Source organism: Caballeronia sp. RCC_10, assembly GCF_041360715.1.
In the GTDB taxonomy this organism is placed as follows: Bacteria; Pseudomonadota; Gammaproteobacteria; order Burkholderiales; family Burkholderiaceae; genus Caballeronia; species Caballeronia grimmiae.
The window spans coordinates 55,517-111,826 of sequence record NZ_JBFUPT010000009.1; the positions used below are offsets into that span (position 1 = coordinate 55,517).

Here is a 56,310-nt window from a genome sequence, read left to right on the forward strand (position 1 = left end):
GTTGCTGGTGGCACTTCCAGCAATGCAATAAGCGGGCCATTTCAGCGCGATAAGGCTCTACGGCATGTCCTTATCGCGAATGCGCACCGATCATGCGCGAGACGCACGCGTGCGGCGCGTGGATGCCTCCATCGGGTGATCGTCGAACGGGCTAACCGGATGGTACAAATTTCGGATACTCAGTCGACCACCGCACGTCATCAGTGCTGCGTCGCACCACGCCTGTGCCGCGTCGCATCACAAAGCTGCGTGAATGCGATGCCCGCGCTCAGTGCACGCATCGCGCTAAGCCATGCCGCATAGGGCTCTCAGCCCGATGCAGCTCGCATGGCATAGGCCTTGCCTTTAGTCCTGCCATCGGATCAACGGCGATCCGTCCTGAACATAGCGCCCCGGCTTCATTGAGCCAGACGGGCATTGGACAACGGCGTCCCCCGCATCTGGCTCGAAAGGCCCGGTGCGCGGGACGCCTTTCTTTTTGCGACCAAGAGAATGGATAAAGCCACCCGGATCGATCTCTTCAGCATGCACAGTGCGCCGATGCGCGCGTTTCATCTCACGTGGATGGCGTTCTTCGTATGCTTCTTCGCATGGTTCGCATGCGCGCCGCTGATGCCGCTCATCAAGCGTGAATATGGCTTGAACGCGGACCAGATCGCGAACATCAACATCGCGGCGGTGGCGGTGACCATTCTCGTGCGTCTCGTCGTCGGCCCGATGTGCGACCGCTTCGGCCCGCGCAAGGTGTATAGCGCGCTGTTGCTCGCCGGTGCGTTGCCCGTGATCGGCGCGGCGCTGTCGACGGGATATGACAGCTTCCTCTGGTGCCGTCTCGCGATTGGCGCAATCGGCGCGAGCTTCGTCATCACGCAGTACCACACGTCGGTGATGTTCGCGCCGAACGTCGTCGGCACCGCGAACGCGACGACCGCCGGCTGGGGCAATGCGGGCGCGGGCGCGGCGCAGGCCATCGTGCCGCTTCTCGTCGCCGCGGCGATCGTGCTGGGTGCGGGCGAGGCATCGGCATGGCGCATCGCGCTCATCGTGCCGGGCATCGCGATGCCGGTCATGGCGTTCTTCTACTGGCGCTATACGCAGGACTGCCCGCAAGGCGATTTCGCGGAGTTGCGCCGTGCGGGCATAGCTATCGACGGCGGCAAGAAAGGCGGCTGGGCCAGCTTCGTCACCGCCTGCACGAACTATCGCGTGTGGATGCTCTTCGTGACCTATGGCGCGTGCTTCGGCGTCGAAGTGTTCATTCATAACATCGCGGCCGTGTACTACGTCGATCACTTCAAGCTCACGCTCGGCGAAGCGGGCATGGCGGCGGGCAGCTTCGGACTGCTTGCGCTGTTCGCTCGCGCGCTGGGCGGCTGGCTTTCCGACAAGGCCGCCGCGAAACGCGGCCTGGATATTCGCGCGACGCTGCTGTTCGCGCTGATCGCGGGCGAAGGCATCGGACTCTATGCCTTTGCGCATGCGGGCAGCGCGGCGCTCGCCATCATCGCGATGCTCGTGTTCGGTCTCTTCACGCACATGGCCTGCGGCGCGACGTATGCGCTCGTGCCGTTCATCGACCGCAAGGCGCTCGGCGGCGTGGCAGGCGTGATCGGCGCGGGCGGCAACGTCGGCGCGGTGGCGGCGGGCTTTCTGATGAAAGGCGTCGGCGATGTGCAGCAGACGTTGTCGCTGCTCGGCGTGCTCGTCGCCGGTTCGGCGCTGTGTGCGCTCGCCGTGCGCTTCTCCCCCGAACACAAGGCGCGCGAAGCCGCGCTGCGCGAAAGCGCACTCGCCGTCAATAACAGCGTCGCCCACTGAAGCAAGGTCCAGTCATGAAAATCGTCGTCATCGGCCACGGCATGGTCGGCCACAAGTTCCTCGAGTGTCTCGCGCAGAGCAGCAACGATGCGCTGCACGTCACCGTCGTGTGCGAAGAGCCGCGTGCCGCATACGATCGCGTGCATCTGTCGGAGTTCTTCGCGGGCAAGTCCGCGGACGATCTTTCGCTCGTCGAAGAGGGTTTCTTCGAGCGCAGCGGTTATGCGCTGAAGCTGAACGCGAAGGCCACGTCGATTGATCGCGCGGCGCGCACCGTCACGGTATCGACCGGGGAGACGCTTGCGTACGACAAGCTCGTGATCGCAACCGGCTCGTATCCCTTCGTGCCGCCCGTGGAAGGGCGGGAGCGCGATGGATGCTTCGTCTACCGAACGATAGAAGATCTCGAAGCGATGCAGGCGTTCGGCGCCCGCGCGAAAACAGGCACGGTGATCGGCGGCGGACTGCTCGGGCTTGAAGCCGCGAAGGCGCTGCGCGACATGGGGCTGACCACGCATGTCGTCGAATTTGCGCCGCGCCTGATGGCGGTGCAAGTCGATGAAGGCGGCGGGCGCGTCTTGCGCAGCAAGATCGAAGAACTCGGCGTGACGGTGCATACGAACCGCAACACGCTCGCCATCGTCGATGGCGAAGAGGCCGTAAATCGCATGAACTTCGCGGATGGCGGGCATCTCGACACGGACATGATCGTGTTCTCGGCGGGCATTCGTCCGCGCGACGACATCGCGCGTGCAGCGGGACTCGAGATCGGTCCGCGCGGCGGCATCGTCATCGATGACGAATGCCGCACGAGCGATGCGGACATCTACGCCATCGGAGAATGCGCGTTGTGGCAGGGCCAGTTGTTCGGATTGGTCGCGCCGGGCTACGACATGGCGCGCATCGTCGCAAAACGATTGATGGGCGACGAAGCCGCGTTCGCCGGCGCGGACATGAGCACGAAACTCAAGCTGATGGGCGTGGATGTCGCAAGCATCGGCGATGCACACGGCAAGACGACGGGCAGCCGTTCTTATCAATTCAGCGACGAGCGCAAGCAGGTGTATAAGAAGCTCGTCGTGTCCGGTTGCGGCAAGTATCTGCTGGGCGGCGTGATGGTCGGCGATGCAGCCGAATACGGCACGCTGCTGCAAATGATGCTGAACAAGATCGAGCTGCCTGAAGCGCCCGAGTTCCTGATCCTTCCGCAAAGCGACGGCAAGGCGCGACCTGCGCTCGGCGTAGAAGCATTGCCCGATGCCGCGCAGATTTGCTCGTGCAACAACGTGAGCAAAGCTGAAATCTGCGCGGCCGTGTGCGCGGGCGCAACGAGTATCGGCGCTTTGAAGAGCGCGTGCAAAGCGGGTGCGTCATGCGGCGGCTGTGTGCCGCTCGTCACGCAGGTGATGAAGTCGGAGATGGCGCGTCAGGGACTTGCCGTGAACAACCATCTCTGCGAGCACTTCCCGTATTCGCGGCAGGAGCTGTATCACATTGCGCGCGTGGAAGGGCATCGCACGTTCGCTTCGCTGCTTGCGAAGCATGGCAAAGGACTCGGCTGCGATATCTGCAAGCCGGCCGTCGCTAACATTCTCGCTTCGTGCTGGAACGAATTCGTGCTGAAGAAAGAGCACGCGAGCCTGCAGGATTCGAACGACTACTACCTCGCCAATATCCAGCGCGACGGCACGTACTCGGTGGTGCCGCGCATGCCGGGCGGCGAAGTGACGCCGGATGGCCTCATCGCCGTGGGGCAGATTGCGAAGAAATACGGTCTCTATACGAAGATCACCGGCGGTCAGCGTGTCGACATGTTCGGCGCGCGCGTCGAGCAACTGCCGCTCATCTGGGAAGAGTTGATCGCAGCGGGCTTCGAGTCGGGACATGCCTATGGCAAGGCGCTGCGCACGGTGAAATCCTGCGTCGGTTCGACGTGGTGCCGCTATGGCGTCGGCGATTCGGTCGGGCTCGCGGTCGAACTGGAAAACCGCTACAAGGGCCTGCGCACGCCGCACAAGATCAAGTTCGGCGTGTCGGGCTGCACGCGCGAATGCGCTGAAGCGCAGGGCAAGGACATCGGCGTCATCGCGACCGAAAAGGGCTGGAATCTCTATGTCTGCGGCAACGGCGGCATGAAGCCGCGTCATGCTGAACTGCTCGCGTCGGATCTCGATCAGGACACGCTCGTGCGTTATATCGACCGCTTCCTGATGTTCTATGTGCGCACGGCGGATCGCCTGCAGCGCACGAGCGTATGGCGCGACAACCTCGAAGGCGGCCTCGATTATCTGATCGATGTCGTCGTGAACGACAAGCTCGATATCGCCGCCGAACTCGAAGCCGAGATGCAGCATGTCGTCGACAGCTACGAGGACGAATGGAAGAAGGCCGTCACCGATCCCGATACGCGCAAGCGCTTCCGTCACTTCGTGAACAGCGACGAGCGCGATGCGAACGTTCGCTTCGTCGAAGAGCGCGGCCAGATTCGTCCTGCGACGCCGGAAGAACGCACGATGAAGCGCATCGATATTCCCGTAGTCGTTGAAACCGTCTGAACGAGAGGACCACACCATGAACGATCGCATCGAACAGGACTGGACGCCCATCTGCGCACTCGACGACATCGTCCCGGACACGGGCGTCTGCGCGCTCGTCAACGGCGCACAAGTGGCCGTGTTTCACGTCGCGGGTGATTCGTCCGTGTATGCCATCGACAACTTCGATCCGCATTCGCAAGCGGCCGTGTTGTCGCGCGGCATCGTCGGGAGCGTGGGTGAGCGCATCGTCGTCGCGTCGCCGATCTACAAGCAGCACTTCGATCTGCGCACGGGCGAATGCCTCGAAGCGCCCGAGCGTTCGGTGAATGCGTATCGCGCGCGCGTCGCGGCCGGCAAGGTCTGGATCGCGGCATGAAGACCGAATACGCGGTTGCGGCTGCGGCGGGCGTGCTGCCGCGTCAGCGGCTCGTGGTGATCGGCAATGGCATGGCGGGCATGCGTACCGTCGAGGAGCTGTTGAAGATCGCGCCCGAACTGTACGACATCACCGTCTTCGGCGCGGAGCCGCATGGCAACTACAACCGCATTCTGCTTTCGCCGGTGCTCGCGGGCGAGAAGCGCATGGACGACATCATCATCAATACGCGCGACTGGTATGCGGCAAACGGCATCACGCTGCATGCGGGCGATGCGGTCGTCGAGATCGATCGCGGGCGGCGCATCGTCCGTTCGGAGAAGGGCGTCGAGGCACGATACGATCGTCTGCTGATCGCGACGGGATCGAAACCGTTCATCATTCCGGTGCCCGGTTGCGATCTGCGTGGCGTAATTGCATTCCGCGATATACACGATGTCGAAACAATGCTCGAAGCGGCGCGCGATCATCGTCATGCGGTGATCGTCGGCGGCGGCTTGCTCGGGCTGGAAGCTGCGAACGGCTTGCAGCGGCAGGGCATGTCGGTGACGGTCGTTCACGCGAGCGACAGCCTGATGGACCGTCAGCTCGATGCGAGCGCGGCGGCTCTGCTCAGGCGTTCGCTCGAAGAAAAGGGCCTGCGTTTCGTGATGGCCGCACAGACGACGGAGATTATCGGCGACGAGCGCGTGCGCGCCGTACGCTTCGCCGATGGCACGCAAATCGACGCGGACCTTGTCGTGATGACCGCTGGCGTGCGCCCGAATATCGCGCTCGCGAAAGCAGCAGGCTTGCATTGCGATCGCGCGATCGTCGTCGACGATACGCTCCAGACCTACGATCCGCGCGTGTATGCGGTCGGCGAATGCGTGCAGCATCGTTCCGCCACGTTTGGTCTCGTTGCGCCGATCTGGGATCAGGCGCGCGTGGCGGGCGCGCATCTCGCGGGGGCGGGGCATCGGCGTTATGTGCAGCGCGCAACCGCGACGAAGCTCAAGGTCACGGGCGTGGACCTGTATTCCGCGGGCGATTTCATCGGCGGCGACGATAGCGAAGACCTCGTGTTGCGCGATCCGCGCCGCGGCGTCTACAAGCGGGTGGTGCTGCAGGCGGGACGTGTGATCGGCGCGGTGCTATACGGCGACGTGAAAGACGGCGCGTGGTACTTCGAGCTGATTCAGAACCGCACGGATGTATCGCATCTGCGCGGGCGTTTGTTGTTCGGCAAGACGCTTTGCGAAGCAGGCGCATAGACAGCATGGATATGAAAGCGAGCATTCCCATCATCCCGAACGTGCCGGCTGCCGTACGCACGACGTGCCCTTATTGTGGCGTCGGCTGCGGCGTGAAGGCGACGCCTCGCAGCGCCGTCGATGTTGCCATCGCGGGCGATGAAGCGCATCCTTCTAACTTCGGGCGGTTATGCGTGAAAGGCTCGGCGCTGGGCGAAACCGTCGGGCTGGAAGGACGCCTGCTGAGTCCGAAGCTGCGCGACAGAACGACCGGTGCACTCTCCGACGTGTCATGGGACGATGCGATCGGCACGGTGGCGAGCGGCTTCGCGCGCATCATCGACGAGCACGGTCCGGATGCCGTCGCGTTGTACGTGTCGGGGCAGTTGCTCACCGAAGACTATTACGTCGCGAACAAGCTGATGAAGGGCTATATCGGCAGCGCGAACATCGATACGAACTCGCGGCTGTGCATGTCTTCGTCGGTGGCAGGGCACAAGCGCGCATTCGGCGAAGACCTCGTGCCGATGAATTACGAGGACCTCGAACTCGCGGACCTTATCGTGCTCGTCGGATCGAATACCGCATGGTGCCATCCGATCCTGTTTCAACGCATCGTCAAGATGAAAGAGACGCGGCCGGATGTGAAGATCGTCGTGATCGATCCGCGCTACACGGCGACGTGCGAGATGGCCGATCTGCATCTGCCGTTGAAGCCGGGCAGCGACGTGCGGCTCTTCAACGGGCTTTTGGCGTTTCTCGCGGAGCACGGCGCAACCGATGCCGCTTTCATCGACGCCCACACGAACGGCTATGACGCCGCGCTCGCAGCGGCCCTGCCCGCCGATATCGCGCAGCTCGCCAGGGATTGCAAGCTGGACGCGCATGACCTGACGACCTTTTACCGCTTGTTTGCGCGCACTGAGCGCGTCGTGACCGTGTACTCGCAGGGCGTAAACCAGTCGAGCGCGGGCACTGACAAAGTCAACAGCATCATCAACTGTCATCTTGCAACCGGGCGAATCGGCAAGCCCGGCATGGGGCCGTTCTCGTTCACCGGGCAGCCGAACGCGATGGGCGGCCGTGAAGTTGGCGGACTCGCGAACACGCTTGCGGCGCATCTCGAACTGGACGATGCGCTGCATCGCGAGATCGTGCAGACCTTCTGGCACTCGCCGCGCATCGCGCAACGTGCGGGCCTCAAGGCCGTCGATCTCTTCGATGCGATCGAAACGGGCCGCGTGAAAGCGGTCTGGATCACGGGCACCAATCCGGTCGTGAGCCTGCCCGATGGCGATCGCGTGAAGCGTGCGCTCGCGAAATGCGAACTGGTGGTGAGTTCGGACATCATCGAGAAGACGGACACGAATGCGTTGGCCCATGTGCTGCTGCCCGCGCTCGGCTGGGGCGAGAAGGACGGCACCGTGACCAATTCCGAGCGGCGCATTTCGCGTCAGCGTGCGTTTCTTCCGGCGCCGGGGGACGCGCGGGCGGACTGGCGCATCATCTGCGATGTGGCGCGCCGCATGAATTTCGATGGCTTCGATTTCGAAGGCCCGCATCAGATTTTCGACGAACACGCGCGTCTCTCGGCGTATCGCAATGATGCCTCCGATGGCGTGCCTCGTGCGTTTCATATCGGCGGACTGACTGCGCTCGATCGCGAGCGATACGATGCCCTGGAGCCGGTGCAATGGCCGCTGCGCGCGAAGGATGGGACAGGCGCCGAACGCCTCTTCGACACGCAACGCTTCAGCCATGCCGATGGCCGCGCACGCTTCATCCCGACACCGCCGCGCGCGCCCGTCAATGCACCGGATGCCGAGTATCCGCTCGTCCTGAATACAGGCCGCGTGCGAGATCAGTGGCACACGATGACGCGCACTGGCCGTTCAGAGAAGCTCGCCGGGCACATCAGCGAATCGTTCATCGACATGCATCCGCAAGACGCACTTGCATGCGGAGTGCGCGAGGGCGAGCTTGCGCGCATCACGAGCCGCTGGGGTTCGATGATCGCGCGCGTGCAGCATGGCGGAGGCATGCCGCGCGGCAGCGTGTTCGTGCCGATTCACTGGAACGATCAGGTGGCATCGGATGCGCGAGCCGGCGCCGTGGTGAACCCCGTCGTCGATCCCATTTCCGGCGAGCCTGAATTCAAGCACACGCCCGTTGCGGTCGAGAAGTTCCATGTGACGTGGCATGGCTTTTCGTTCTCGCGCGACGTCCCTGCGCTCGATGCCGTCACGCACTGGACCCGCGTGCACGGCGCCCGCTTCGTGCGCTATGAACTTGCGGGACGCAATCGTTTTGATGCGGCGCATGGAGATCATCGCGAATGGGCGCGTGCGTTTTTCGCTGTCGACGATCCACACGCCGACTGGATCGAATACGAAGACAAGAGCGCGGGTATCTATCGCGCGGCGCATGTGGTGAACGACCGCATCGAGCATTGCATCTTCATCTCCGAGCGCCCGGACCTGCCGGCGCGTGCCTGGCTTGCGAGCCTGTTTTCGAAGGATCGTCTGGACGATGAAGACCGCGTCAGCCTCTTGCTCGGTCAGCCGGTCGGCAAGGGCGAGGACACCGGGCCGACGGTGTGTTCATGCTTCGGCGTGGGCCGCAATACCATCTGCAATGCGATACGCGACAAGAACCTCAAGACGGCAGCCGACGTTACCGCGTGCGTGAAAGCGGGCGGAAACTGCGGTTCTTGCGTGCCGGAGTTGAAGAAGCTGATCGTCGAAACGGAGATGGCGCGGCTCAGTACCGTGTGATTCGAAGAAAAGGGACGCCGCCAGTGAATCAAATCACCCTGCTGACCGCACGCCTATCTTGTCGCCACGCGCCGGCGCATGTTGCTGCACGGCGTGCGTCGCGCCGATCGGACGATCATCATTGCCGAAGCGTGCGATGGAGAATGCGAACGTATTGACGCCGTTTGCGCTCGTCGCCGACACCGTGCCGCGGTGCATCTCCGCCACGGCCTTGACGATCGCGAGCCCGAGACCATGATTCTCGCGGCTGTTCGTGCGCGAGCTTTCCGCGCGGAAAAAGCGGTCGAAAAGATGCTCCATGATAGGCGGCGCAATCGGCTCGCCGGGGTTCGTCACCGCGACGCGCACGTGTCCGTTTTCACGCACAATCGACACGGATATCGTTGCGCCCGGCGCGCAATGCTGGATCGCGTTCATCACGAGGTTCGACAGCGCACGGCCAAATAGCGATGTGTTGACGAAGGCGCGGGCGTCGCCGCTCGATACCGCGCGCACCTGAGCGTCTTCGAGCGGAATCTCCAGAAATTCGAGCGTGCGATGCACTTCCGCCGCAAGCGAGACTTCCACCAGACCGGTTGCGCGTTCTCCCTGATCGGCGCGTGCGAGAAACAGCATGTCGTTGATGATCGCGCGCACGCGCTCGAATTCTTCGAGGTTGGATTGCAGCGTGTGGCGCAGCTCGTCGATGGAGCGATCGCGCGTCAACGCCACTTCGGTTTGACCGATGAGGATGGTGACCGGCGTGCGCAGTTCGTGCGCGACATCCGCGTTGAACGATTCGAGACGCCCATACGCATGATCGAGCCGCTCGAGCGCGCCGTTGAAGGACTTCGCGAGGTCTTCAAGTTCGAAGGGCAGCGAACGCGTATCGAGCCGTTGCGACCGGTTGTTGGGCCTCACGTTCTGCGCGTCGCGCGTGAGGCGTGTCAGCGGCGCGAGACCGAGCCGCGCAACCGAATAACTCAGCAACAGCACGGCAACGGTTGCAAGTGCGAGCAGCGCCGCGAGCGCCAGACCGAACACGCGCATCGTGCGCACGTTCGGCGAGCAATCGACCGCGACGAACAGCTGCAGCGGCGGACGATCCGCGTAAGGCGGAATGGTCAGCGTGGTCATCAGCATGTCGTAGGCGCGGCCTTCGGGCCGGAAGCGCGCATAACCGCCGAGCACATGCTTGACGACGCGGCCAGCGGGCGGCAGGCCATAGCTGAAGCGCGGATCGTTGCTTGTCACGGCGAAGAGCGTCGAGCCGTCGCGCGGGGTGATGTCGGCGAGCTTCTCCTTCGCAATCTTCCACTTGTCCGGATTCGAAGCATGCGAAACGATGAGCCGAGCAATTTCCGCGCGATTATCGAGTGAATCGCGCAAGTGCTGCTCGAGTTGCACGCGCAACACCAGGAAGAGCCCGGAGCCGACGAGCGAGAACACGAACAACGCGACCAGCGCGAACATTACCGCAAGCCGCCGTGCGATGGAACGCTGCACCTTCATGATGGCCTCGCGTCTTCCCTCGGTTCGCGCATGTCGCGCGGCTCGCGCACTTCGAGCACGTAGCCCATGCCGCGCACGGTATGCAGCAGCTTCGTGCGGAACGGTCCGTCGAGTTTCGCGCGCAAGCGTTTGATCGCGGTTTCGACGACGTTCGTATGGCTCTCGAAATCGACTTCCCATACGAGTTCGGTGATCGCCGTCTTCGAAAGAATGTCGCCGTGACGCCGTGCGAGCACGCTCAATAGCTGAAACTCCTTCGCGGTCAGATCGAGTCTTACGCCATCGCGTGTGGCGCGGCGGCCGATGAGGTCGACGTATAAATCGCCCACGGATATCAGTGTCGATTCCTGCGCGCGCGTGCGGCGTGCCAGCGCATGCAATCGTTCGACGAGTTCGAGGAAAGAGAAGGGCTTCGTGAGATAGTCGTCCGCGCCTTCGCGCAGGCCGCGCACGCGATCGTTGATGTGATCGCGTGCGGTGAGCATGATCACGGGCGTCGATTTTTGCAGACGCAGCGCCTTGAGCACTGCGAAGCCGTCGCGGCGCGGCAGCATCACGTCGAGCACGATCACGTCGTAGTCGTATTCGATCGCGAGATGCGTCCCTTCTTCGCCGTCCATCGCGATATCGACGACCCAGCCTTGCTCGGTCAATCCCGAACGCAGGTAGTCCACCACCTTATGCTCGTCTTCCACTATCAGGACTTTCATGCCTGCCCCTGTGCATGTTCAATGTGTGCTTGCCGCATCCGCGCTTTCGACACTATACGAGCGTTGCGCGCTGGCCGCATCGTTGCGTGCTGCTTCATCGACGTTCCATCCCCCGCCCAGCGCCTTCACGAGCGCGACCGAAACCGTGTGCTGCTGGCCGCGTATCTGCACGTCCTGACGCTCGCTCGTGAGCAGTTGCTGTTGCGCGGTGATGACATCGAGAAACGCGACGAGACCGCCTGAATAACGATCGTTCGCAAGCGAAAGCAGGCGTTCTGCATCGACGACGGCGGCATGCGACTGCTTCGCCGCGCCATCCAGCACCGACAATCCGACGATGCCGTCCTGCACTTGCTGGAACGCATTGAGCACGGTCTGACGATAATTCGCCTCCGTCGCCCGATATCCTTCGCTCGCGAACGCGACGGCAGCCGAGCGGCGGCCGCCATCGAAGACGACCTGGCTGGCCATCGTGCCGATCGTCCACAAGAGACTCGGCGCGGACACGAGACTCGCCAGCGCCGTGCTTTCCCAACCGATCGTGCCGTTGAGCGTCAGGCTTGGGAAGAACGCCGCCTTCGCCACGCCGATTTGCGCATTGGCCGCGGCCATCGCGCGTTCGGCTGACGCTACATCGGGCCTGCGCTGAAGAACGTCGCTTGGCAAGCCGAGCGGGATTGCGGGGATAGCGTGCGTATCGTGCATTGGTGCAATGGCGAACTGCGGCGCGGGTGTGCCGGCGAGCGCCGCAATCGCATGCTCGAACTGCGCTCGCTGATTGACCAGCAATTGCGCCTGCACGCGCGTCGAATCGAGTTGCGATTGCTGTTGCAGCACGTCGAGGCCGGATACCGCGCCGAGATCGTGTTGCGCCGTCACGTAATCGAGCGCTTTCTTCTGAAGCTCGACGGAGCGGTTCAGCACGTCGATCTCGGCGTCCAGTTCGCGCATCGAAAAGTAGTCGCTTGCGAGGTCCGTCGTTAGCACGAGGCGCGCGTTGGCGAGATCGTCGCGCGACTGTTCCGCCGATGCCTGCGCGCTTTCCACTTCGCGACGAATGCGGCCGAAGAGATCGATGTCGTAATCGACGGTCGGCGCGAGCTTCAAATCGTTCTGCACCGTCGACATGCTCGGCGTCGTGTAGTTGTTGACTGGACGATTGCGCGACGTGCGCGAGCGCGATGCTTGCGCGCCCAGGTCGACTTCGGGCAGCGCAAGCGATGAAGTCTGTGCGAGCGTCGCACGCGCTTGCTCGTAGTGCGCGCTCGCGGCGGCAAGCGTCTGATTTTGCGCGAGCGCCTGCGTTTCTAGCGCATCGAGGGCGGTATCGTTGAAGCCGCGCCACCAGTCGAGCGCGAGCGGCGCATGTGAAGGTTCGCCGATGCGCCAGTATGAATCGGTCTTCCAGTCAGGCGGCGTTTCGGCGATCGGACGCTTGTAATCGGGGCCGACGGTGCAGGCCGCGAGCAACGCCAATGAAAGCATGACGGCGACGGTCCTCATGACGCCGCCTTCTTGTCGGGCGCCACGACGACATGATCGCCGTCCGCAATCGAATCGCTCGGGTTGATGATGATCTTGTCGTTCTGACCGATGCCGCTTTCGATCTCGAGCGATTGCCCGAGGTCTTGCGCGATCACGATCTTGCGCAATTGCACGTGGCCGTTGTTATCGACGACAGCGAGGCGCGGGCCTTCCGAACGAAACAGCAGCGCGTTGCCCGGCACGAGCAGACGCGCATGCGCCGACGACGGCAACGCGACCTGCACATAGGCGCCGGGCCGCAGGCGTCCATCGGGATTCGGCAACGTCACTTCGACTTGCAGCGAGCGCGTGGCGACATCGATCGCACCCGACACGTGCGTGATCTTCCCGTGAAACTGCTGGCCCGAGAGTTCCGCCTGCGTGACGACCACCTGCTGTCCGATCGATACGTTCTGCGCATACGCTTGCGGCAATTGCACGTACACGCGCAACGGATGGGACTGTGCGAGCGCGAAGAGCGCGCGGCTCGCGCCGCTGCCCGCATCGATGAGATCGCCGACATCGACATTGCGTTGCGTGACCACGCCCGCGAACGGCGCGACGATGCGCTTGAACGATTCGAGCTGACGCAGACGCTTCACGTTGGCGTCGGCGGCGGCGAGGTTCGCGACGTTCTGGTTATACGCACTCTGCCGTTCGTCGAGTTCCTGTTGCGAGACGGCATCGCGCTGGCGCAACTGTTGCCAGCGTTGCAGCGAGCTTTTGGCAAGCACGAGGCTCGATGCGGTCTGATCGCGTTGCGCGACGGCTTGCGCGAGTTCCTGATCGATCTCGGGCGTATCGAGATCGGCGAGCAGCTGGCCCTGCTTCACTTGCGCGCCGATATCGACATACCAGTGCAGCAGATAGCCCGTGGCGCGTGCATAGATCGGCGATTCGACGAAGCCGCGCAAGGTGCCCGGCAACGTGGTGTCGCCGCCGCTGGTCGCCTGCGTCGGCGCGACGACATTCACATACTGCTGTGCATTCTGCTGCGTGCGCGTGGCGACGGAACGGCCGTGCAAGACGTCAGTCACGACCGTACGCGCCGCGCCGATTGCAAGCAGCGCAAGCACGATGACGATCGCGATCTTCGCGCGCTTCCATTCGAGATTGCGCGGCGGCAGCGCCGGGCCTTCATCGGAATCGCGCGCAGGAATCGCGAGGGATGCGTGGTTCTTTTCTGTCATGTTCGGCGGGAGACGTGTGACGGTTTAGCTTGCTTCATGGTCGTGCGAGTCTTCGTTTCGCCGCGCTTTGCGGGCAATGCGCGAATGAATGCCGGCGAACACGAGCGGCACGAAGAAGAGCGTCGATACGGTGGCGAACAGCAATCCGCCGATGACCGCGCGGCCGAGCGGTGCGTTTTGCTCCGCGCCTTCGCCGAGGCCGAGCGCCATCGGAATCATGCCGATGATCATCGCGAAGGCGGTCATCAGGACCGGACGGATGCGGCTCGCGCCTGCTTCGAGCGCGGCAGTGAGGGGCGGTGCGCCGGCCGTGAGACGCTGGCGCGCGAACGAGACCGTCAGGATGCTGTTCGCGGTGGCGACGCCCATCGTCATGATCGCGCCGGTCAATGCAGGCACGGACAGATGCGTGCCCGTGAGAAACAGCATCCATACGATGCCGGCGAGTGCGGCGGGCAATGCGCTCACGATGATGAGCGGATCGATCCACGACTGGAAGTTCACGACGATCAGCAGATACACGAGCACGATCGCCATCGCGACGCCCACGCCGAGGCCGAAGAACGATGTGCGCATCGTTTCGACCTGTCCGCGCACCGCGAGCTGGCTTCCGCGCGGCAAGGTCCGGCGCGCTTCAGCGACGAGATGATCGACCTGCCGCGCGACGCTGCCGAGATCACGCCCTTCGACGCTCACGAAGATGTCGATCACCGGACGGATGTTGTAGTGCGTGACGACGGCGAACTCGCTTTGCGGCGAGAGGCGCACGAGATTGCCGAGCAATTGCGTCGGTCCATTCGACGATGCGGACACGGGCGTGCGCATCAGTTCGTCGATCGACGACACCTGATACTGCGGCGTCTGCACGGCGAGGTTGTACTCGACGCCGTTGCGCGGATTGAACCAGAACCCCGGCGATGTTTGCGAGCTTCCGGAGAGCGAAACCAGCACGTTCTGCGCAACATTGCTTGCGGAGAGATTGAGTTGCTGCAAGCGCGTGCGGTCCATTTGCAGATTGAGCGTCGGCTCGTCGAGCTTTTGCTGGATGTGCGTATCGACGTTGCCGGGGATCAAGCGGATCCGCTTCATCAGCTTGCTCGCGGCCTCGAAGTTGGCTTGCTGGTTTTGCCCCTGTATCTGCACGTCGATGGCGGCGGGCAAGCCGAAGTTCAGGATCTGCGTGACGATGTCGGCCGGCTGAAAGAAAAACTCGACGCCGGGAAAGCGGTGCGGCAACAGGTTGCGCAACGTGTCGATGTAGTTCTGCGTCGGCGCATGATCGGGCGTGAGCGCCACCTGGATCTCGCCATCGAGCGTGCCGATGGTCCCCGCGTTGCTGTACGACAGATTGATGCCGCTGTACGGCAGGCCGAGGTTGTCGAGTATCGTCGTGAGTTGGTCTTGCGGCACGACCTGACGCACCACCTTTTCGATCTCGTCCGCGAGACGCGCGGTTTCCTCGATGCGCGTACCGGTCGGCGCACGCATGTGCATGCGGATATCGCCGGCATCGACGCTAGGGAAGAAGTCTTCGCCAAGCAAAAACACGAGGCCCGCCGACGACACGCAGAACCCGAGAAACAAGGCTCCGAACATGCGGCGGCGGACGAGCAAAGTGCTCAGGATAACGATATAAGGGCCACGCATGCGCTCAAAGCCATGATCGAAACGGCGATGCAGCCGCACGAAGACATTGGGCTTGCGGTTAGAGCCGGGTGCATGCGCGTGGCCCATCAGCAGCATCGCGAGCGTCGGCACCAGCGTGCGGGAAAGAACGTAAGACGCGATCATCGCGAAGACGACGGCTTCCGCAAGCGGCACGAAGAGATAGCGCGCGACGCCGGTGAGAAAGAACATCGGCACGAAAACGATGCAGATGCAGAGCGTGGAAACGAGCGCCGGCACGGCGATTTCGCCTGCGCCTTCGAGAATCGCGTCGTGCAGATCGGTTCCCATGTGCAAGTGACGTTCGATGTTTTCGATGGTCACGGTGGCGTCGTCCACCAGGATGCCGACCGCGAGCGCGAGGCCGCCGAGCGTCATGATGTTGATCGTCTGCCCGAGCGCATGCAGCGCCAGCAGGGACGAGAGAATGGACAACGGAATCGAGATCGCGATGATGCAGGTGCTGCGCCAGTTGCCGAGAAAGAGCAGGATCATCGCGGCAGTCAGGGCCGCCGCGATCAGCGCCTCGCGCACGACACCCTGCACGGCGGCCTTCACGAATACGGACTGATCGAACAGTGCGCTGATTTTAAGGTCCTGAGGCAACGAGGCGCGCGCCTGCGGCAATAGATCGTGCAGCGTATTGACGATGGAGAGCGTCGACGCATTGCCGTTCTTGAGCACGGAGATCAGCACGCCGCGATGTCCGTCCTGCCGAACGATGTTCGTCTGCGGCGAGAAGCCGTCGCGCACGTGCGCCACTTCGCGCAGATATGTCGTCGCGCCGTTCACCGTGCGCACGGGAATGTCGTTGAGGCCCGCAACGGTCGTAGGCGACCCGTTCATGTTGATCGTGTATTCCTTCGGGCCGATCTTGGCGGTGCCCGTCGGAAGGATCAGGTTCTGCGCGTTCACGGCGCTGACTACGTCGGTAGGCGTGAGTCCCTTGGCAAGCAGCGCGCGCGTGTCGAGGTCGACGGAAATGAGGCGCGTCTTGCCGCCATACGGATACGGCACGGCTGCGCCCGGTATCGTCACGAGTTGCGGGCGGAGGAAGTTGAGCGCGGTGTCGTTCAGGTCCTGTTCCGATTGCTTCGGGCTAGACAGGCCGAGCTGAATCACCGGAATGCTGGAGGCCGAATAGCTGATGACGAGCGGCGGTGTCGCGCCGGGCGGCATCTGCCTGAGCTGCGCCTGTTCGACGGCCACGGTCTGCGCAATCGCCGTCTGAATGTTCGCTGTCGGTTGCAGAAACAGCTTGATGATCGCGATGCCCGGCAGCGACTGCGACTCGATGTGCTCGATGTTGTTCACCGTCGTCGTAAGGCTGCGCTCGTTGACCGACGTGATGCGATTCGCCATGTCCTCCGCAGAAAGGCCCGTGTAATTCCAGATGATGCTGACCACGGGAATATCGATTTCGGGCAGCACGTCCACCGGCGTCGTCAGGAGGACGAAAGGTGTAGCCAGCAGGATCATGATGGCCATCACGATGAACGTGTACGGCCGCTTGAGCGCAACGTTGACGATCCACATCGAGTCGTTCGGAGAATGCGAGGGAAGGGCGCGGCCGTGATGAGGCGCACGAAGTGTCGCTATGGTAGTGGCCAGGCGCCAACGACAAAATGACCTGAAAATGGCCCTTTCGTCATCTAAGGCGGTTTGAAAGAAAAAAAGATCGCGGGCGATCGCAAGCTGCGCGATCGCTTCATGCGGCAGCATTCAGTTCGCAGTGGAACCGTTCGTATTGGCGGGAAGATTGCGCGGCGTGGCGGAGCGATAGACGCTTGCGCCGGTATAGATGCCTTCTTTGATGTCGAGGAAACTGCCGGGATAACGCTGATCGTCGACGCCGGGGTAATAGCCGGCGCGTTCTGCGCGAATCAGATCGTCGACGACTTGCTGACGCGTGAGGCCGCTGGTTTGCGCTGCGGCGACGACGGGCGACAGCGCAACGACAGCGATGGCAATGCGCATGACTGGCTTCATGGCGAACTCCTCATACGAAGGGATCGAGAGACACGGCTACAGTGCGCGGCCACGTCCTCGTGACGCGGCGTCGTTCATTGTAGGCATGCCCACGCCCGGGAGTTCGCCTGCGACGGCGCTTTTGCAACCAGCGGCGCGAACCTTACTGCGGCGTCTGTCCGGGCGGCGTGGTCAACATCGAACCGCCCGATGCCGACGTGCCATCCGGCGATGCGCCATATGCGTTGCCCGAACGGATCTTCTCTTCGGCGGCCTGGATGTTGTTGGGATAGAACGCGTCGCGCTCCGACGGGTTGTAGCCGGCCTGCTCCACTTGCTGGAGTTGCGCCTTGACCTGGGCGCGCGTCAGCCCTTCCTGGGCGGAGGCGACGAGCGGCGAAGCGACGAGTGCGGCGACGGCAATGCGGGTGACTAGCTTCATGGCGGACTCCTCATGCGAGTGACGGGCGATCGCGGTATGCACGCCAGGATCACGTGCAGATTCTATTTGTCGGACAGTGACGACATGCTGGCGTGCAGATGGCGCCTCGGTCAGACGTATTGGCATGCCCGCCCTGAAAGCGCGCGGGGCCGGTGATAGACTCGCCTGCTCGTTACGCTTGCCTTTCGCGCCTCTTATCGCATGTTCAAATTGCCGACCACGGCGACCGCGCCGTTCTGCCCGTCTGAAGTCAAAGGGTCCGTCATCGTCGCGCCCGGTGCGCCGCTCTGGAAGAAACTGTTGCAGTTCGCAGGGCCGGGGCTGCTGATTTCCATCGGCTACATGGACCCCGGCAACTGGGCGACGGATATCGAAGCCGGGTCGCGCTACGGCTTCAGCCTGTTGTTCGTCGTTGTCTTGTCGAGCCTGGCGGCTATGGTGCTGCAATGCCTGGCCATGCGGGTTGGCATCGTCACCGGGCGCGATCTTGCACAGCTTTCGCGGGAGCGCTATTCGAAGCCCATCGCCAATGCCCAGTGGCTGCTCGCGGAGCTTTCGATCATTGCGTGCGATCTCGCCGAAGTGCTCGGCGGCGCGCTGGCGTTTCACTTGTTATTCGGCTGCTCGCTGATGTGGGGCGTCGTCTTCACCGCCTTCGATACGATCATCGTGCTCGGCCTGAAGGGGAAGAACTTCCGCGATCTCGAGGCGATCATGCTCGGACTGATCGCGACCATCGGCGTCGGATACGTCGTGGAACTGGCGCTCGTGAAGCCGCACTGGCCCGCGGTGGCGGCGGGGCTCGTGCCGTCTATCGACGTGCTGTCCAGCCGGGAGCCGCTTTATCTTGCGATCGGCATTCTCGGCGCGACGGTCATGCCGCATAACCTGTATCTGCATTCGTCGATCGTGCAGACGCGCGTCGTCTCTCGCGATGAGGCGAGCCTCGCTTCGGCGATCCGTCTTTCGCGGCTCGACACCATCGTGTCGCTCGTGCTTGCGCTGCTCATCAACGCGGCGATTTTGATTCTCGCGGCTTCCGCGTTCCACGCGACGGGGCATACACAAGTCACCGAAATCGAGGATGCGTACAAGCTGCTCGCGCCGATCGTCGGCACCGGGCTTGCGGCGATTCTCTTCGCGGTGACGCTGTTCGCTTCGGGTCAAAGCTCGACCTTCACCGGCACCATCGCGGGACAGGTCATCATGGAAGGGTTCCTGCGCCTGAAGATTCCGTGCTATCAGCGGCGTCTGATCACGCGGGCGCTCGCGCTGGTGCCGGCAGTGATCGGCGTGTATCTGATGGGCAACGGGGCGGTCGGCAAGCTGCTCGTGGCGAGTCAGGTCGTGCTGAGCCTGCAATTGCCGTTCGCACTCTATCCGTTGATTCGGATGACGAACGATCACGCGCTCATGGGCAGGTTCGCGAACGCCTTGCATACGAAGGCGCTCGCGTGGCTGCTGTTCGCCGTGATCAGCGCGGCGAACGCGTGGCTCGTGGTGCAGACGGTGATGGACTGGTTCGCCTGACGCGCGCTTACTTGACCACGCCGACCTGCATGTTCGATTTCGCCGCGACCGCTGCGGGAGCGGCGGATTCAGCGGGCAAGGCCTGATCGCTCGTGGTGCGCCCGCCATCGCGGAAGAATGCGAGTTCGGCTGCCTTGTTCAGCACGAGAATGCTGATGCGGCGATTGGTCGGCTCGTCGATGACGTCCTTGTTGAGCGGAAGCGCATCGGCGAGGCCGCGCACTTGCAGCACCTTCGTTTCGTTCATGCCGCCCGCGACCAGCGCACGGCGCGCCGCGTTCGCGCGCTCGCCCGACAGTTCCCAGTTCGAATAGCCTTTCTGGCTGCCCGAATAGGGCACGGCATCCGTATGGCCCGCAATCGACACGCGATTGTCGACATCGTTGAGCGAAGCGCCGATGTTCGACAGAATCGTCGTCACGTAGCTTTCGAGCTTCGAACTGCCCGATGCGAACATCGGCCGCTTGAGCGAATCCACGATCTCGATGCGCAAGCCTTCGCTCGTGATCGCGATGCGAATCTGGTCCTTGAACGCACGCAATGCGGGCGTGTTTTCGATGAGCGCGGTCAGCTTCTGCTTGAGCTGTTGCAGACGCTGCATGTCTTCCGCCGCAACCGAGGCACGCGCCACCGAAGGCGGCACCGGCTGCGTCTGGCTCTTGCTGGCTTCGCCGGGACGCGAGCTGGACAAGTCCTTTCCGCCGCCGTTGATGATGCTGGTATGCGCCGACGCACCGCCTTCGTTGCCGAAGAGCGCGGAGAGCGGCGTGTTGAAGTAGTCTTCGATGCCGGCCTTGTCGTACTTCGACGTGGAGCCGAGCAGCCACATCAGCAGGAAGAACGCCATCATCGCGGTGACGAAGTCGGCGTAAGCGATCTTCCATGCACCGCCATGATGCCCGCCGTGGCCACCGCCTTTCTTCTTGCGACGCACGACGACAGTGGGGGCGAGCACCGATTGCAACGGGTCGCGTGAGGGTCTTTCAGCCATGAGCGTGACTCCTTCGGATCAGGGCTTCGTCAGGCCGACTTCGGCATCTTGGTGGCGCGCACGGCGTCGTCCAGTTCCTGGAAGCTCGGACGGTCCGCGGTGAACAGCACCTTGCGGCCGAACTCCACCGCCACGGTCGGTGCGTACCCGTTCATCGATGCGAGCAGCACCGACTTCACGCACTGGAACGGCTTGGCTTCGGCCGCGCCCTTCGCGTTGAGCAGGTCCGCGAGCGGGCCAATGAAGCCATACGCGAGCAGAATGCCGAGGAAGGTGCCGACGAGCGCGCCGGCGATCATCTCGCCAAGCACGGCGGGCGCGGCGCCGACCGAACCCATCGTATGCACGACGCCCATCACCGCGGCGACGATGCCGAATGCCGGCAGGCCATCGGCCATCTTCTGAATCGCATTGGCGGCGACGGCGCTTTCCGCGTGATGCGTTTCGAGTTCTTCGTCCATCAGGTCCTGCAGTTCGAGCGCGTTCACATTGCCCGCCGACATCATGCGCAGGTAATCGACGATGAAGTCGAGCAGGTGATGATCGGCCATCACGTGTTCGTACTTTTGAAAGAGCGGGCTGGCTTCGGGCGCGTCGACATCGGCTTCGAGCGCCATCATTCCTTCCTTGCGCGCCTTTTGCAGCAGCTCATAGAGCAGCGCGATCAGCGAAAGGTACTTCTCTTTGGTATAGCCGCCGCCCTTGAACACTTTAGGCAGCGCCTGAAGCGTTTTCTTGAGCGTCGCGGTCGGGTTCGATACGACGAACGCGCCAATCGCCGCGCCGAAAATACACAGCAGTTCGAACGGCTGAACGAGCGCAGCGAGGTGGCCCCCGACGCCGATAAAGCTCCCGATCACCGAGCCGATGACGAGTACCCATCCGATAACGACAAACATGATTTCTCCGCAAATGTCCGGGCTTGGCGAGCCGTGCGCGCTCGTTCGACGAAACACGCACGGCTCGCAAAGCATTGTCTGCATGGTGCTGGGCTTTTTAACGGCGCAGTACACCGGGACATTAAGGGTGGCTCGTGGAAAGATTTCGAAAGCAGGTTGGCGGCGGTAAATGTTACGCGGCGATTACCTGGCAGGTAATGGAAGCACGTCCTCGCTTCATCTACCATCGGCGTATGAACTCGACACTGACAGCCCACACGTTGCGCGCCGCGCCCGCGACGGTCGGCGCGTTGCTGCGCGAATGGCGGCAGCGCAGGCGCATGAGCCAGCTCGATCTCGCGGGCATCGCCGACATATCGACGCGGCATTTGAGCTTCGTCGAATCGGGACGCTCGATGCCGAGCCGCGACATGCTAATGCGCCTCGCCGAGCAACTCGACGTGCCGCTGCGCGAGCGCAACACGCTCTTCGTGGCGGCGGGTTATGCGCCGATCTATCGCGAGCGGACGCTGGCCGATCCGCAACTCGACGCCGCGCGCCGCGCAGTCGATCTCGTGCTGAAGGGATACGAACCGTATCCGGCGCTCGCCATCGACCGTCACTGGACGATGATCGCCGCCAACGCGGCGCTCGAGCCGCTGGTCGCGTCGGCGGATGCGTCGCTGCTCGCGCCGCCGGCGAACGTGCTGCGGCTGTCGCTGCATCCGCGCGGGCTGGCAGGCGTTATCGGCAACTGGCACGCGTGGCGCGCGCATGTGCTCGCACGCGTGAGGCGTCAGATCGACGTATCGGGCGATACGGCGCTCGCCGCGCTCCTCGCCGAACTGGACGCTTATCCCGCGCCGCCGCACGCGGCAGACGAGCCGCACGGCGAACCCGACGCCGTCGTCGTGCCGCTCAGGTTGCGCACGGCACACGGCGTGCTTTCGTTCTTCAGCACGACGACTGTCTTCGGTACGCCCGTCGACATCACGCTGTCGGAACTGGCGATCGAAGCCTTCTTTCCGGCCGACGAGGCGACAGCCGTCAAGCTGCGCGAACTGGCCGACGCACGGCGCTGACGCTTACAAAGCGGAACCTGGCGGCGTCGTGCGGATCAATAATGAAACTGAAGCGTGCGACGTCGTGCACGATGCAGTTTTCGTTCAATCAACGCGGGAAAAGGCAGCCATGATTCAGACATTCGAACAAGTGATCGGCGGCGAGCGCATGCAGTTCTGCGCGAGCATCGCAGAAGGCGGCGGGCCGCAACGGGTCATCATCAGCCGGGCGGATTCGGCGGAATCGCTCGTGATCGTGGAGGCCGACGGCATCATCGGCGCGATCAGGGCGGAAGTGGAAGCGCCCGATACGTTCGTCGCTGACGCGGTGCGCAAGGCGCAGCAGGATGCGCTCATCGAGCGTGCGCTGGAGACGGGCGAAGTGCAGACGACGAGCCTCTAAGGCCCGTCTTCGTTCGATGATGCCCGCGCGCACCGGTGGCCGCGCGGGCATCGCTTCACATGCGCGGTTCGCCGTTATGGGGATCGGCGGGCACGAGCGGCGTCGCCGAATCGGGACCGTCGGGCATGTCGGGGTCTTCGGGATTGGGTGCTGCGTCGGGATCGAGCAGTTTGTCCGGGTCCGGCTCGATGGATTCGTCCGGTGAGCGAGGCATGGTCGACATGATGGCGTGTTCTCCGGGAGAGTAGCGAAGGCGCGCGTTCGCGCGTTCCCGGCGAATGCTGCAACGGACGTACCCGGTACCGCCGCCCAGACGGAAATGGCGCACCCCGACCGCGAGTGCGCCATTGGACGTCGAACCGCGCGGCTCAGCGTGCAGCCGGCGCGTCCTTGATGAAGAGCGACGTCAGCGCGCCCAAGATGCACAGCGCGCCGACATAGAGCGCGGGCGCCATCGGACTCGATTTCATCATCAACGAGACGACGATCGGCGTGAGTCCGCCGAACACCGCATACGCGACGTTGTACGAGAACGAGATGCCCGAGAAGCGCACGGCGGGCGGGAAGGCCTTGACCATCACGAACGGAATCGCGCCGATCACGCCGACCGTGAAGCCCGTGAACGCGTACCACGGCAGCAGCACGGAGGCATCTGCCGCCACTTGCTTGAAGAGCGCGTAGTACGACACGGCCAGCACGCATCCACCGATGAAAATCGTCTTGCCCGCACCGATCCGTCCCGCGATCGCGCCCGCCAGCACGCAGCCGATGGTCAGGCACAGCGTCGCGGCGCAGTTGGCGGCGAGCACCGTCGCCGGAGCGATGCCGAATTGCTTTTGCAACAGCGTCGGCGTCATCAGGATCACGACGACGATCGCGGCGGACAGCATCCACGTCAGCAGCATCGACACGATCACCGCGCGCCCGTGGTCGCGCAGCACGGCCTTCAGCGGAATTTCAGCCGCAAGCGACTTGCGCTTTTGCAACTCCGCGAAGACCGGCGTTTCATGCAGCCAGCGGCGCAGATAGACGGAGCACAATCCGAACACGCCGCCGAGCAGGAACGGCAGACGCCACGCGAAACCGGCGACATCGGCGGGAAGAAAGGTCTTGTTGATGGCCGTGGCGACCAGCGAGCCGAGCAGGATGCCCGCCGTGAGGCCGGCCGTCAGCGTGCCGCATGCATAGCCGATATGACGGCCCGGCACGTGCTCCGACACGAACACCCACGCGCCCGGCACTTCGCCGCCGACCGCCGCGCCCTGCATCACGCGAAACAGCAGCAACAGCACGGGCGCCATCATGCCGAACGACGCATACGTGGGCAGGAGGCCCATCAGGAGCGTCGGCACCGACATCAGCAGCACGGACAGCGTGAACATGCGCTTGCGCCCGAGCAGGTCGCCGAAGTGCGCCATGATGATGCCGCCCAGCGGCCGCGCGAGATAGCCCGCCGCGAAGATGCCGAAGGTCTGCAACTGCCGCAGCCAGTCGGGAATCGACGGCGGGAAAAACAGTTGGCCGATGACCGGCGCGAAGAACACGAAAATGATGAAGTCGTAAAACTCCAGCGCGCCGCCGAGCGCGGCGAGCGTGAGCGTCTTGTAGTCGCTGCGCGTGAGCGAGCGGCCGGCGGCGTGCGAAGCGCCGTCGAAAGGTGTTGCCTGCATCGAATGAGAACCCGGAATGAGGAAAGCCACGCGTGCGGCGAGCGACGCATGGAACGAGGCGATGCCCTGCGGGATGTCAGACGCGCCGGGTGAGCGCGAAACGGGAACGACCCGGGCGCGGATATGAAGCCGTCGCCCGCCATCCGCACTGCGCATGGCGACGGAGAGCCGCGGCGCATGCCCTCGCAGCGTCTCGGTAAAACGGCGAAGGCTGGATTTCGGCCATTGTGAGCCGAAGGCGGCATGTTACAGGATGTAAGCCACCGCTCCACGAGTTTCCTCGAAGAAACGATCGCACGGTTGCGTCGGCGAGACGCATCGCGGTGACATGCCTTGACACTTTCGGACCAATCCGATGGGAAAGGGAAGCGTGGCTGACCAGAATGCCTGCCTGTAATGGCCGTCTCCTTTTGTAACGAGACGCCCGGGGAATGCAGCGGCAGTCACGCGCGGCATTCGGCCCATGTCCCTTAGACTCATCAGGCCTGACACTATGCGCGTCGCCGTATTGCAAACCGACACAACTTATCGAAATCTCATCAGCGAGGTCGTGAAACGCCTCGGCCATACGGTCGTGACGTTCGGCGACGGTCTTCTGCTGTCGAAAGCGCTGTCGCGCTCGACGGTCGACCTGCTGATTCTGGACTGGAATTCGTCGGGTCTCTGCGGTCTGGATCTTCTGAAATCCGTTCGTTCCAGCTTTGGCGAGCGCGTTCCGGTCATGTTCGCCACGCCCGACGGCGCGGAGCACAACGTGGTCTGCGCGCTGACGGCTGGCGCGGACGATTACGTGGTGTATCCCATTCGGCCGGGCGAATTCGGCGCGCGGATCGAAGCGTTGCTGCGTCGAGCGTTTCCGGCCACGTCGAGCGCGTGCCTCGAGATCGGACCGTATCGCTTTGACTCGCGGCAGCAGACCGTCACCGTGCGCGGCCGCCCGGTCGAACTGAGCGGCACGCAGTTCCGTCTCGCGCAGCTTTTCTTCTCGAACATCGGCCGGGTGCTGTCGCGCGATCACATCTTCGCGATGGTCTGGGGCCGCGAGTTCCGCGAAACCACGCGCACGATCGACAGCCACGTTTCCCGCCTGCGCCTTGCGCTCGAGATCGAGCCGGTGAATAACTTCCGCCTGCAGCCGGTCTACAAAAGCGGCTACCGTCTCCTGCATCTTTACGATGACAGCGAGAACTCTGGCGAAGACCGCGTGGAGCCGGAGCAGGCACGATTCGCCGCGTGAGTCGTGAAGACCGAATCAGCAGCACCTTGATGAATGCCGTCGCAAAACGGCATTTTTCATTTCAGAGCGGCGGCGTGCCGGCCGGGTCTCGATGCGGCGGCAGATCAGCGCCGCGATTTCTTGTGCTGACGGTCGAGGGTCTCGCGCCGGTCGGACAGATATGGAAGCCCCGGCAGCACCAGTTAGCCATTAGCGCCAAGCGACGAGGCGCTTCTAATTGGCGATAACCGTCGAGCGTGCTGTTCCCAGTGACCGTCAGCAGCGCCGGGCAAGCGCTTGCCCGGCGCCTCTGCGCGCGATCCGCACACGATGATGCCGTCGACGCCCGCATCAATTCGCGCTTCAATGTTCTTTTTCCTCCAGCGCGGTCTATGCTGAAATCGGCGGCGACCTGGGTGATGACGGCGGGCATTACGCCTTGCCAGATACGCGCCAGGGCAGCTCTCGAAGGACTCGCCGTGCGAAGCCGCGCAGTTTGCGTGTTGTGTCTGTGGCCACGCCGATTTCAGCCCCGCCGCAAACGCCACGCGTTATGCCGATTTCGTCATTCAAACCGCCTAGCCGCGCCAAGACGCCCGGCGCGAGCATTTCTACGATAGGCGGCATGAATACCATCGATATCATCGACTCCCACACCGGCGGCGAACCGACGCGCCTCGTCGTCGCGGGCGGCCCGGACCTCGGCGGCGGCACGCTGGCGCAACGCCTCGACACGTTCCGCACACAGTTTGACGACTGGCGGCGCGCCATCGTAACGGAGCCGCGCGGCTCGGACGTCATGGTCGGCGCGTTGCTGTGCGCACCCGACGATCCGGACGCGGCGGCGGGCGTGATTTTCTTCAACAACGTCGGTTATCTCGGCATGTGCGGGCACGGGACGATCGGCCTCGTTGCGTCGCTGGCGCATGCGGGCAGGATCGCGCCGGGGCGGCACCGGATCGATACCCCGGTCGGCCCCGTCGATGCGACGCTCAACGCGAACGGCAGCGTCAGCGTGCGCAACGTGCCGGCGTATCGGCACCGGCATGCGGTCACGGTCGACGTGCCCGGCCACGGCCCGCTGACCGGCGACGTCGCGTGGGGCGGCAACTGGTTCTTCCTCGCCGCCGAGCATGGCCGGGAACTCGTGCCGGCGCGCATCGGCGAGTTGACGGCGTTCACCGAAGCGACCCGCGACGCGTTGCACGCGCAAGGCGTCACGGGCGCGGACGGCGCGTATATCGACCACATCGAACTGTTCGCGGATTCGCCGCGCGCCGGACTCGACAGCCGCAATTTCGTGCTTTGCCCCGGCAGCGCGTACGACCGCTCGCCGTGCGGCACCGGCACGAGCGCGAAACTCGCGTGCCTCGCGGCGGACGGCCTCCTCGCGCCGGGCGCGGTGTGGCGGCAGGAGAGCATCATCGGCAGCGTGTTCGAGGGCAGCTACGCACGGGCGGGCGGCGACCTGATTCCGACGATCACCGGCTACGCGCACATCATGGGCGAAGGGCGGCTCGTCATCGACGAGCGCGATCCGTTCGCCTGGGGCGTGTCAGCGAGCGCGGGCGCATGACGGCAGATGTGATCGTCGTCGGTGCGGGCATCGTCGGCGCGGCGTGCGCGGCGGAACTGGCGGCGCGCGGCTTGTCGGTCGATGTGATCGACGCGGGCGTCATCGGCGGCGGGGCGACGGCGGCGGGCATGGGGCATATCGTCCTGATGAACGATTCGCCCGCCGAATTCGCGCTCTCGCGCCTGTCCCGCGATCTGTGGCTCGCGCTCGCGCCAGACTTGCGTGCGCGCGATGCCTTCACCCGATGCGGCTCGATGTGGGTGGCCGTGGACGACGAAGAGTGCGCCGCCGCCCGCGCGATGCAGTCCGCGTTCGCCGCCGCCCGCGTCCGCGCGCATCTGCTCGACGCCGCCACGCTGCGCAAGGAAGAGCCCGCGCTGAGTCACGCGATGCAGGGCGGGCTGGTGGTCGAGGACGACGCCATCGTCTACGCGCCCGCCGCCGCGCAGTTTCTGTTGACGTGTTCGGCGGGCGCGAGCCGCATTCGCGTATCGACGCAGAGCGCGGTCAGCGCGGTCGATGCTGACCGCACGCACGCAAGCGTCACGCTGGCGGACGGCGAGCGGCGCACGGCGGCGCATGTCGTGGTGGCGAACGGCCTGGCGGCGTCGCGGCTCGTCGATGGCGTACCGCTCGAAGCGAAGAAGGGCCATCTGCTCATCACGGACCGTTATCCGGGGACCATTCGGCGTCAGATAGCGGAACTCGGCTATATCAAGAGCGCGCATCACGCGAGCGGAACCTCGGTCGCGTTCAACGCGCAGCCGCGTCCCACGGGCCAGTTGATGATCGGCTCGTCGCGACAGTTCGGTACGACCGATCCCGCCGTCGAAATGAACGTGCTCGGCGCGATGCTGAAGCGCGCGTCGCGCTATCTGCCGGGCATCGGCGACATGAACGCGATCCGCACGTGGACCGGCTTTCGGGCCGCGACGCCGGATGGCCTGCCGATCATCGGCGCGGCGCGGCACGACAACGACCGCTTGTGGCTCGCGACGGGGCACGAAGGGCTGGGCGTGACGACATCGCTGGGAACGGCGAAGCTGCTCGTCGCCCGCATGCTGAACGATCCGCCGATGCCCGGCTTGCCCGATCTTGCGCCGTTCTCGCCGCGACGGTTCGTGGTGGCGCACGCCGATGAGTGACGCGTGCGATCCCGTTCCGCCCTTCGCCTTTCGGAAACCCGACCCCCAGCCTCAAGCCTCAAGCCTCAAGCCTCAAGCCAATGACTGACCGCATCCGCATCACGATTGACGGCACGCCGCTCGTCGTCGCCGAATACACGACCGTCGCGGCCGCGCTTGCGCTTCACGGCCGCGCCGCCGCGCGCCGCTCGGTCACCGGCGAGGCGCGCGCCGCGTTCTGCGGCATGGGCGTGTGCCACGAATGCCGCGTCGCCATCGATGGCCGCGCGCACGTGCTCGCCTGTCAGACGCTTTGCCGCGATGGCCTCGTCGTCGAGACGGCGCGATGAAGACCGCGCATTTCGATATCGCGATCATCGGCGCGGGACCGGCGGGCCTCGCGGCGGCGCGCGTGGCGGCCGCCGATGCGGGCGTTCGCGTCGCGTTGATCGACGACAATCCGCGTCCCGGCGGCCAGATCTGGCGGCAAGGACCGGGCGCCGCGCCGTCGCCGTTCCTGCGCGAGTGGCTTGCCACGACGGCCCCGCGCGCCAACCTCGAACGCATCAGCGCGACGAAAGTCGCCGCCGCGCCCGGCGACAAGCGGCTCCTGCTCGAACGCGACGGCGCGCCCGCCGTCATCACCTATTCGAAGCTGATTCTCGCCACCGGCGCACGCGAGCGGCTGCTGCCGTTCGAAGGCTGGACGCTGCCCGGCGTGACCGGCGCGGGCGGCTTGCAGGCGCTCGTCAAGGGCGGCTTGCCGGTGCGGGGCGAGCGCATCGTCGTTGCGGGAAGCGGGCCGCTGCTGCTCGCCGTCGCCGATACCGCGCGCCGCCACGGCGCGGACGTTTTCGCGGTGATCGAGCAAGCGCCGATGGCGCGCGTCGCGCGTTTCGTGGCGTCGCTCGCCGCGACGCCGGGCAAGTTCGCGCAGGCGATATCGCTTGTGCGCGCGCTGGGCGTTTCGCGGTATCGCGCGGGAAGCGTCGTCGTGAAGGCGCAGGGGCAGGGGCGCGTCGAAGCCGTGACGATTCGCACGCGCAACGGCGAGGAGGTAGTCGAAGTGGATCGCGTCGCGTGTGGCTACGGACTCGTGCCGAACGCGACGCTCGCATTGGCGCTCGGCTGTGCGGTCGATGAACGCGGCGCTATCCGCATCGACGATAACCAGCGCACGTCTCTCGCCGATGTTTTCGCGGCGGGCGAATGCACGGGCATCGGCGGCATGGAGCTGTCGCGGGCGGAAGGCGCGTGCGCGGGACATGCGGCGCTCGGCGTGCCGATCGACGCCCGCCTGGCTCGCGAACGAAGCCGCTGGCGCGCATTCGCGGCGCGCGTCGATCGCGCGTTTGCGCTCGGAGCCGACGCCCGCGCGATGCCGCCCGCCGACACGCTGATCTGCCGCTGCGAGGACGTCCGCATCGGCGATGTCGCTGCTCACGCAAACTGGCGCGACGCCAAACTTCAGACGCGCTGCGGCATGGGCGCGTGTCAGGGGCGTATCTGCGGCGAGGCGGCCGCGCTCTATTTCGGCTGGCCGCGAGCGATTGCGCGTGAGCCGTTCACGCCTGTGCGCATCGATACGCTGATCGCGGCATGTCAGCTTGCCGAACCGAACGAAGAATGACGGACCGAAAAGAATAGTGGGGACAGCGCGAATATTGGCGCAGTTCGCGCGTCACTATAATCGTCCCGAAATTCACGACCCCCGAACGCACGATGAGCATGCAAGGGCTGATTGCCGGACCCGCTTCGCCTCGTGCGGCCAACGACGATTCCTTGCCGTCGCCGCCGCCTTCGACGCTGCGCGACATGCTCTCGCACTTCGCGTTGCTCGCGCCGGTCTTCGATGCGATGCCCGACATCGTCTTCTTCGTGAAGGACCGCGACGCGCGCTACGCGATGGTCAACCGCACGCTTGCGCGCCGTTGCGGGCACAAGGACGACAAGACGGCGCTACTCGGCAAGACGGCGGAAGACGTGTTCCCGCGCCGTTTCGGCCGCATTTACACGGCGCAGGACCAGACCATCATCGCGCAGGGCGTGCAGTTGATCGATCAGCTCGAACTGCATCTGTATCCCGGACGTGAGCCCGGCTGGTGCATGACGTGCAAGCAACCGCTTTACGACGCGCAAGGCAGCATCGTGGGGCTTGCCGGCATTTCGCGCGATCTGCAAGCCGCGGAAGGGACGCATCCCGCGTATAGCCGGCTCGCGGCGGTGGTGCAGCACATTCAGGAAAATTACGTGCAGCCGCTCAACATGCGCGATCTCGCACGAATGGCGAACATGTCCATCGCGCAGCTCGAACGCTACTTTCACAAGGTCTTTCACCTGACGCCGCGCCAAGTCCTGCTCAAGACCCGGCTCGATGCCGCGACCGCGCTGCTCCTTACGCACGACAAGGTCACGGACGTCGCCGCGTTGTGCGGATACACCGATCACAGCGCGTTCACGCGGCAGTTCAAGGCGACGGTCGGCATCACGCCAACTGAGTATCGCGTGTTGCTGCAATCGGCGCCGGTGCGGGCGGAAACATCGAGCCTTGCGAATGTCTGACGAGAAAGTTGGACGCGTGCACGACGAAATTACACGGTCGTGCGTATTGCCGGCCGGGTTGCGGCGAACGGGCGCAATGCCTTGCGCCGTATGGGGCGACGCTCCGGCGCAGAAGCCGCTCGCCGGTCCGGATATTGCTATTTGTGCTTGCCGGGTTCCGGCGACCGTCCTGATCAGGGCGGCGCTCCCCGGACACCGCGAGACGTTCCGCACCGGCGCACGCGCGGCAGAAAACACGGTGCGTTCGGAATTCCTGCCGCGTTTTTCTGTCAACGAAAGCGCACGAGCGCAAGGTAGACAGATTTAAACGAAGCGGCGAGCCGTGGAGACCGTGCGCGAGAATTCCGTTTTAGGCAGTTGAAAACAAAATCATGAACGAAGTTGCAAGACTGGGGCATACGCGGATCGTACTCATCGAAGACGATCCCGAAAGCAGGGCATCACTGCAGTTGTTGCTGGAAGAAGAAGGGGCCGATGTCATCGCCGTGGCCGACGCCGAAGACGGCGCGGAAACCGCGATCCGCGTGCTTCCCGATGCGGTGATCTGCGATCTGGACCTTCCGGGAATGGACGGTTTCTATCTCATCCAACGTTTGCGCGACCACGAGATACGCGGGAATCTGCCGCCTTCCGTCGCCATCGCGCTGACGGGGCATGACGGCGATGAGTATCGATTACGAAGCATCGGCGAAGGCTTTCAGCACTTCATGACGAAGCCCGCGAATCCCGACGAGCTCGTGACGCTGATACAGGACGCGCTCAACGTGCGTGTCGTCGCCTGATGCCGGCAACGCGCCGCGCAGCGCGCGGCGCGTCGCACTCAGGAACGGTCGCGGTTGCGCGCTCGCGTGGCGCCCGTTATCACGGCGATACCGAGCAGGATGACCGCGACGATGGCGATCGTGTGCTGCGCCACGTGCATGGCGACCAGCGCCCACGACACCCCGCCGATGAAAATAAGCCAGCCCACGAGATAAATGATGAGCGTCATCGAGTTCTCCTTTTGCTTGGTCTAACGTCTTGAGCCGAATGTTTCTGCAAGATCCGTACCGTCCTCCCTCGTACCCGCCGGCTGACCGCGAACAACCATGCTGACTGTGCATCACCTCAATAACTCGCGGTCGCAGCGCGTGCTGTGGATGCTCGAAGAACTCGGCGTCGAATACGAGCTGAAGCGCTACGAACGCGATCCCCACACGATGCTCGCGCCGCCCGAATTGCGCGCCGTGCATCCGCTCGGCAAGTCGCCTGTCATCACGGATGGCGCGTTGACCATCGCGGAATCGGGGGCGATCCTCGAATATCTCGTCGACCGCTACGGCGAAGGGCGCTTCGCTCCGCCGCACGGCGCGTCGCCGGAACGCGTGCGCTACAACTACTGGATGCACTACGCGGAAGGATCGGCGATGCCGCCGCTGCTGCTCAAGCTCGTCGCATCGCGAATTGCGGGCGCGAAGATGCCGTTCTTCGCCAGGCCGGTCGCCAAGCGCATCGCACAGACGCTGCAGTCGGGCTTCATCGATCCGCAACTGAAGCTGCACTTCGGCTATATCGATAGCGAGCTTTTGAAGTCGCCGTGGTTCGCGGGCGATACCTTCAGCGCCGCCGACGTGCAGATGAGCTTTCCGCTTGAAGCGGCCAGCCAGCGCGCGGGCGCGAAGCAACTGCCGCATGTCCGCGCGTTCCTGGAACGCATTCATGCGCGGCCGGCTTATCGGCGTGCGCTGGAACGCGGCGGCCGATACGACTACGCGGATTGACCGTTGCGTACAATGAGGCGCACAGCGGGCGTATGCGACGCCTGAACTCACGCCAAAGGTAACGGCATGGCCCGAATCGTTCCCGACGACTGGAAGAACCTCGAAGCGACCGGCGCCGCCGCACGCGAACTGGAAACGCTCTCGCTGCTCGAAAAGCTGCCTGAGGACTATACGGTCTATCACGGCGTTCACTGGACGCGCATCAACGAAGGCTTTTCCGTCTTCGGCGAGGCGGACTTCGTCGTCGTCGCGCCGTCCGGGCGCGTGCTGATGATCGAGATGAAAGCGGGCTTCCTGCGCGAAACCAGCGCGGGACTCGTCAAGGTGTATCTGCAGAAGGAGCGCAACGTCGCCATCCAGCTTGCGCGCACGCTGGAGAATCTGCATCGGCGCTTCACGGCGGCGTTCGGCGCGGGGACGTATCGCATCGAAGAGCTGCTGTATTGCCCGGATTACACGGTGAAGGACGCGGCGATCGCGGGCGTGCCGCCGGGGCGTATCGTCGATGCAAGCCGCAAGGCGCAGCTTGCGCGCGTGGTGCTGGAGATTCTCCCGCCGGACGAGCCGCGCTTCGAAGCAGCCGCGCGCATCCATCACTTTCTCGCCGATGAACTCTCGCTCACGCCCGATACCAACGCGCTCGTCGGCGAGGCGAACACGCTCGTCACGCGTCTGTCGGGCGGTCTCGCGACGTGGGCGCGCCGCCTCGAATTCGAGCCGTTCCGCTTGCGCGTGATCGCGACGGCGGGCGCCGGCAAGACGCAACTCGCCGTGCGCGTCATGCGCGATGCGCTCGCGGCCGGCAAGAGCGTGCTGTACGTCTGCTTCAACCGGCCGCTCGCGGACCATATCCGCGCGATTGCGCCGAAGGAAGCGAAGATCGCGAATTATCATCAGTTGAGCGCGGCGGTGGCGCGCGATGCCGGCAGTCCGCCCGATTTCAGCCAGCCCAACGTCTTCACGACGCTCGAAGAGCGCTTCGCCGCCGTGCCGGTGCCCGAGCACTGGAAGACGGATGTGCTGATCGTCGACGAGGGCCAGGATTTCCATGCGGCGTGGGTCGAGGCGCTGGAACGGCTGCTCAATCCGGATGGCGCATGGTGGTGGCTCGAAGACCCGATGCAGAACCTCTATTTGCGCGAGCCGGTGGCGCTGCCCGGCTGGACGATCCTGCGCGAAAGCACGAACTATCGCAGTCCGCGCGACGTGCTCGGCTTCATCCGCAAGATCGTCGGGCCGAACGTGCGGCTCGAATCGGGGAGTCCGTTCGATGGGTCCGATGTCACCGTGTCCACTTACGAGGACGGCCATCCCGAGGAAGTGATCGAAGCGACCAAGCGCGCGATCACTCACGCGCTCTCGCTCGGCTTTCGCAAGCAGGACATCGCGGTGCTGTCGTTCCGGGGGCGCGAGGGCTCGGCGCTGACGGCGGTCGATCATCTCGGGCCGCATCGGCTGCGCGCGTTCACCGGAACGTATGATTTGTTCGGCAATCCGGAATATCGCGAGGGCGACGTGCTGCTCGAATCGATCTATCGCTTCAAGGGCCAATCCGCGCCGTGCGTGATTCTCACCGAAGTCGATTTCGATGTCCTCGACGATCAGGCCGCGCGCAAGGTCTTCGTGGGCGCGACGCGCGCAACCATGAAGCTGATCGTGGTCGCTTCGGAGCGCGCGGCGCACGAAATCGACGCGCTCGGTTGAGCGGCGTCGCCCGCCGAGCCCGCTACGACCGAACATGGCCATCACTCGCACCGACGCTCCGCTTCGCACGCCGGCCGCGCGTCCGTGGCTGCGCCGCGTCTGGTACGCGGTGATGCTCGCGCTGGCCGTGGCGCCGCCGTTCGGCATCGTCGGCTATATGGTCTATTCGGGGCTCGTCTCGCGCGAGTCGCATCACATCGTGATGCCCTATGAAGGCGTGTACTGGAATGCCGCGCAGTTGCAGATCGCCTATGAGCGATTCGAGACGCAGGTGCTGCTTTATCGCAATGGCATCGACGAAGATGGCGACGCCGTGCGCGCAAGCTATGCGCGCCTGCTGGCACGCCTCGACGACGCCTCCAATACGACCCGCACGCCGGAGGGACACGAGGCGCTGCTCGCGCGTCAGCGAGAGATTTTGCGACAGTTGCGCACGGCGCTCGCTTCGATCGAGTTGGATGTGCAGAACCTCCAGGGCGAGCGGCAGCGCACGCTGCGCATCATCGGCGTGCTGCGGCAGAACGCGCCCGCCGTCTCGGAACTGGCGAGCGGCCGGCGGCTCATGGATGCCGCCGAGCACGAGGCCATCTACAACGACTTTCAGGCGAAGCGCCGTTATCTGATCTATAGCGGCATTCTGCTCGGGCTACTGTCGGCGGGGGCGACGTCGCTGCTGCTGCTCAACGGCTACCGGCGCACGCGCCTGATCGAACAGCAACGCGCCGCGCTCGCCGCCGAACATCAGGCGACGCGGGCGGCCCGCGAGGCGGGCGTCGCGAAGGACACGTTCCTCGGCATGATCAGTCACGAACTGCGCACGCCTTTGCATGCCATCGTGTCGTCGATCGAACTGCTCGGACTCAATCTGCGCAACGAGGCGGACCGCAAGATCATTCAGCGGCTGGAAACCGGGGCGCGCCATCTCGAAGCGCAGATGCGCGATCTCACCGACTACGCGCGCCTCGGCGCGGGCAAGCTCGAACTGCGCATGGCCGTGTTCGATCCGGCGGAGTTGCTCGAATCCATCGTCGATGCGAACGCGCCCGCCGCCACGTCGAAGGGCCTGCATTTGCGCGGCGACTATACCGGCAAGCGCGGGCCGCTCGAGTCGGACCCGCATCGGGTGCGGCAGATCGTGACGAATCTCGTGACCAACGCGATCAAATACACGGATGCCGGCTCCATCGACGTCCATTTCGCGCGCTCGGAAACGCGCCTCGACATCACCGTGACGGATACCGGGCCGGGCATTTCGCGCGAGCAATTACCGCTGATTTTTCAGGAGTTCACGCAACTGGATTCGTCCAGCACACGGCGTTTCGATGGCGCGGGCATGGGCCTCGCGGTCGTGCGCGGGCTCGTCGAACTGCTGGGCGGGACCATCGAAGTATCGAGCGAAGTGGGCGAGGGCGCGGCGTTTCGCGTGAGCTTGCCGGCGGCGTCCGTCGAGCGCATGCCCGAACTTGGCGAAACGCAGGCCGATGCGCCCGGCTCGCGCAAGTCGCGGGTGCTCGTCATCGACGATCACGAGGCGATCCGCGAATCGCTGATCGAAATGCTGACGCATCTGGGCTATTGGGCGGTCGGGGCGCCGGATGTGGACAGCGCGCTCGCCTGGCTGCGCGCCTACGACGCCGACGTGATCCTCGCCGACCTCCACATGCCTGGCAAGGACGGCTATTCGTTCGCGAACGAGTATCGCGCGCGCACGGCGCCGGGCGGGAGCGTGCCGATCATCGCGGTGAGCGCGTATGTGCCGGAACTGGTCGATCCGAGCGCGTCGGTGCTGTTCTTCGATTACCTGCTGAAGCCCGTGCGATACGACGTGCTGAAGGCCGCCGTGCATCGGGCCGCGACGGCGCGGCGGCGCGCCGCCTGATGCGCCGTGCGATGACGCTCAGGCGCGCAATAGCCGCTTGGACAAGTCCGCGACCAGAATGCCGAGCCGCGCGGGTTTCTCGAAGCAGGTGACGTTGTGATCCCGGATGATCTGGCTGATCTCCGATTCGCTCGCCTTGCCCGTCATCAGTTCGCCGGTGAGCACGAACACCGGCGCATCGGGGTTGTCCGACTCGCGCACCGCCTTGATCGCGTCCGCCGACGTGTGGACGCCGAACAGCCAGTCGATCACCACCGCATCGAATACTTGCGACTGCAGCGCGTCGAGGAACGCGTCGAGACCGTAGAAGGCCATCGCCGTGAAGCCGGTCATCTCCAGATAGTCGTGGAGGTTGTCGGCGGAGGCGTGATCGTCATCGACGACGGCGATGATCGGCTTGTCGGTATCCGCACGGCGCGGCAGGATTTCGATCTTGTGCACGTCGCAGGCTTCCTGCAACAGCACGCCTTCGTGACGCGTCACGACCCAGCGGCCGTTGACCTTCTGCGTGATGAAATCGGGCCGTGTGCCCGGTTCTAGCGCATTGCCGATCCACGCGGTGCACGGAATCTCGACGGAGCCGAGTTTCAGCACGGCGTCGTGCGGCACGCCTTCCGTGTCGTCGGGACGCGCGTTGATGGCGTCGAAGAGCTTGAGCGCGGGTTCGTCGAAGGCGTCGGCGACGCGGCGAATCTGTGCGATCGTCCACGGGCTGTTGCCGCGCAGTTTCCGGTGCCCCTGCGAAAAGCTGAGGTCCAGAATGCGGCACAACTCGGCCGTTTGCTGCCGCTTGCCGATGCCGTGACGGCTCATGAGCTCGCGCACGCGCTCGGCGACAGCGAGCGATTCCGAAGAAGACGTTTCAGTGACCATGCTGCCAGGCGAATGCTGTAGGAGGTGGCGCGGGGCGGCGCCGGGGCGCATCGCGCGCACGCGGCCGATACGCGGGAAACGTTGATTGTAAACGCCTGCGCATCCTGCCCGAAAAAGCGAAACGGTCGATACACCGATGGTACGCGCCGCCGACAGCCGATCGCGTACGCTGGCGCGCACTGCGGTGTGATCACAGGCCGTCGATGACCGCATCGACGAACTCGCGCGGCGTCGGAAACGTGCTGTGGCGGTGGCAGACCGGTCGAGACGCTTGTCGATCAGCAGCGACGGTAGTCCGTGAATGCGCGCCATGCGGATGACGCTGTCGGGATCGGCCGTGCCGCTGGCGCTGATTCGCGTCACGTTCGCGTCGACTGGCAACGAGCGCATCGGTCGGAGTGGATTCGATGTCGCCGCGGGCCGGCGTTGCATCCGGCGCAAGCGCCCGTGTTCCACCGCACGTGATCGTCGAAAAAAAGCCGTGAGAGTCAATCACCCTCACGGCTTTTCACTGATTACGGCCGGCTCATTGCGGCTGAATGTTCGCGGCTTGCAGACCCTTCGGGCCTTGGCGCACTTCGAACAACACCTTCTGGTTTTCCTGCAGCGACTTGTAGCCGTCCGCGCGAATCTCCGAGAAATGCGCGAACACGTCGGGCGTGCCGTCATCCGGCGTGATAAATCCGAAACCCTTCGTGTCGTTGAACCATTTCACAGTGCCAGTTGCCATTTATTTCCTCTTCTTCTGCAGCGTTGAGCGAGGCATTCCTCGCGTGGGTTGATTCGGTTGTGCGGGCGGCGGCGCGCGTCACGCCATCGCCGGTTCTTCCGGCATTTCCTTCAGCAGCGTCGCTAGCTGGCTTTCAGTATCGCGTCCGCTGAATTCGCGCAAGGTCGCGAGCAGCGTGCGCCACGGGGCAGGCCAGCGCGTTTCCCGCACGCATCGGCCCGTGCTGGCATCGGTAATCCGAAGCAGCGTGGTATCCGGAAAGTAGGTCAGGGTGACGGGCATTCCGTCGAGAACACAGGTCGCGGTACAGGCTTTTGGTTTGAACATGCTTTTTTGGTCGGTAGAAGTCGCTGGCCATTCAGCGGTGGTCGCTTTTAGCAATGGGCGTGCCCGAGGGGCTTAGGGGCGCGCGTATCTTCCAGATTCTGAAATTAGCATCCATATTGTTGAACGAAGTATTGTCGCTTTAGCGGTTAATTGGCTGAAGTTATCGCCTTATACTGCGCTGCAATAATGCTTCTGGGAGGCTCCCATGTTCGTCGCTGTCCTTCTTCTGTGCCCCGTTGGTGTCGCTGCGCTTTTTGCGTTTGCACTCTTCGCCGACAAGGTTTTTCACAACGCCCGCTTGCCGAAGGCGCCGACTGCCGTTATTCCACACGTGCCGCGCCGCGTCCGGATCCGCCATCACTGACGCCGGCCGATCCGCTTTCGCTATCGAACGATCGCCCTTTCGAATTGTTACGTTATTGGTCCCCGGTCTATAGTGCTTGTCACGGCGCAAAGCCGCTGCAAGAACAACGACAGGAGACAGGGCATGAACCGTATCGATCTGGCAGGGCGCAGTGTCGTCATCACGGGCGGTGCGCGGGGCATCGGCCTCGCCGTTGCCGAGCGCGCGCTCGCGTCGGGCGCAAACGTCGCGCTATGGGATGTCGACGCCGAGCGGCTCCAGCGCACGAGCGCCGAACTCGCGTCGAAGAACAAGGAGCGCATCGTCAGCGACGCCGTCGTCGAACTGACCGATGAAGCCTCCGTCGAAGCCGCCGTGCAGAAGACGCTTGCCGCGCATGGCAAGATCGATGTGCTCGTGAACAACGCGGGCATCACCGGCGGCAACGGCGCCACGTGGGAACTGGCCCCCGACGTCTGGCGGCGCGTGATCGACGTCAATCTGATCGGCCCGTTCCTGACCTGCCGCGCGGTCGTGCCGCACATGCTGAAGGCGGGCTACGGCCGCATCGTCAATATCGCGTCGATCGCGGGCAAGGAAGGCAATCCGAACGCCTCGCACTACAGCGCGTCGAAGGCGGGGCTGATCGGCCTCACCAAGTCGCTCGGCAAGGAACTCGCGGGCAAGAACATTCTCGTCAACGCGGTCACGCCGGCCGCCGCCAAAACCGAAATCTTCGATTCGATGTCGCAGCAGCACATCGACTACATGCTCTCCAAGATCCCGATGAACCGCTTCCTGATGCCGGAAGAAGCGGCGTCGCTGATTCTGTGGCTCTCGTCCGAGGACTGCGCGTTCAGCACGGGCGCGGTGTTCGACCTGTCGGGCGGACGCGCGACTTACTGATCCGCCCGTTTCACCGGAGAGAGACATGGAACATTCCGCATCGGCGGAAGGCGCGGTCACGTCTCGCGTGATGCGCCGGCTGCTGCCATTCCTCCTGCTGATGTACGTGGTCGCCTTCCTCGACCGCGCGAACATCGGCTTTGCGCAGAAGGCGCTGCAACAGGACACCGGCCTCACGAACGCCGCGTTCGCGTTCGGCGCTGGCGTGTTCTTCGTCGGTTACGCAATCTTCGAAGTGCCGAGCAATCTTCTGCTTCACCGCGTCGGCGCGAAGCTGTGGATGTGCCGCATCATGGTGACGTGGGGCATCGTTTCAGCGGCGATGGCCTTCGCGCATTCCGCGACCACCTTCTATGCGCTGCGCTTTCTGCTCGGCGTGGCGGAAGCCGGGTTTTTTCCCGGCATCGTCTATTACCTGACGCGCTGGTTTCCGCAGGCATCGCGTGCGCGGGCGCTCGGCGTGTTCTACTTCGGCGCGCCGCTCGCGTTCATCTTCGGTGCGCCGCTTTCCGGACTGCTGCTCGATCTGCACGGCATGCTCGGCCTCAGAGGCTGGCAGTGGCTGTTCCTTGTGGAAGGGCTGCTTGCTTCGATCGTCGGCGCATGGGCGTTCTGGTATCTCGACGACGACCCCGCCCGCGCACGATGGCTCACGCAGGAACAGCGCGCGCTGCTCGTCGCGCGTCTCGCGGATGACTCGCGCCGGGCGTCGTCGCACGGACCGAAAAGCGTGTTGGCGGCGCTCGTCGATCCCCGCGTGCTCGTGCTGTGCTGCGTGTACTTCCTGATTCAGGCGTCGGTGTATGGCGTCGTGTTCTATCTGCCGCAACAGGTGGCGGCGCTGCTCGGCACGAAGGTCGGCTTTCGCGTCGGGCTCGTGACCGCGCTGCCGTGGATCGCGGCGGTCGTCGTCACGTGGATCGTCCCGCGCTATGCGGATCGCACGTCGAAGCACCGGACTTGCGCCGTCGCGCTGCTCGTGATGTCGGGTGTGGCGATCGCCGTCTCGGGTGTCGCGGGTGCGCCGATCGTTTCGCTGCTCGCGCTGTGTTGCGCCGCGAGCGGCTTCATCGCCGCGCAGCCGCTCTTCTGGACATTCCCGACGCGCTATCTCACCGGCGCGGCCGCCGCCGCCGGCATCGCGCTCATCAACTCGCTCGGCGGACTCGGCGGATTCTTCGCGCCGATGGCCCGCACCGCTGCCGAAGCCGCGTTCCATTCGACCAGCGCCGGTCTCGCCGTGCTCGGCGCGGCGAGCGTGCTGGCCGCGCTCGTCATCGTCGCGCTGGTGCGCGTGCCGGAGCGCGATCCGATTCCGGGCGGCGAGACCGCCAACGCATCCTGATCAAGAGGAGACAAACGATGTCCATGCCGACCATCAAGCACGTGCGCGCCTTCACCGTCCGCGGCGGCGGTGCCGATTACCACGACCAGGGCGCCGATCACTGGATCGACGATCACGTAGCCACGCCGATGGCGCGTTACCCCGAGTATCGCCAGAGCCGGCAATCGTTCGGTCTGAACGTGCTCGGCTCGCTCGTCGTCGAGATCGAAGCGAGCGATGGCACCGTCGGTTTCGCGGTGACGACGGGCGGCGAAATCGGCGCGTTCATCGTCGAGAAGCATCTCGCGCGATTCCTCGAAGGGCAGCGCGTGACCGACATCGAAAAGATGTGGGACCAGATGTACAACGCGACGCTGTATTACGGGCGCAAGGGCATCGTGCTGAACGCGATATCGGGCGTCGATCTCGCGTTGTGGGACCTGCTCGCGAAGGTGCGCCAGGAACCGGTGTTCCAGTTGCTCGGCGGCCCGGTGCGCGACGAACTGCAGTTCTATGCGACCGGCGCGCGTCCGGATCTGGCGAAACAGATGGGCTTCATCGGCGGCAAGATGCCGTTGCAGCACGGTCCGGCTGAAGGCGAGGAAGGACTCGCGGCGAACATCGCCAAACTGGCCGACATGCGCGCAAAAGTCGGCGACGACTTCTGGCTGATGTTCGATTGCTGGATGTCGCTCGACCTGAATTATGCGAAGCGTCTCGCCACGGCGGCTCACGAGTACGGCCTGAAATGGCTGGAGGAAACGCTTCCGCCGGACGACTATTGGGGCTACGCCGAACTGCGCCGCTCCGTGCCGCGCGGCATGATGGTGACGACGGGCGAGCACGAAGCGACGCGCTGGGGTTTTCGCATGCTCTTCGAAATGGGATGCGCGGACCTCGTGCAGCCGGACGTTGGCTGGTGCGGCGGCATCACGGAACTGATCAAAATTTCGGCGCTCGCCGACGCGCATAACGTGCTCGTCGTGCCGCACGGGTCGTCGGTGTACAGCTATCACTTCGTGGTGACGCGCCATAACTCGCCGTTCGCGGAATTCCTGATGATGGCCCCGAAAGCGGATCAGGTCGTGCCGATGTTCAACCCGCTGCTGCTCGATGAGCCGGTGCCGGTCAATGGCCGCATGAAGGTGCCCGAGACGCCGGGCTTCGGCGTGCGGCTCAATCCGGAATGCGCGCTCACGCGGCCTTACACCCACTGACGAGGCGCACCATGCTGCTGGAGAACAAGGTCGTGATCGTGACGGGCGGCTCGCGCGGCATCGGCCGGGCGATCGCGCTGGCATGCGCGAGCGAAGGCGCGAACGTGGCGATCAACTATTGGCGCGACAACGATCAGTCGTACGGCAAGGCGTCGGCGGCAGAGTCGATCATCGGCGAAATCGAGGCGCTCGGACGGCGCGCAATTGCGGTCGAAGGCAACGTCGCCGAACGCGAGACGGGCATCGAGCTGGTGCGGCGCACCGTGGAGGCGTTCGGACGCGTCGACGTGCTGTCGAGCAACGCGGGCATCTGTCCGTTTCATGCGTTTCTCGATATGCCGCCATCGGTCTACGAAACGACGGTCGCCGTCAATCTCAACGGCGCGTTCTATGTGACGCAGGCCGCCGCGAACCAGATGAAAGCGCAGGGCACGGGCGGCGCGATCGTCGCGACGAGTTCGATCAGCGCGCTCGTCGGCGGCGGCATGCAGACGCACTACACGCCGACCAAGGCGGGCGTGCATTCGCTGATGCAGTCGTGCGCAATCGCGCTCGGGCCGTACGGCATCCGCTGCAATTCGGTGATGCCCGGCACCATCGCGACGGACCTGAACGCAGAAGACCTGTCCGATGCCGACAAGCGCGCGTATATGGAAAAGCGCATCCCGCTCGGGCGTCTCGGCGCACCGGACGATGTCGCGCAATGCGTGGTGTTTCTCGCGTCGGACCGGGCGCGCTATGTGACGGGCGCGTCGCTACTGGTGGATGGCGGCTTGTTCGTCAACTTGCAGTGAGCGCAAGCGACGCCGCCGAATACTTTCGCAAGAGCGCGATGAAATATTCGGCCGGCTCGCTCAAGGTTTCGGATTTGCGTCGCAAGAGGCCGAAACCGGACAGGCTTTTGCCGATCTCGATGGGAAGCTCCGTGAGCAAGCCCGCGCGCAGGTAATCGCGCACGACGGACTCGGGGAGCATTGCGACCGCGTCGCTGTTTTGCAGCAGTTGCAAGGTGGCGAAGATGGACGCGCATTCGACGATATCGGCGGGCGTCGTCAGCCCGGCACGTGCCAGTTCTTCCTCGAAGAGGCCGCGCGCCGGACTCGTGATCGGCTGAAGAATCCACGGCCAGCCGACGAGCATGTCGAGCGAGAGCGATGTCTTCGCCACAAGCGGATGCGCCGCCCGGACCACGAGGCGCATCGCTTCGCGTGCGAGCGGCTCGAAGTCGAAGTCGTTGTGCTGCAGGGGCGTCGTGAGCCGGCCGAGCGCGAGATCCACTTCGCGCCGATGCAGCAGTTGCACGACCTGATCGCTCGTCTCGCCGAGGATGCGCACGTTCAGAAGCGGCCGCTCGGACTTGAGTTCGGTGACGGCCATCGCGAGGACGTCGGGCGCGGCGCCCATGATAGCGCCGACGGTCAACTGGCCGTGGCCGCCGCGCCGCTTGTTGTCGAGATCGTCGGCGAAGCGGGTGAGGTCCGCGAGCGAGCGTCGCGCGTAAGCCAGCGCGGCCGTGCCGAGCGGCGTCGGATGCATGCCGCGTGCGTTGCGCTCGAAGAGCAGGAAACCGAACGCCTCTTCGATGTCCGCGAGCATCCGGCTTGCGCTCGGCTGCGCGACGTTGACGGTGTCGGCTGCCTGATGAAGATTGCGCGTGTCGTCGAGCGCGACGAGCAGCGCGAGGTGCTTGAATTTCAGGCGGTTGACGAGCGATATCTGGGAGACGTTCTGATTCATTTGGCTGTCCGGATGATGCAAGCAACGCAACACGACATCGCGACCCTGCCCGATACGGTTTTGCGATCGGCCAATCCTGCTTTCGGATTGTCGTGTTATCGGTCGGCGCATTATAGTCGCACCACAACGCGCCTCGACTCACCGACAGGCGCACACACATAAAAAGGCGGGCCGCCATGGAGACAGTGGCATTTCGCATGACCCTCAAGCCGGGCATGCGTGAAGAGTACGCACGGCGCCATCGCGACATATGGCCCGAACTGGCCGATGCCCTGCGCGCCGCGGGCATCCGCGATTACCGCATCTTTCTCGACGAAGCGACCGGGCATCTGTTCGCCATCTACCAGCGCGCGGACACGCACACCACCGATGCACTGCCTGCGTTGCCCATCATGCGCAAATGGTGGGATTACATGGCCGAACTGATGGACACGCACGCGAACAACGCGCCCGTCGCGGCGCCGCTCGTGCCGGTGTTTCATCTTCCCTGAAGCGCATCGCTTGCGAGGAATCATCATGCAGGTCGTCGATCCGCATATTCATCTGTGGGATCTCTCCACGCATCACTATCCGTGGCTGGCGAATCCGCAGACATCGTTCGTCGGCGATGCGCGCGAACTGAAGCACGATTATCTGATCCGCGACCTGCTGCGCGACGCGGGCAGCGTCGCGGTGCTGAAAGTCGTGCATGTCGATGCGAATCACGATCCCGCCGATCCGGTGGAGGAAACGCGCTGGCTGCAAGGTATCGCCGATGGAGATGGGCGCGGCATGCCCGATGGCATCGTGGCGGGCGCGGATTTGTCGGCGGACAACGCGCCGCAAGTGCTGGAAGCGCACGCTGCCTTTGCGAACACGCGAGGCATCCGGCAGATTCTCAACGTCCATGACGATCCGCTTTACGACTATGTCGGACGCCACTACATGCACGAGCCGCAATGGCGCAGGCATTTCGCGCTGCTGAAACGCTACGGGCTGTCGTTCGATCTGCAACTGTATCCGTCGCAGATGAACGATGCGGCGGCGCTCGCACGCGAGCATCCGGATACGCAGTTCATCGTCAATCACGCGGGGATGTTCGTGGATCGCGCATCGCCTTCGGGGTATCGCGCGTGGCGCGAAGGCATGCGCGCGCTGGCCGGATGCCCGAACGTCGCGGTGAAGATCAGCGGCCTCGCGATGTTCGATCACGACTGGACCATCGAAAGCTTTCGTCCTTACGTGCTCGAAACCATCGACACCTTCGGCTGCGAGCGCGCGATGTTCGCATCGAACTTTCCGGTGGACCGGCTCTTCGGTTCGTACACGGCGATATGGAATGCGTACGCGCACATCGTTGGCGATGCAAGCGAGAGCGAGAAGGACGCGCTTTTCGTGCGCAACGCCGAGCGCATCTACCGCATTTAGGAGACACGATGACGACGCCCAGACTCGAACTGAGGCACGCGAGCAAGGCATTCGGCCGCGTGCGCGCGCTCGGCGATGGCAGCCTGCAACTCTTTCCCGGCGAAGTGCACGCGCTGCTCGGCGAGAACGGCGCGGGCAAGTCCACGCTCGTGAAGCTGCTCGCGGGCGTGTATCAGCCCGATGCGGGCGAACTGCTCGTCGATGGCGTCGTGCGGCGCTTCGGCAACCCCGCCGAAGCGCGCGATGCGGGCATCGCCGTGATCTATCAGGAACCGACGCTGTTCGCGGACTTGTCGATCGCGGAGAACATCTACATGGGCCGTCAGCCGCGCGACCGGTTCGGCCGCATCCGCTACGACGAGATGCATCGCGAAGTCGATTCGCTGCTTGCATCGCTCGGCGTGAGCCTGCGCGCGCAAAGGCTCGTGCGCGGGCTGTCGATTGCGGACCAGCAGGTCGTCGAGATCGCGAAGGCGCTGTCGCTCGATGCGAACGTGCTGATCATGGACGAGCCGACTGCGGCGTTGTCGCTGCCGGAAGTCGAGCGTCTCTTCGCCATCGTGCGCGCGTTGAAAGAGCGCGACGTCGCGATTCTCTTCATCACGCATCGGCTCGACGAAGTGTTCGCGCTCACGCAACGCATGACGATCATGCGCGACGGCATGAAGGTCCACGACGCGCTCACCGCCGACATGAGCATCGACGCGATCGTGAGCCGCATGGTCGGCCGCGATCTCGACACGTTCTATCCGAAAGCCGATGTGGCGCCCGGCGACGTGCGCCTCGCGGTGCGCAACCTCACGCGTGAGGGCGTGTTCAAGAACGTTTCCTTCGATGTCCGCGCGGGCGAGATCGTCGCGCTGGCGGGTCTAGTCGGCGCGGGACGCAGCGAAGTGGCGCGCGCCATTTTCGGCATCGATCCGGTCGATGGCGGCGAAGTGGCCGTCGCGGGCAAGAAGCTCGCGCTCGGCAAGCCGGCGGCGGCGGTGCGCGCGGGCCTCGCGCTCGTGCCGGAAGATCGCCGCGCGCAAGGGCTCGCGATGGAACTGTCGATTGCGCGCAATGCCTCGCTCACGGTGCTCGGCCGATTGATGCGGCATGGCCTGATCTCGGCGCGCAGCGAATCGACGCTCGCCGCCGACTGGGGCAAGCGCCTGCGCCTCAAGGCGAGCGATCTCGATGCGCCCGTCGGCACGCTGTCGGGCGGCAATCAGCAGAAGGTCGTGCTCGGCAAGTGGCTGGCGACGAACCCGAAGGTGCTGATCATCGATGAGCCGACGCGCGGCATCGACGTCGGCGCGAAGGCGGAGGTGTATCGCACGCTGGCCGAACTCGTGAAGGAGGGCATGGCCGTGTTGATGATTTCGAGCGAGCTGCCGGAAGTGCTCGGCATGGCGGATCGCGTGCTCGTAATGCACGAAGGCCGCATCAGCGCAGACATCGCGCGCGCCGATGCGAACGAGGAACGGGTGATGAGCGCGGCATTGGGCGCGCCGTCGCCGACGCTGGGGCGCGCAGCATGATGACACGACATTCTCCAACGATGCCCGCGATGCCGCCCGCCGAAACGAAGCGCGACAGCCTTGCCGTTTCCATCGCGAAGAGCCGCGAGCTGACGCTTTTCATCGTGCTGCTCGTGCTCGTCGGCGCCACGGCCGCCGTCAAGCCCGACTTCCTCAATCTGCAGAATCTGCGCGACGTTCTGCTCAATGTATCGATCATCGGCTTGTTGACGGCGGGCATGACGATCGTGATGCTGATGCGGCACATCGACCTGTCGGTGGCGTCGATCGTCGGCGTGAGCGCGTACGCGGTCGGCAGTCTCTTCGTGATGTTCCCGCACATGCCGGTGGTCGTCGCGATGTTCGCGGGCGTCGGCGTCGGCTTCGCAATCGGCGCGGTGAACGGCGCGCTCGTCACCTTCGGGCGCGTGCCGTCGCTCGTCGCCACGCTGTCGACGCTGTACATCGTGCGCGGCGCGGACTATGCGTGGGTCCACGGCGGACAGATCAACGCGACGAGCCTGCCCGATACGTTCGCCGCCATCGCGACCGGCACGCTGATCGGCGTACCGAACCTGGTGTTGATCGCGCTCGTCGTGCTCATCGCGCTGTCGGTGTATCTGAAGCAGTATCGCGGCGGGCGCGAGCACTATGCGATCGGCTCGAATCCCGAAGCGGCGCGTCTTGCGGGCATCCGCGTGGACCGTCGCGTGATGATCGGCTTTCTGCTGTCCGGCGCGATCGCGGGGCTGGCCGGCGTGCTGTGGCTCGCGCGCTTCGGCACCGTCGACGCCAGCACGGCGAAGGGCATCGAGCTGCAAGTGGTCGCGGCGGCGGTCGTCGGCAGCGTCGCGATCACGGGCGGCGTGGGCACCATCGCCGGCGCGACGCTCGGCGCGCTCGTGCTCGGCGTCATCAATATCGCGCTGGTGGTGTTGCGCGTGTCGCCGTTCTGGCAACAGGCGATTCAGGGCGCGCTGATCGTCGCGGCGATCACGCTCGATACCTTGCTCGCGCGCTCCGTCGCGCGCCGGATGATGAGGAAACGCGATCATGGCTAAGCCCGACTCCGCCTTGTCCACGGCCCGGCGCCGTCACGTGCAGTGGGAAACGATGCTCGTCGTCGTGCTCGCCGTCTCCCTCGCGGCGGGGCGCGTGCTGTCGCCGATGTTCCTCTCGTCCGCGAATCTCTCGAACATGCTCGCGGACTTCACCGAGATCGCGCTGATCGCCTTGCCGATGACGCTCGTGATCGTCGCCGCCGAAATCGATCTGTCGGTGGCGTCGGTGCTCGGCGCATCGAGCGCACTGATGGGCGTGCTGTGGCACATGGGCTTGCCGATGCCGCTCGTCATCGCGCTGGTGCTTGCGTTCGGCACGCTGGCGGGGCTGCTCAACGGGCTCGTGATCGTGCGCTTCGGCCTGCCGTCGCTCGCCGTGACCATCGGCACGCTTGCGCTGTTTCGCGGGCTGGCCTACGTGCTGCTCGGCGATCAGGCGATCGCGGATTTTCCCGCGTCGTACACGGCGTTCGGCATCGAGACCATCGCCGGCACCTTCCTGCCGATGCCGTTCGTGCTCGTCATCGCGGGCGCGATCGTTTTCACCGTGCTCCTTCAGGCGACGCCGTTCGGCCGCAGCCTGTACGCGATCGGCGCGAATCCGACCGCCGCGCAGTTCTCCGGCATCGACGTCGCGAAGACGAAGCTCAGGCTTTTCATGATGTCCGGCGCGATGGCCGCGCTCGCGGGCGTCGTCTATACGCTGCGCTTCACGAGCGCACGCGGCGACAACGGCGAGGGCTTCGAACTGTCCGTGATCGCGGCGGTGCTGTTCGGCGGCGTGAGCATTTTCGGCGGACGCGGCTCGATGATCGGCGTGCTGTTGTCGCTCGTCATCATCGGCGTGCTGCGCAATGCGCTGACGCTCGCGGATGTATCGAGCGAAACGCTCACCATCGTGACCGGCGCGCTGCTGCTGTCGTCCGTGCTGATACCGAATCTCGTTGCGCGCTGGCGGGCGGCGCGCGAGAAGCGCCTGATGGCGCAGTTGCCCTGAACGCGTGTCGTGCCCGTTGATAACCAGCGCAGTCCTGCGCAATGACAGGAGACTTACCGACATGAAAACACCGTACCGACTCATGCGCGCGCCGCTGCTCGCGGCGGCTTTGCTGGCGGCCAGCGTCGCGCTGACGGCGAGCGCCGCCGAAGTGAAAAGCGGCCTCAAGATCGCGTTTCTGCCGAAGCAGATCAATAACCCCTACGAGGTCATCGCCGACGATGGCGGCATGGCCGCGATCAAGGAGTTCAAGGGCGAGGGCAAGGTCGTCGGCCCGTCGGATGCGGGGGCGTCGTCGCAGGTGAGCTACATCAACACGCTGATCACGCAGCGTCAGAACGCGATCGTCATCGCGGCCAACGATGCGAACGCCGTCGTGCCGTATCTGAAGAAAGCGATGTCGCAGGGCATCAAGGTCGTCACGTTCGACTCCGACACCGCGCCCGATGGACGGCAGATTTTCGTCAATCAGGCGGAATCGGAAGCCATCGGGCGCGGGCAGATTCAACTGCTGTCGAAGCTCGTCGGCGGCGAAGGCGAATTCGCGATTCTCTCCGCGACGCCGAACGCGACGAATCAGAACACCTGGATCAAATGGATGCAGGACGAGTTGAAGAAGCCCGAGTATTCGAAGCTCAAGCTGGTGAAGATCGCCTACGGCAACGACGACGATCAGAAGTCGTTCGTCGAAACGCAGGGCTTGTTGCAGGCGTATCCGAATCTCAAGGGCATCGTTGCGCCTACGTCAGTGGGAATTGCGGCGGCGGCGCGGTATATCTCGACTTCTCCGTCGAAGGGCAAGGTCGTCGTCACGGGGCTCGGCACGCCTAATCAGATGCGTGCGTTCGTGAAGAACGGCACCGTCACCGCGTTCCAGTTGTGGGATCCGGGCCAGTTGGGTTATCTGGCCGCGTTCGCAGCGGCGAATCTCGCGTCCGGGACCATAACGGGCAAGGAAGGCGATTCCTTCGACGCAGGCAAGCTCGGCAAGCGCACAGTCGGCAAGAGCGGCGAAGTGATTCTCGGCCCGCCGACGACCTTCGATGCGAGCAACATCGACCGCTTCAACTTCTAAGGTGTCGCACGCGTGAGGCGGGGCGCCATGCTTACATGCCGCTTCGCCTCAACGCCGCGACTTGGACAGCAAATGCCCGAGCCCGAGATTCGTCGCAATTTGCCAGACATAGACACGCGAGTAGCGCACGCCGTAGCGCCGCTCGATCACTTCGCGCAGGCGCGAGTTGGTCCATGTATCGCTTGCGAAGCCGTGATCGCGGGCGGAGCCTTGCAGCGCCGCCGCAATCCAGCCGAGTGCGTCCTGATCCAGCACCGAGGCTCGCCCGCCGACACCCATTTTGGCGAGCGCGTCGAGACCGCCTTCCGACACCAGCGCCTTGTAGCGGCGCACGGTCTGCACCGACAGATGCAATTCATCCGCCACCTGTTCCACCGATACCCCTTCGAGCAACATGCGGCCCGCCGTCATGCGGCGCACGACGGTCGGGAGGGAAGCGGAGCGGGAATGCATGGCGCTCGTCCCTCGATGCGTCAACGAAGGCCGCACATCGTGATTCAGGCGCGGCACCCGCAAGCGCGATCGCCGGCCGGCGTTCGCCCAGGCGGGAACGGAAGTGCGTCGAGGATAGGTTCGCGGCGTGCCTGTGCGTTCATGCGTGGCTCCTCTCGACCGGGAACGTTCGGACGACTCAAGAGAGTCGATGCGCGGCGGACTTCTGCCCGCCGGCTACAGAGAAGAGCAATAAACCGTTTCCGGCACGATGGGGATGCATCGCCGAAAATTTTTGAACTTGATAAACGGCAGCGAATTGCCTATGACGCGATGGCCCTTCGATACGCCATGCGTAACGTCGCGCGCGTTGATTTCGCCTGGTTCAAGCGCGATCGTTCGATGCAATGTTCACGGCAACAGTTCGCCACGAAGCCGTCGCCTCACACGCGATAAAACTCGATGTCCTGTCCGGCATGCACCGCGCGTTTGAGCCATTCGGGCATATCGCCGACGCCGTCCCATGTATCGCCGCTGGCGTTGCGGAAAACCGGCTGGTCGCCACGGCTTTGCGGCATGACCGGAAGTTGCGGCATCGCCCGTTTGGGTTTCTGCGCGCCATTTGCTCCGTTGGTTTTCGTGAGCATGGGCGGCGGGGGCGTCTCCGACGCTTCGGCTAATGCTTCTGCCAATGCGCTTTCGGTGATGCCGAATTCGGCCATACGGCTGCGCAAATACGCAATGATGCTATCTCGCTTTCTTTCGTCCACGGCTTCCCTGATTCAGCTTTTTGATTTGCAGAAGACGAACCGATGCCCGCGCGGACCGGGGCGGTTCGATGGCCTGAATATGTATTTAATACAAGCGTGGCGCAGCGGCTGCTGCGCGTCAATTAGTGTATTTACCGCAAGGCTGTTTTTTTAATCCGCCAGTCGATGCCTGAATAGCCGGCATCGGGCCGATTGCGGATATCGTCAGTTCGGGGATCACCGTGACGGACGCGCGACGAGCGTGCGCGCGGAAGTCACGCCGCAAGGCCTGAACTGGCCATGATCCGTGGAACACGAGGCTCGCGCCGCCGCGATTGCCGTATGGCTACATCCTCGCTTTGAACGCCGCTTTGGACTCTATTGTATGCTGCGCGCGGCAATTATTAAAAAAGTTTTAACGGCTATGCTGCTCTCCCGGTAATTCCGCACCGTGCGCGCGAATCGCGGCAATCAGTTCCGCCGGCGTAATCTCATAACGCACTTCACGATGAATTCCGGGTTTGCGCTCGTCGATTTCGATCAGCAGGACGGCCTTGCCGTCAGCGGCGGGTTCGAGCCGCAGCGAGCGCACTTCCTGGCCGCTCGCCTCATCGTATTCGGTCAGGAGCGTCATGGCTCCGGTGGCAGCGCTTCTCGGCATCGACATTCTTCCTCCCACTTGCGACATCGTTGTTGTTGTCCGCCGCATCGCCGGGCCGCGCGCAGGAGAACGTGCGCGCCCATTCGACGATGCGTGGCGGTAAGACAGACGCGAAGCGCGGCCGCTGGATGCGGCGGGCGGCACGGCTCCGGTGTCTCATTATTGCCTGTCAAAAGCGCGCGCGTCCAGCATGGGCCGCTATCCGGCGCGCCGATTCAGGCAGCCGCGCCGATGGCGTCCCGGGCTTCGGCGGTGATTTCGAACGAGCGCAGGCGCGCCTTGTGGTCGAAAATCTGCGCCGTCACGATCAGTTCGTCCGCCCGCGTCTGCTCGATGACCGAGCGCAGGCCCGCCTCGACGTCCGCGCGATTGCCGACGACGGAACACGCGAGCGATCGCTCGACGCCCGCGCGCTCGGCCGGCGTCCAGTCGATCGACTCGACGGGCGGCGGCAGTTGCCCCGGCGTGCCGCGCCGCAGATTGACGAACTGCTGCTCGAGCGACGTGAACAGGAAACGCGCTTCTTCCGTGGTATCGGCGGCGAACACGTTGACGCCGACCGCCGCATAGGGCTTCTGCAGCGTCGCCGACGGACGGAACTGCGAACGGTATACGTCGAGCGCCGTCAGCAGATAGTCCGGCGCGAAATGGGACGCGAACGCGAACGGCAGTCCGAGCGCGGCGGCGAGTTGCGCCGAAAACAGCGACGAGCCGAGCAGCCAGATCGGCACGTGCAGGCCCGCGCCCGGCACCGCGCGCACTCGCTGACCCTCGACAGGATCGGCGAAGAAGCGTTGCAACTCGGCGACATCGTCCGGGAACGAATCGGCGCTGCCTTGCAGATCGCGGCGAAGCGCCCGCGCGGTGGTCTGGTCGGTGCCCGGCGCGCGGCCGAGTCCGAGGTCGATGCGTCCCGGAAACAGCGAGGCGAGCGTGCCGAACTGCTCGGCGATCACGAGCGGCGCGTGGTTCGGCAGCATGATGCCGCCGGAGCCGACGCGGATCGTCTTGGTGCCCGCCGCGATATGGCCGATCACAACCGACGTCGCCGCACTGGCGATGCCCGTCATGTTGTGATGCTCCGCGAGCCAGTAGCGCAGATAACCCCAGCGTTCAGCGTGCTGCGCGAGATCGAGCGAATGGGCGAACGCATCGGCGGCGGTAGAGCCGAGCGGAATGGGTGAAAGGTCGAGCAGCGAGAAGGGGATCATGGCGGAATCTTGGCTTTCGGTGACGTGACGCTCCCGCGCGATTAACACGGCGAACGCGGTCACGCGGGGAAAACTCGATTGTGCCGAAAGTCAGGAAAGTCTGCCGGGACCGGCTTGGTGGGATGCGCGGCGTGCATCGCGATTATTCGCAAATGGAAGCTGCCGCCGTGATACACGTCCCGGCCGCGGTTTGTCCCCGAACCAATCGCAAGCATCTATCCGCGAGAAGGCCGTCTACCGAAACAACGACGAACGAACGCAAAAATCAGCATCCCGAACGGAATGCGTCCCGCTTTGACGCACCCCGCACCGACGAGCAAGCGCGACACTCAGGGTTCACCGTCGGGCGCAAACGCCGTGGGCGACGCGCAGTGGCAGGCGCTCGCCAGGATATGCGCGGCGTGATTTCAGGCGAGCCGCGGATACCCCAGCTCGATCGCGTCGCGTTCGTATCGGTCGATGCACGCGTAATCCGCTTCCGTTAAGCGCAGGACGCCGCGGAGCCTTAGCCGCTTCGCCAGCGCGCCGTCCCGCGCGATGACATCGGACAGCGCGGCGGCGAGTGCATCGACGATGCCTTTCGGCACGCGCTTCGACGCGATAAACGGCAGCGCAGGCGCGCTCGCCGTCGCGCCGATTTCGCGGATGCCCGCCGCCAGTTCCGGCCAATGCGTCCGCACGAACGCGAGCGTGACGCAATCGATGGCGGCGACATCGGCTGACCGCTCGACGGCGATCGCCCGCAGCGACGCCAGATGCCCGCCGCTTTTCGTGACCGACGAAAAGAACCGCCCGCCCGATGCCAGCGGCGCGACCGCATGGCGAAACAGGTTCATGCCGCTGTTGGAATCGTCGTCGTTGTAGACGGCGCGCAGTCCCCGGCACGCTTCGGGCGACGACGCGCCGACCTGTGCGCCCGCTACCAGCACGCTGCGATAGCCGCCGCGCTCGCAGCCGGGCGCATCGAACGCGGGCGTCGCGACGAGCTGCACGCGGTCATTCAGCGCGTGCAGCAGCGGATAGCCGCAGGTTTGCGAGAGCAGCACGTCGTCGCGCAGCCAGAAGGCGGTGAGGTCCGCGCCGGGATCGACGATCCGCACGGTGTCGCCTCGCGCGTCGAGCCACGGGGATACGCGCGTCAGCACGGCGCCGAGCAGGGCGCGCCAGTCGTCGGCGACGGCGGGCGAGATGTTGTACATCGGCAGAGCGGCGATCCACTGCATGAAGGCGGGTAATCAGGCGGAAGGAGACTGCATCGTACCCAGTTCGCGGCGGCCCGGCGCAATCCGCGCTGCAGCCTGCGCGCCCGTGTCCTGCGCGAACGGATGCACCGGCGACGCCGCTTTCGTGAACGCGTGCCGCGCGAACCATTCGCCATATCCCTGCACGACGAAGCCGCCGGTACCCGCGCGATACGCGTGGCGCCGTTGCGCATAGATGTCGCCGAGGCCATACCACGGCACGCCGGGCAAGTCGTGATGCACCGCGTGATAGTTGTTGTTGAGGAAAAGCAGCCGCCACGGCCACGCGGCCTCGTTGATGACCGTACGTTCGCGTTCGTCGTGAACCGCGCGATGCTCGCGAAACGATCGCACCGAAGCCAGCGCCAGCGACGCATAGCCGACGCCGAATACGAACGCGCGCCACGGAATGCCGCATCGCGCATCGAGCCACCATGCGAGCGCAATGAGCGCCGTGACGTGGACGGTCCAGCTTCCGGCGATCCGCCATTGCCGCGTCGCGAGGGCTTGCGCCGCTTCGCGCCACGACGCCGCGATCGAAAACCACGGCCCGATCAGCATGCGGCCTGCAAACGTGTTGCGCGCGGCGATCGCGGCCCGCAGCAGCGCGCCCGCGTTGTTCCATTGTTCGGGCGTGACGTAATAGCTCTCCGGATCGCGACCGGGCACGGTGAGATGCGCGTCGTCGTGATGGCGCAGATGCGAGTCGCGATACACCGCATACGGAAACCACACCGCGAGCGGCGCGATGCCGAACAGCATGTTGACGAACGGCCAGCGCGTCGGATGCCCGTGCAGCAGTTCATGCTGCAGCGACATGTACCAGCACGACAGCACCGTCAGCAAGACGAGCGCGACCGGCAAGCCGAGCCTTTGTGCGTTGCTCGCGACGGCGAACCAGCCGCCATGCACCGCGACGATCACGAGCCACGTCGGCCATTCGCTGCGCCAGCGCCACGACGCGCGCCGATCCTGAATTGCATCGCGTTGTGCGTCGTCGATATAGCGTGGCATGGCGGGCTCTGTTCAGCGGAAGGGCCATGTTAGCCGCGCGGCCTCATTCGCCCAACGAACGAATCGGCCTATGTTTTTCGCGGTGAAGGGAAAGGCGCGGCATCTCCTGCGCCGCCTTGGGCTCTGCAAATGTTGACAAGTGTTGACAAGTCGATCGCACGCCCGTGCTATACCTCTGCCCGCTTGAATAAGCGCATCCGTAACATGCCGACATTGCTTGATGGTTAGACATGCCAACGTGATGGAGTCACGGCGCGCGGCGATGCTCTCCGCGACGCTAATTTCATGAGCTGCAAGGAGAAAGAGTTGAAGAAGCTGATGGCTATGAGCGCCTGTGTGGCCGCCATTTCCGTGCTGACGGGTTGTTCCAGTCTGAACCGCACGAACGAGGAAGCCCTGAACCAGGCGGCGGGGATCGTAGTGACGAAGACGGATCAGGGTGTCGGCGTCCGTCTGCCGGAGAAGGTGCTGTTCGACTTCGACAAGTCCGCGTTGCGCGCCGGGTCCGCCGCCGCGATCGACCGCTCGGCCGTGCTGATCAAGCGCAGCACGAAGCCGGTGCTGGTCGAAGGTCATACCGACAACGTCGGCGATCACGCCTACAACCAGACGCTGTCGCAGGAGCGCGCCGAGACCGTCGCGCGGGCGATCGCTGACAAGGGCGTGGCGCCGGCGCGCATCAACTACAAGGGTTATGCGTACGACCGTCCCGTCGCCAGCAACGATACGGACGAAGGCCGCGCGCGCAATCGCCGCACAGAAATCGTGATCATCGGCGAATCCGTCGAAACGATCATGGGCAAGTAAGCGGGTTCGTGCCGACTCGTTCCATCGCCCGGCCGTCGCATGTTTCGCGGTGGCCGGGCGATTTCGCTTGGGCGATAGCGAATATTGACCGGGGACCGAAGCGGGGTATTCTCTGACGCTCCGTCCAGCCCCGCGCGCATATGGCCCGACCTCCCGAAACCGGCACCGCGTCACTTTTCCCAAGTTCTCCCATCACGCCCCGGCTGCCGCGCCGGTCGATGCGCCTGCTCGCCGGGCTCGTCGTGTTCAATATCCTCGCCTGGGTCTGGGCGCTCATCGCGTTTCGTCACTATCCGCTGCTGCTGGGCACGTCGATGCTCGCGTATTCGCTGGGGCTTCGCCATGCCGTCGACGCGGACCACATCGCCGCCATCGACAACGTCACGCGCAAGCTGATGCAGCAGGGCAAGCGCCCGCTCGGCGTCGGCATCTTCTTTTCGCTCGGGCATTCGACCGTCGTCGTGCTCGCGACGGCGCTCATCGCGGCGACCGCGCTCGCGGTGCAGGACCGCTTCTCGTCGTTTCGCGAGATCGGCGGACTGATCGGCACATCGGTGTCCGCGCTCTTTCTGTTTGCGATCGCGGCGATGAACCTGTTCGTGCTGCGCGGCGTGT

53 protein-coding genes and 1 pseudogene (1 of these 54 running past the window's edge) are annotated in these 56,310 nt (G+C 64.4%); 31 read left to right on the forward strand and 23 right to left on the reverse strand.

The annotated features are described in order from the left end of the window. Positions 1-492: 492 nt before the first annotated feature. The 5 genes from AB6804_RS17300 to AB6804_RS17320 are packed head-to-tail and all read left to right on the forward strand — an operon-like array spanning position 493 to position 8,737. Positions 493-1,818: an MFS transporter gene (locus AB6804_RS17300; protein ID WP_370887483.1), complete on the forward strand. Its 1,326-nt coding sequence runs from the start codon at positions 493-495 to the stop codon at positions 1,816-1,818. 14 nt (positions 1,819-1,832) lie between these two features. Then, a complete protein-coding gene (gene nirB, locus AB6804_RS17305) occupies positions 1,833-4,373 on the forward strand; it encodes a nitrite reductase large subunit NirB (RefSeq protein ID WP_370887484.1) in 2,541 nt (846 codons plus the stop codon). Positions 4,374-4,389: 16 nt separating this feature from the next. Continuing rightward, the gene (gene nirD / locus AB6804_RS17310) at positions 4,390-4,731 is read left to right on the forward strand and encodes a nitrite reductase small subunit NirD (protein ID WP_035968466.1); all 342 of its coding nucleotides are present in this window, start codon (positions 4,390-4,392) and stop codon (positions 4,729-4,731) included. Further along, the gene (locus AB6804_RS17315; protein ID WP_370887485.1) at positions 4,728-5,984 is read left to right on the forward strand and encodes an NAD(P)/FAD-dependent oxidoreductase; all 1,257 of its coding nucleotides are present in this window, start codon (positions 4,728-4,730) and stop codon (positions 5,982-5,984) included. The genes nirD and AB6804_RS17315 overlap by 4 nt, the downstream gene beginning before the upstream one ends. 5 nt (positions 5,985-5,989) lie before the next feature. Beyond that, entirely contained in the window at positions 5,990-8,737 is a 2,748-nt protein-coding gene (locus AB6804_RS17320) for a molybdopterin-dependent oxidoreductase (protein WP_370887486.1), read from the forward strand. A 33-nt stretch (positions 8,738-8,770) separates the two neighbouring features. Here the strand turns inward: AB6804_RS17320 and AB6804_RS17325 are convergent, their stop codons facing one another. The 7 genes from AB6804_RS17325 to AB6804_RS17355 all read right to left on the reverse strand — a co-directional run bounded on the left by AB6804_RS17325 (position 8,771) and on the right by AB6804_RS17355 (position 17,727). Next, positions 8,771-10,222 (reverse strand): heavy metal sensor histidine kinase, encoded by a 1,452-nt coding sequence (locus AB6804_RS17325; protein WP_370887628.1) that lies wholly within the window; start codon positions 10,220-10,222, stop codon positions 8,771-8,773. Between the two features lie 2 nt (positions 10,223-10,224). Continuing rightward, positions 10,225-10,938, reverse strand: a complete 714-nt coding sequence (locus tag AB6804_RS17330; protein ID WP_035968469.1) for a heavy metal response regulator transcription factor — start codon at positions 10,936-10,938, stop codon at positions 10,225-10,227. 18 nt (positions 10,939-10,956) lie between these two features. Further along, entirely contained in the window at positions 10,957-12,441 is a 1,485-nt protein-coding gene (locus tag AB6804_RS17335) for an efflux transporter outer membrane subunit (protein ID WP_370887487.1), read from the reverse strand. After that, the gene (locus tag AB6804_RS17340) at positions 12,438-13,652 is read right to left on the reverse strand and encodes an efflux RND transporter periplasmic adaptor subunit (protein ID WP_370887488.1); all 1,215 of its coding nucleotides are present in this window, start codon (positions 13,650-13,652) and stop codon (positions 12,438-12,440) included. Before AB6804_RS17340 ends, AB6804_RS17335 begins: the two co-directional genes overlap by 4 nt. Before the next feature lie 24 nt (positions 13,653-13,676). Then, the gene (locus AB6804_RS17345) at positions 13,677-16,853 is read right to left on the reverse strand and encodes an efflux RND transporter permease subunit (protein ID WP_370887489.1); all 3,177 of its coding nucleotides are present in this window, start codon (positions 16,851-16,853) and stop codon (positions 13,677-13,679) included. 186 nt (positions 16,854-17,039) lie between these two features. Beyond that, the gene (locus AB6804_RS17350; RefSeq protein ID WP_370887490.1) at positions 17,040-17,306 is read right to left on the reverse strand and encodes a DUF4148 domain-containing protein; all 267 of its coding nucleotides are present in this window, start codon (positions 17,304-17,306) and stop codon (positions 17,040-17,042) included. Positions 17,307-17,448: 142 nt separating this feature from the next. Beyond that, a complete protein-coding gene (locus AB6804_RS17355) occupies positions 17,449-17,727 on the reverse strand; it encodes a DUF4148 domain-containing protein (RefSeq protein ID WP_370887491.1) in 279 nt (92 codons plus the stop codon). A 201-nt stretch (positions 17,728-17,928) separates the two neighbouring features. On the opposite strand from AB6804_RS17355, the gene AB6804_RS17360 reads away from it, so the two are divergent. Beyond that, complete coding sequence (locus tag AB6804_RS17360; protein WP_370887492.1) at positions 17,929-19,257, forward strand: Nramp family divalent metal transporter; 1,329 nt, start codon at positions 17,929-17,931, stop codon at positions 19,255-19,257. A 7-nt stretch (positions 19,258-19,264) separates the two neighbouring features. Here AB6804_RS17360 and motB read toward each other — a convergent pair whose 3' ends face one another. Further along, positions 19,265-20,248 carry a flagellar motor protein MotB gene (gene motB, locus AB6804_RS17365; RefSeq protein WP_188885330.1) on the reverse strand — a complete coding sequence of 328 codons (984 nt, stop codon included), beginning with the start codon at positions 20,246-20,248 and terminating at the stop codon, positions 19,265-19,267. Between the two features lie 29 nt (positions 20,249-20,277). After that, a complete protein-coding gene (motA, locus tag AB6804_RS17370) occupies positions 20,278-21,147 on the reverse strand; it encodes a flagellar motor stator protein MotA (RefSeq protein ID WP_370887493.1) in 870 nt (289 codons plus the stop codon). 233 nt (positions 21,148-21,380) lie between these two features. On the opposite strand from motA, the gene AB6804_RS17375 reads away from it, so the two are divergent. Continuing rightward, positions 21,381-22,208, forward strand: a complete 828-nt coding sequence (locus tag AB6804_RS17375; RefSeq protein ID WP_370887494.1) for a helix-turn-helix domain-containing protein — start codon at positions 21,381-21,383, stop codon at positions 22,206-22,208. A 109-nt stretch (positions 22,209-22,317) separates the two neighbouring features. After that, positions 22,318-22,590, forward strand: coding sequence for a hypothetical protein (locus tag AB6804_RS17380; RefSeq protein ID WP_244795022.1), 273 nt, complete (start codon positions 22,318-22,320; stop codon positions 22,588-22,590). A gap of 55 nt (positions 22,591-22,645) precedes the next feature. Here AB6804_RS17380 and AB6804_RS17385 read toward each other — a convergent pair whose 3' ends face one another. Further along, positions 22,646-22,813 carry a hypothetical protein gene (locus AB6804_RS17385; RefSeq protein ID WP_160174750.1) on the reverse strand — a complete coding sequence of 56 codons (168 nt, stop codon included), beginning with the start codon at positions 22,811-22,813 and terminating at the stop codon, positions 22,646-22,648. Positions 22,814-22,958: 145 nt separating this feature from the next. Beyond that, complete coding sequence (locus AB6804_RS17390) at positions 22,959-24,260, reverse strand: MFS transporter (RefSeq protein ID WP_370887495.1); 1,302 nt, start codon at positions 24,258-24,260, stop codon at positions 22,959-22,961. 493 nt (positions 24,261-24,753) lie between these two features. On the opposite strand from AB6804_RS17390, the gene AB6804_RS17395 reads away from it, so the two are divergent. Further along, positions 24,754-25,497, forward strand: coding sequence for a response regulator transcription factor (locus tag AB6804_RS17395; protein ID WP_370887496.1), 744 nt, complete (start codon positions 24,754-24,756; stop codon positions 25,495-25,497). Between the two features lie 134 nt (positions 25,498-25,631). Here the strand turns inward: AB6804_RS17395 and AB6804_RS17400 are convergent. After that, positions 25,632-25,933 (reverse strand): annotated as a pseudogene (locus AB6804_RS17400) (dihydrodipicolinate synthase family protein); the annotation flags it as partial. A gap of 168 nt (positions 25,934-26,101) precedes the next feature. Between AB6804_RS17400 and AB6804_RS17405 the strand changes: the two are divergent. The 6 genes from AB6804_RS17405 to AB6804_RS17430 all read left to right on the forward strand — a co-directional run bounded on the left by AB6804_RS17405 (position 26,102) and on the right by AB6804_RS17430 (position 31,520). Further along, positions 26,102-27,052: a 4-hydroxyproline epimerase gene (locus tag AB6804_RS17405; RefSeq protein WP_370887497.1), complete on the forward strand. Its 951-nt coding sequence runs from the start codon at positions 26,102-26,104 to the stop codon at positions 27,050-27,052. Beyond that, entirely contained in the window at positions 27,049-28,197 is a 1,149-nt protein-coding gene (locus AB6804_RS17410) for an NAD(P)/FAD-dependent oxidoreductase (RefSeq protein ID WP_370887498.1), read from the forward strand. The genes AB6804_RS17405 and AB6804_RS17410 overlap by 4 nt, the downstream gene beginning before the upstream one ends. Positions 28,198-28,277: 80 nt before the next feature. Then, entirely contained in the window at positions 28,278-28,526 is a 249-nt protein-coding gene (locus AB6804_RS17415) for a (2Fe-2S)-binding protein (RefSeq protein ID WP_244795019.1), read from the forward strand. Then, on the forward strand, positions 28,523-29,806 hold the full coding sequence (locus AB6804_RS17420) for an FAD-dependent oxidoreductase (RefSeq protein WP_370887499.1): 1,284 nt from the start codon (positions 28,523-28,525) through the stop codon (positions 29,804-29,806). Before AB6804_RS17415 ends, AB6804_RS17420 begins: the two co-directional genes overlap by 4 nt. A gap of 98 nt (positions 29,807-29,904) precedes the next feature. After that, positions 29,905-30,738, forward strand: coding sequence for a helix-turn-helix domain-containing protein (locus AB6804_RS17425; RefSeq protein WP_370887629.1), 834 nt, complete (start codon positions 29,905-29,907; stop codon positions 30,736-30,738). A gap of 371 nt (positions 30,739-31,109) precedes the next feature. Further along, positions 31,110-31,520, forward strand: a complete 411-nt coding sequence (locus tag AB6804_RS17430) for a response regulator (RefSeq protein ID WP_052005988.1) — start codon at positions 31,110-31,112, stop codon at positions 31,518-31,520. Between the two features lie 38 nt (positions 31,521-31,558). Here the strand turns inward: AB6804_RS17430 and AB6804_RS17435 are convergent, their stop codons facing one another. Next, on the reverse strand, positions 31,559-31,729 hold the full coding sequence (locus AB6804_RS17435) for a hypothetical protein (protein WP_167569274.1): 171 nt from the start codon (positions 31,727-31,729) through the stop codon (positions 31,559-31,561). A 97-nt stretch (positions 31,730-31,826) separates the two neighbouring features. Here AB6804_RS17435 and AB6804_RS17440 point away from each other — a divergent pair, with 97 nt between their 5' ends. The 3 genes from AB6804_RS17440 (at position 31,827) to AB6804_RS17450 (ending at position 36,081) form a co-directional block, all read left to right on the forward strand. Next, entirely contained in the window at positions 31,827-32,498 is a 672-nt protein-coding gene (locus AB6804_RS17440; protein ID WP_370887500.1) for a glutathione S-transferase family protein, read from the forward strand. Positions 32,499-32,564: 66 nt separating this feature from the next. Next, the gene (locus AB6804_RS17445; protein WP_035969296.1) at positions 32,565-34,202 is read left to right on the forward strand and encodes an ATP-binding domain-containing protein; all 1,638 of its coding nucleotides are present in this window, start codon (positions 32,565-32,567) and stop codon (positions 34,200-34,202) included. 34 nt (positions 34,203-34,236) lie between these two features. Then, a complete protein-coding gene (locus AB6804_RS17450) occupies positions 34,237-36,081 on the forward strand; it encodes a hybrid sensor histidine kinase/response regulator (RefSeq protein ID WP_370887501.1) in 1,845 nt (614 codons plus the stop codon). 18 nt (positions 36,082-36,099) lie between these two features. Here the strand turns inward: AB6804_RS17450 and AB6804_RS17455 are convergent, their stop codons facing one another. From AB6804_RS17455 to AB6804_RS17465, 3 genes are all read right to left on the reverse strand, one after another. After that, positions 36,100-36,954, reverse strand: a complete 855-nt coding sequence (locus AB6804_RS17455; protein WP_370887630.1) for a helix-turn-helix domain-containing protein — start codon at positions 36,952-36,954, stop codon at positions 36,100-36,102. A 526-nt stretch (positions 36,955-37,480) separates the two neighbouring features. Next, positions 37,481-37,684: a cold-shock protein gene (locus tag AB6804_RS17460; RefSeq protein WP_035969303.1), complete on the reverse strand. Its 204-nt coding sequence runs from the start codon at positions 37,682-37,684 to the stop codon at positions 37,481-37,483. A 78-nt stretch (positions 37,685-37,762) separates the two neighbouring features. Then, positions 37,763-38,011, reverse strand: coding sequence for a hypothetical protein (locus AB6804_RS17465; RefSeq protein ID WP_370887502.1), 249 nt, complete (start codon positions 38,009-38,011; stop codon positions 37,763-37,765). A 205-nt stretch (positions 38,012-38,216) separates the two neighbouring features. Between AB6804_RS17465 and AB6804_RS17470 the strand changes: the two genes are divergently transcribed. The 5 genes from AB6804_RS17470 (at position 38,217) to AB6804_RS17490 (ending at position 42,595) form a co-directional block, all read left to right on the forward strand. Then, complete coding sequence (locus AB6804_RS17470; protein WP_370887503.1) at positions 38,217-38,375, forward strand: hypothetical protein; 159 nt, start codon at positions 38,217-38,219, stop codon at positions 38,373-38,375. Between the two features lie 123 nt (positions 38,376-38,498). Continuing rightward, positions 38,499-39,260, forward strand: a complete 762-nt coding sequence (locus tag AB6804_RS17475) for an SDR family NAD(P)-dependent oxidoreductase (RefSeq protein ID WP_244795012.1) — start codon at positions 38,499-38,501, stop codon at positions 39,258-39,260. A 25-nt stretch (positions 39,261-39,285) separates the two neighbouring features. Beyond that, the gene (locus AB6804_RS17480) at positions 39,286-40,605 is read left to right on the forward strand and encodes an MFS transporter (protein WP_370887504.1); all 1,320 of its coding nucleotides are present in this window, start codon (positions 39,286-39,288) and stop codon (positions 40,603-40,605) included. A 17-nt stretch (positions 40,606-40,622) separates the two neighbouring features. Further along, entirely contained in the window at positions 40,623-41,801 is a 1,179-nt protein-coding gene (gene rhmD, locus AB6804_RS17485) for an L-rhamnonate dehydratase (RefSeq protein WP_370887505.1), read from the forward strand. Positions 41,802-41,812: 11 nt separating this feature from the next. Further along, positions 41,813-42,595 (forward strand): SDR family NAD(P)-dependent oxidoreductase, encoded by a 783-nt coding sequence (locus tag AB6804_RS17490; protein ID WP_370887506.1) that lies wholly within the window; start codon positions 41,813-41,815, stop codon positions 42,593-42,595. On the opposite strand, the gene AB6804_RS17495 is transcribed toward AB6804_RS17490, so the two are convergent. Beyond that, positions 42,582-43,538 (reverse strand): LysR family transcriptional regulator, encoded by a 957-nt coding sequence (locus tag AB6804_RS17495; protein WP_370887507.1) that lies wholly within the window; start codon positions 43,536-43,538, stop codon positions 42,582-42,584. The genes AB6804_RS17490 and AB6804_RS17495 overlap by 14 nt on opposite strands. A gap of 176 nt (positions 43,539-43,714) precedes the next feature. Between AB6804_RS17495 and rhaM the strand changes: the two genes are divergently transcribed. From rhaM to rhaS, 6 genes are all read left to right on the forward strand, one after another. Further along, positions 43,715-44,029 (forward strand): L-rhamnose mutarotase, encoded by a 315-nt coding sequence (gene rhaM / locus AB6804_RS17500; protein ID WP_370887508.1) that lies wholly within the window; start codon positions 43,715-43,717, stop codon positions 44,027-44,029. A 25-nt stretch (positions 44,030-44,054) separates the two neighbouring features. Continuing rightward, the gene (locus AB6804_RS17505; protein ID WP_370887509.1) at positions 44,055-44,945 is read left to right on the forward strand and encodes an amidohydrolase; all 891 of its coding nucleotides are present in this window, start codon (positions 44,055-44,057) and stop codon (positions 44,943-44,945) included. Positions 44,946-44,953: 8 nt separating this feature from the next. Then, a complete protein-coding gene (locus AB6804_RS17510) occupies positions 44,954-46,468 on the forward strand; it encodes a sugar ABC transporter ATP-binding protein (protein WP_370887510.1) in 1,515 nt (504 codons plus the stop codon). Next, positions 46,468-47,508, forward strand: a complete 1,041-nt coding sequence (locus AB6804_RS17515) for an ABC transporter permease (protein WP_370887631.1) — start codon at positions 46,468-46,470, stop codon at positions 47,506-47,508. The genes AB6804_RS17510 and AB6804_RS17515 overlap by 1 nt, the downstream gene beginning before the upstream one ends. After that, a complete protein-coding gene (locus AB6804_RS17520; protein WP_370887511.1) occupies positions 47,501-48,505 on the forward strand; it encodes an ABC transporter permease in 1,005 nt (334 codons plus the stop codon). The genes AB6804_RS17515 and AB6804_RS17520 overlap by 8 nt, the downstream gene beginning before the upstream one ends. Before the next feature lie 61 nt (positions 48,506-48,566). After that, positions 48,567-49,580 (forward strand): rhamnose ABC transporter substrate-binding protein, encoded by a 1,014-nt coding sequence (gene rhaS / locus AB6804_RS17525; protein ID WP_244795002.1) that lies wholly within the window; start codon positions 48,567-48,569, stop codon positions 49,578-49,580. Between the two features lie 48 nt (positions 49,581-49,628). Here rhaS and AB6804_RS17530 read toward each other — a convergent pair whose 3' ends face one another. The 6 genes from AB6804_RS17530 to AB6804_RS17555 all read right to left on the reverse strand — a co-directional run bounded on the left by AB6804_RS17530 (position 49,629) and on the right by AB6804_RS17555 (position 54,888). Further along, a complete protein-coding gene (locus AB6804_RS17530; protein ID WP_035969328.1) occupies positions 49,629-50,033 on the reverse strand; it encodes a helix-turn-helix domain-containing protein in 405 nt (134 codons plus the stop codon). Between the two features lie 422 nt (positions 50,034-50,455). After that, a complete protein-coding gene (locus AB6804_RS17535; RefSeq protein WP_370887512.1) occupies positions 50,456-50,704 on the reverse strand; it encodes a hypothetical protein in 249 nt (82 codons plus the stop codon). Between the two features lie 472 nt (positions 50,705-51,176). After that, positions 51,177-51,422 (reverse strand): hypothetical protein, encoded by a 246-nt coding sequence (locus AB6804_RS17540; protein ID WP_035969404.1) that lies wholly within the window; start codon positions 51,420-51,422, stop codon positions 51,177-51,179. 215 nt (positions 51,423-51,637) lie between these two features. Then, a complete protein-coding gene (locus tag AB6804_RS17545; RefSeq protein WP_370887513.1) occupies positions 51,638-52,633 on the reverse strand; it encodes a luciferase-like monooxygenase in 996 nt (331 codons plus the stop codon). A gap of 407 nt (positions 52,634-53,040) precedes the next feature. Further along, positions 53,041-53,856 (reverse strand): phosphate/phosphite/phosphonate ABC transporter substrate-binding protein, encoded by an 816-nt coding sequence (locus AB6804_RS17550; RefSeq protein WP_370887514.1) that lies wholly within the window; start codon positions 53,854-53,856, stop codon positions 53,041-53,043. A gap of 12 nt (positions 53,857-53,868) precedes the next feature. Next, the gene (locus AB6804_RS17555) at positions 53,869-54,888 is read right to left on the reverse strand and encodes a fatty acid desaturase (RefSeq protein WP_370887515.1); all 1,020 of its coding nucleotides are present in this window, start codon (positions 54,886-54,888) and stop codon (positions 53,869-53,871) included. Positions 54,889-55,194: 306 nt separating this feature from the next. Between AB6804_RS17555 and AB6804_RS17560 the strand changes: the two genes are divergently transcribed. Next, positions 55,195-55,695 carry an OmpA family protein gene (locus AB6804_RS17560; protein ID WP_370887516.1) on the forward strand — a complete coding sequence of 167 codons (501 nt, stop codon included), beginning with the start codon at positions 55,195-55,197 and terminating at the stop codon, positions 55,693-55,695. A 218-nt stretch (positions 55,696-55,913) separates the two neighbouring features. Then, a protein-coding gene (locus tag AB6804_RS17565; RefSeq protein ID WP_370887517.1) for a HoxN/HupN/NixA family nickel/cobalt transporter crosses the window boundary here: on the forward strand, positions 55,914-56,310 show its 5' portion. Its footprint extends 605 nt past the window's final position; only the first 397 of its 1,002 coding nucleotides appear in the window; the start codon lies at positions 55,914-55,916; its stop codon lies beyond the right edge, outside the window.

Excerpts from the sequence above, each read along its gene's own strand:
- AB6804_RS17420 (WP_370887499.1), top strand. The coding sequence starts at position 28,523 with ATGAAGACCGCGCATTTCGATATCGCGATCATCGGCGCGGGACCGGCG.
- nirD (WP_035968466.1), top strand. The coding sequence starts at position 4,390 with ATGAACGATCGCATCGAACAGGACTGGACGCCCATCTGCGCACTCGAC.
- AB6804_RS17480 (WP_370887504.1), top strand. The coding sequence starts at position 39,286 with ATGGAACATTCCGCATCGGCGGAAGGCGCGGTCACGTCTCGCGTGATG.
- AB6804_RS17515 (WP_370887631.1), top strand. The coding sequence starts at position 46,468 with ATGACACGACATTCTCCAACGATGCCCGCGATGCCGCCCGCCGAAACG.
- AB6804_RS17360 (WP_370887492.1), top strand. The coding sequence starts at position 17,929 with ATGTTCAAATTGCCGACCACGGCGACCGCGCCGTTCTGCCCGTCTGAA.
- AB6804_RS17315 (WP_370887485.1), top strand. The coding sequence starts at position 4,728 with ATGAAGACCGAATACGCGGTTGCGGCTGCGGCGGGCGTGCTGCCGCGT.
- AB6804_RS17330 (WP_035968469.1), bottom strand. The coding sequence starts at position 10,938 with ATGAAAGTCCTGATAGTGGAAGACGAGCATAAGGTGGTGGACTACCTG.
- AB6804_RS17435 (WP_167569274.1), bottom strand. The coding sequence starts at position 31,729 with ATGACGCTCATCATTTATCTCGTGGGCTGGCTTATTTTCATCGGCGGG.
- AB6804_RS17520 (WP_370887511.1), top strand. The coding sequence starts at position 47,501 with ATGGCTAAGCCCGACTCCGCCTTGTCCACGGCCCGGCGCCGTCACGTG.
- AB6804_RS17375 (WP_370887494.1), top strand. The coding sequence starts at position 21,381 with ATGAACTCGACACTGACAGCCCACACGTTGCGCGCCGCGCCCGCGACG.
- AB6804_RS17490 (WP_370887506.1), top strand. The coding sequence starts at position 41,813 with ATGCTGCTGGAGAACAAGGTCGTGATCGTGACGGGCGGCTCGCGCGGC.
- AB6804_RS17415 (WP_244795019.1), top strand. The coding sequence starts at position 28,278 with ATGACTGACCGCATCCGCATCACGATTGACGGCACGCCGCTCGTCGTC.
- AB6804_RS17465 (WP_370887502.1), bottom strand. The coding sequence starts at position 38,011 with ATGTTCAAACCAAAAGCCTGTACCGCGACCTGTGTTCTCGACGGAATG.
- AB6804_RS17470 (WP_370887503.1), top strand. The coding sequence starts at position 38,217 with ATGTTCGTCGCTGTCCTTCTTCTGTGCCCCGTTGGTGTCGCTGCGCTT.
- AB6804_RS17510 (WP_370887510.1), top strand. The coding sequence starts at position 44,954 with ATGACGACGCCCAGACTCGAACTGAGGCACGCGAGCAAGGCATTCGGC.
- AB6804_RS17340 (WP_370887488.1), bottom strand. The coding sequence starts at position 13,652 with ATGACAGAAAAGAACCACGCATCCCTCGCGATTCCTGCGCGCGATTCC.
- rhmD (WP_370887505.1), top strand. The coding sequence starts at position 40,623 with ATGTCCATGCCGACCATCAAGCACGTGCGCGCCTTCACCGTCCGCGGC.
- rhaM (WP_370887508.1), top strand. The coding sequence starts at position 43,715 with ATGGAGACAGTGGCATTTCGCATGACCCTCAAGCCGGGCATGCGTGAA.
- AB6804_RS17350 (WP_370887490.1), bottom strand. The coding sequence starts at position 17,306 with ATGAAGCCAGTCATGCGCATTGCCATCGCTGTCGTTGCGCTGTCGCCC.
- AB6804_RS17410 (WP_370887498.1), top strand. The coding sequence starts at position 27,049 with ATGACGGCAGATGTGATCGTCGTCGGTGCGGGCATCGTCGGCGCGGCG.
- AB6804_RS17405 (WP_370887497.1), top strand. The coding sequence starts at position 26,102 with ATGAATACCATCGATATCATCGACTCCCACACCGGCGGCGAACCGACG.
- AB6804_RS17445 (WP_035969296.1), top strand. The coding sequence starts at position 32,565 with ATGGCCCGAATCGTTCCCGACGACTGGAAGAACCTCGAAGCGACCGGC.
- nirB (WP_370887484.1), top strand. The coding sequence starts at position 1,833 with ATGAAAATCGTCGTCATCGGCCACGGCATGGTCGGCCACAAGTTCCTC.
- AB6804_RS17530 (WP_035969328.1), bottom strand. The coding sequence starts at position 50,033 with ATGCATTCCCGCTCCGCTTCCCTCCCGACCGTCGTGCGCCGCATGACG.
- AB6804_RS17430 (WP_052005988.1), top strand. The coding sequence starts at position 31,110 with ATGAACGAAGTTGCAAGACTGGGGCATACGCGGATCGTACTCATCGAA.
- AB6804_RS17390 (WP_370887495.1), bottom strand. The coding sequence starts at position 24,260 with ATGCAGGCAACACCTTTCGACGGCGCTTCGCACGCCGCCGGCCGCTCG.
- rhaS (WP_244795002.1), top strand. The coding sequence starts at position 48,567 with ATGAAAACACCGTACCGACTCATGCGCGCGCCGCTGCTCGCGGCGGCT.
- AB6804_RS17345 (WP_370887489.1), bottom strand. The coding sequence starts at position 16,853 with ATGTGGATCGTCAACGTTGCGCTCAAGCGGCCGTACACGTTCATCGTG.
- AB6804_RS17505 (WP_370887509.1), top strand. The coding sequence starts at position 44,055 with ATGCAGGTCGTCGATCCGCATATTCATCTGTGGGATCTCTCCACGCAT.
- AB6804_RS17385 (WP_160174750.1), bottom strand. The coding sequence starts at position 22,813 with ATGTCGACCATGCCTCGCTCACCGGACGAATCCATCGAGCCGGACCCG.
- AB6804_RS17355 (WP_370887491.1), bottom strand. The coding sequence starts at position 17,727 with ATGAAGCTAGTCACCCGCATTGCCGTCGCCGCACTCGTCGCTTCGCCG.
- AB6804_RS17540 (WP_035969404.1), bottom strand. The coding sequence starts at position 51,422 with ATGCCGAGAAGCGCTGCCACCGGAGCCATGACGCTCCTGACCGAATAC.
- AB6804_RS17460 (WP_035969303.1), bottom strand. The coding sequence starts at position 37,684 with ATGGCAACTGGCACTGTGAAATGGTTCAACGACACGAAGGGTTTCGGA.
- AB6804_RS17335 (WP_370887487.1), bottom strand. The coding sequence starts at position 12,441 with ATGAGGACCGTCGCCGTCATGCTTTCATTGGCGTTGCTCGCGGCCTGC.
- motB (WP_188885330.1), bottom strand. The coding sequence starts at position 20,248 with ATGGCTGAAAGACCCTCACGCGACCCGTTGCAATCGGTGCTCGCCCCC.
- motA (WP_370887493.1), bottom strand. The coding sequence starts at position 21,147 with ATGTTTGTCGTTATCGGATGGGTACTCGTCATCGGCTCGGTGATCGGG.
- AB6804_RS17395 (WP_370887496.1), top strand. The coding sequence starts at position 24,754 with ATGCGCGTCGCCGTATTGCAAACCGACACAACTTATCGAAATCTCATC.
- AB6804_RS17475 (WP_244795012.1), top strand. The coding sequence starts at position 38,499 with ATGAACCGTATCGATCTGGCAGGGCGCAGTGTCGTCATCACGGGCGGT.
- AB6804_RS17455 (WP_370887630.1), bottom strand. The coding sequence starts at position 36,954 with ATGGTCACTGAAACGTCTTCTTCGGAATCGCTCGCTGTCGCCGAGCGC.
- AB6804_RS17450 (WP_370887501.1), top strand. The coding sequence starts at position 34,237 with ATGGCCATCACTCGCACCGACGCTCCGCTTCGCACGCCGGCCGCGCGT.
- AB6804_RS17320 (WP_370887486.1), top strand. The coding sequence starts at position 5,990 with ATGGATATGAAAGCGAGCATTCCCATCATCCCGAACGTGCCGGCTGCC.
- AB6804_RS17440 (WP_370887500.1), top strand. The coding sequence starts at position 31,827 with ATGCTGACTGTGCATCACCTCAATAACTCGCGGTCGCAGCGCGTGCTG.
- AB6804_RS17495 (WP_370887507.1), bottom strand. The coding sequence starts at position 43,538 with ATGAATCAGAACGTCTCCCAGATATCGCTCGTCAACCGCCTGAAATTC.
- AB6804_RS17425 (WP_370887629.1), top strand. The coding sequence starts at position 29,905 with ATGCAAGGGCTGATTGCCGGACCCGCTTCGCCTCGTGCGGCCAACGAC.
- AB6804_RS17380 (WP_244795022.1), top strand. The coding sequence starts at position 22,318 with ATGATTCAGACATTCGAACAAGTGATCGGCGGCGAGCGCATGCAGTTC.
- AB6804_RS17550 (WP_370887514.1), bottom strand. The coding sequence starts at position 53,856 with ATGCAGTGGATCGCCGCTCTGCCGATGTACAACATCTCGCCCGCCGTC.
- AB6804_RS17300 (WP_370887483.1), top strand. The coding sequence starts at position 493 with ATGGATAAAGCCACCCGGATCGATCTCTTCAGCATGCACAGTGCGCCG.
- AB6804_RS17555 (WP_370887515.1), bottom strand. The coding sequence starts at position 54,888 with ATGCCACGCTATATCGACGACGCACAACGCGATGCAATTCAGGATCGG.
- AB6804_RS17545 (WP_370887513.1), bottom strand. The coding sequence starts at position 52,633 with ATGATCCCCTTCTCGCTGCTCGACCTTTCACCCATTCCGCTCGGCTCT.